The organism is Halobacillus campisalis (genome assembly GCF_030345335.1).
Lineage (GTDB): Bacteria > Bacillota > Bacilli > Bacillales > Halobacillaceae > Halobacillus_A > Halobacillus_A campisalis.
This window is the reverse complement of sequence record NZ_JAPVRC010000001.1, coordinates 403,273-460,943: the sequence shown is the minus strand read 5'-3', so window position 1 is coordinate 460,943 and position 57,671 is coordinate 403,273. Positions and strand designations below refer to the sequence as shown.

Annotated in this window: 58 protein-coding genes and 1 riboswitch (1 of these 59 running past the window's edge); of the genes, 47 read left to right on the top strand and 11 right to left on the bottom strand. The window is 40.6% G+C overall.

The annotated features are described in order from the left end of the window. Positions 1 to 29: 29 nt before the first annotated feature. From O2Q26_RS02290 to mmuM, 6 genes are all read left to right on the top strand, one after another. Complete coding sequence (locus tag O2Q26_RS02290; RefSeq protein ID WP_289214385.1) at positions 30 to 947, top strand: proline dehydrogenase family protein; 918 nt, start codon at positions 30 to 32, stop codon at positions 945 to 947. 25 nt (positions 948 to 972) lie between these two features. After that, the gene (gene pruA, locus O2Q26_RS02285; RefSeq protein ID WP_289214384.1) at positions 973 to 2,520 is read left to right on the top strand and encodes an L-glutamate gamma-semialdehyde dehydrogenase; all 1,548 of its coding nucleotides are present in this window, start codon (positions 973 to 975) and stop codon (positions 2,518 to 2,520) included. A 251-nt stretch (positions 2,521 to 2,771) separates the two neighbouring features. Next, a complete protein-coding gene (locus tag O2Q26_RS02280) occupies positions 2,772 to 4,037 on the top strand; it encodes a PucR family transcriptional regulator (RefSeq protein WP_289214383.1) in 1,266 nt (421 codons plus the stop codon). Positions 4,038 to 4,170: 133 nt separating this feature from the next. Beyond that, positions 4,171 to 5,652: a flotillin family protein gene (locus O2Q26_RS02275; protein WP_289214382.1), complete on the top strand. Its 1,482-nt coding sequence runs from the start codon at positions 4,171 to 4,173 to the stop codon at positions 5,650 to 5,652. A 1,192-nt stretch (positions 5,653 to 6,844) separates the two neighbouring features. Beyond that, the gene (locus O2Q26_RS02270) at positions 6,845 to 7,819 is read left to right on the top strand and encodes a DUF4003 family protein (protein WP_289214381.1); all 975 of its coding nucleotides are present in this window, start codon (positions 6,845 to 6,847) and stop codon (positions 7,817 to 7,819) included. Positions 7,820 to 8,035: 216 nt separating this feature from the next. Then, positions 8,036 to 8,986, top strand: a complete 951-nt coding sequence (mmuM, locus tag O2Q26_RS02265) for a homocysteine S-methyltransferase (protein ID WP_289214380.1) — start codon at positions 8,036 to 8,038, stop codon at positions 8,984 to 8,986. Between the two features lie 145 nt (positions 8,987 to 9,131). Here the strand turns inward: mmuM and O2Q26_RS02260 are convergent, their stop codons facing one another. The 3 genes from O2Q26_RS02260 to yxiS all read right to left on the bottom strand — a co-directional run bounded on the left by O2Q26_RS02260 (position 9,132) and on the right by yxiS (position 13,420). Then, positions 9,132 to 9,746 carry a spore coat protein gene (locus O2Q26_RS02260; protein ID WP_289214379.1) on the bottom strand — a complete coding sequence of 205 codons (615 nt, stop codon included), beginning with the start codon at positions 9,744 to 9,746 and terminating at the stop codon, positions 9,132 to 9,134. 109 nt (positions 9,747 to 9,855) lie between these two features. Continuing rightward, positions 9,856 to 12,621 (bottom strand): phosphoenolpyruvate carboxylase, encoded by a 2,766-nt coding sequence (gene ppc, locus O2Q26_RS02255; protein ID WP_289214378.1) that lies wholly within the window; start codon positions 12,619 to 12,621, stop codon positions 9,856 to 9,858. 505 nt (positions 12,622 to 13,126) lie between these two features. Beyond that, positions 13,127 to 13,420, bottom strand: a complete 294-nt coding sequence (yxiS, locus tag O2Q26_RS02250) for a protein YxiS (RefSeq protein ID WP_289214377.1) — start codon at positions 13,418 to 13,420, stop codon at positions 13,127 to 13,129. A 154-nt stretch (positions 13,421 to 13,574) separates the two neighbouring features. On the opposite strand from yxiS, the gene msrB reads away from it, so the two are divergent. Next, positions 13,575 to 14,132 (top strand): peptide-methionine (R)-S-oxide reductase MsrB, encoded by a 558-nt coding sequence (msrB, locus tag O2Q26_RS02245; RefSeq protein WP_289214376.1) that lies wholly within the window; start codon positions 13,575 to 13,577, stop codon positions 14,130 to 14,132. 1,195 nt (positions 14,133 to 15,327) lie between these two features. Here msrB and O2Q26_RS02240 read toward each other — a convergent pair. The 4 genes from O2Q26_RS02240 to O2Q26_RS02225 all read right to left on the bottom strand — a co-directional run bounded on the left by O2Q26_RS02240 (position 15,328) and on the right by O2Q26_RS02225 (position 19,687). After that, on the bottom strand, positions 15,328 to 16,689 hold the full coding sequence (locus O2Q26_RS02240; RefSeq protein WP_289214375.1) for an aldehyde dehydrogenase: 1,362 nt from the start codon (positions 16,687 to 16,689) through the stop codon (positions 15,328 to 15,330). 16 nt (positions 16,690 to 16,705) lie between these two features. Continuing rightward, positions 16,706 to 17,623: a ribonuclease Z gene (gene rnz / locus O2Q26_RS02235; protein WP_289214374.1), complete on the bottom strand. Its 918-nt coding sequence runs from the start codon at positions 17,621 to 17,623 to the stop codon at positions 16,706 to 16,708. Between the two features lie 162 nt (positions 17,624 to 17,785). Beyond that, positions 17,786 to 18,937 (bottom strand): glycosyltransferase family 2 protein, encoded by a 1,152-nt coding sequence (locus tag O2Q26_RS02230; protein WP_289214373.1) that lies wholly within the window; start codon positions 18,935 to 18,937, stop codon positions 17,786 to 17,788. Beyond that, complete coding sequence (locus O2Q26_RS02225) at positions 18,938 to 19,687, bottom strand: glycerophosphodiester phosphodiesterase (protein ID WP_289214372.1); 750 nt, start codon at positions 19,685 to 19,687, stop codon at positions 18,938 to 18,940. Positions 19,688 to 19,923: 236 nt separating this feature from the next. On the opposite strand from O2Q26_RS02225, the gene O2Q26_RS02220 reads away from it, so the two are divergent. The 5 genes from O2Q26_RS02220 to O2Q26_RS02200 all read left to right on the top strand — a co-directional run bounded on the left by O2Q26_RS02220 (position 19,924) and on the right by O2Q26_RS02200 (position 24,052). After that, positions 19,924 to 21,540: a M20/M25/M40 family metallo-hydrolase gene (locus O2Q26_RS02220; protein ID WP_289214371.1), complete on the top strand. Its 1,617-nt coding sequence runs from the start codon at positions 19,924 to 19,926 to the stop codon at positions 21,538 to 21,540. Positions 21,541 to 21,681: 141 nt separating this feature from the next. Beyond that, complete coding sequence (locus tag O2Q26_RS02215) at positions 21,682 to 22,647, top strand: MBL fold metallo-hydrolase (RefSeq protein ID WP_289214370.1); 966 nt, start codon at positions 21,682 to 21,684, stop codon at positions 22,645 to 22,647. A 4-nt stretch (positions 22,648 to 22,651) separates the two neighbouring features. Further along, positions 22,652 to 23,443 (top strand): SDR family NAD(P)-dependent oxidoreductase, encoded by a 792-nt coding sequence (locus O2Q26_RS02210; RefSeq protein WP_289214369.1) that lies wholly within the window; start codon positions 22,652 to 22,654, stop codon positions 23,441 to 23,443. Positions 23,444 to 23,501: 58 nt separating this feature from the next. Next, positions 23,502 to 23,837: an iron-sulfur cluster biosynthesis family protein gene (locus O2Q26_RS02205; protein ID WP_289214368.1), complete on the top strand. Its 336-nt coding sequence runs from the start codon at positions 23,502 to 23,504 to the stop codon at positions 23,835 to 23,837. Continuing rightward, the gene (locus O2Q26_RS02200; RefSeq protein ID WP_289214367.1) at positions 23,834 to 24,052 is read left to right on the top strand and encodes a YqkE family protein; all 219 of its coding nucleotides are present in this window, start codon (positions 23,834 to 23,836) and stop codon (positions 24,050 to 24,052) included. The genes O2Q26_RS02205 and O2Q26_RS02200 overlap by 4 nt, the downstream gene beginning before the upstream one ends. Positions 24,053 to 24,205: 153 nt before the next feature. Here O2Q26_RS02200 and O2Q26_RS02195 read toward each other — a convergent pair whose 3' ends face one another. From O2Q26_RS02195 to O2Q26_RS02185, 3 genes are all read right to left on the bottom strand, one after another. Further along, positions 24,206 to 25,372 carry an aminotransferase gene (locus O2Q26_RS02195; protein WP_289214366.1) on the bottom strand — a complete coding sequence of 389 codons (1,167 nt, stop codon included), beginning with the start codon at positions 25,370 to 25,372 and terminating at the stop codon, positions 24,206 to 24,208. Beyond that, positions 25,369 to 25,866 (bottom strand): Lrp/AsnC family transcriptional regulator, encoded by a 498-nt coding sequence (locus O2Q26_RS02190; RefSeq protein ID WP_253936629.1) that lies wholly within the window; start codon positions 25,864 to 25,866, stop codon positions 25,369 to 25,371. Before O2Q26_RS02190 ends, O2Q26_RS02195 begins: the two co-directional genes overlap by 4 nt. Before the next feature lie 242 nt (positions 25,867 to 26,108). Next, the gene (locus tag O2Q26_RS02185) at positions 26,109 to 27,029 is read right to left on the bottom strand and encodes an aldo/keto reductase (protein WP_289214365.1); all 921 of its coding nucleotides are present in this window, start codon (positions 27,027 to 27,029) and stop codon (positions 26,109 to 26,111) included. A gap of 88 nt (positions 27,030 to 27,117) precedes the next feature. Between O2Q26_RS02185 and O2Q26_RS02180 the strand changes: the two genes are divergently transcribed. The 21 genes from O2Q26_RS02180 to O2Q26_RS02080 all read left to right on the top strand — a co-directional run bounded on the left by O2Q26_RS02180 (position 27,118) and on the right by O2Q26_RS02080 (position 44,563). Then, positions 27,118 to 27,663 carry an NUDIX hydrolase gene (locus tag O2Q26_RS02180; protein ID WP_253936631.1) on the top strand — a complete coding sequence of 182 codons (546 nt, stop codon included), beginning with the start codon at positions 27,118 to 27,120 and terminating at the stop codon, positions 27,661 to 27,663. A 142-nt stretch (positions 27,664 to 27,805) separates the two neighbouring features. After that, complete coding sequence (gene spoIIM, locus O2Q26_RS02175; protein ID WP_289214364.1) at positions 27,806 to 28,444, top strand: stage II sporulation protein M; 639 nt, start codon at positions 27,806 to 27,808, stop codon at positions 28,442 to 28,444. A gap of 111 nt (positions 28,445 to 28,555) precedes the next feature. Continuing rightward, a complete protein-coding gene (gene fur / locus O2Q26_RS02170; protein ID WP_253936633.1) occupies positions 28,556 to 29,023 on the top strand; it encodes a ferric iron uptake transcriptional regulator in 468 nt (155 codons plus the stop codon). A gap of 186 nt (positions 29,024 to 29,209) precedes the next feature. Then, positions 29,210 to 29,422, top strand: a complete 213-nt coding sequence (locus O2Q26_RS02165; protein ID WP_253936634.1) for a DUF4227 family protein — start codon at positions 29,210 to 29,212, stop codon at positions 29,420 to 29,422. A gap of 5 nt (positions 29,423 to 29,427) precedes the next feature. Further along, positions 29,428 to 30,315, top strand: a complete 888-nt coding sequence (gene xerD / locus O2Q26_RS02160) for a site-specific tyrosine recombinase XerD (RefSeq protein ID WP_289214363.1) — start codon at positions 29,428 to 29,430, stop codon at positions 30,313 to 30,315. A gap of 97 nt (positions 30,316 to 30,412) precedes the next feature. After that, positions 30,413 to 31,591 (top strand): phosphopentomutase, encoded by a 1,179-nt coding sequence (gene deoB / locus O2Q26_RS02155; protein WP_289214362.1) that lies wholly within the window; start codon positions 30,413 to 30,415, stop codon positions 31,589 to 31,591. 11 nt (positions 31,592 to 31,602) lie between these two features. Further along, positions 31,603 to 32,421 (top strand): purine-nucleoside phosphorylase, encoded by an 819-nt coding sequence (locus O2Q26_RS02150; protein WP_289214361.1) that lies wholly within the window; start codon positions 31,603 to 31,605, stop codon positions 32,419 to 32,421. A gap of 19 nt (positions 32,422 to 32,440) precedes the next feature. Then, entirely contained in the window at positions 32,441 to 33,742 is a 1,302-nt protein-coding gene (locus O2Q26_RS02145) for a pyrimidine-nucleoside phosphorylase (RefSeq protein WP_289214360.1), read from the top strand. 107 nt (positions 33,743 to 33,849) lie between these two features. Further along, entirely contained in the window at positions 33,850 to 35,022 is a 1,173-nt protein-coding gene (locus O2Q26_RS02140) for a D-alanyl-D-alanine carboxypeptidase family protein (protein ID WP_289214359.1), read from the top strand. A 92-nt stretch (positions 35,023 to 35,114) separates the two neighbouring features. Next, positions 35,115 to 35,468, top strand: a complete 354-nt coding sequence (gene spoIIAA, locus O2Q26_RS02135) for an anti-sigma F factor antagonist (RefSeq protein WP_253936644.1) — start codon at positions 35,115 to 35,117, stop codon at positions 35,466 to 35,468. After that, positions 35,465 to 35,905 carry an anti-sigma F factor gene (spoIIAB, locus tag O2Q26_RS02130; protein WP_289214358.1) on the top strand — a complete coding sequence of 147 codons (441 nt, stop codon included), beginning with the start codon at positions 35,465 to 35,467 and terminating at the stop codon, positions 35,903 to 35,905. Before spoIIAA ends, spoIIAB begins: the two co-directional genes overlap by 4 nt. A 3-nt stretch (positions 35,906 to 35,908) precedes the next feature. Continuing rightward, positions 35,909 to 36,664, top strand: a complete 756-nt coding sequence (gene sigF, locus O2Q26_RS02125) for an RNA polymerase sporulation sigma factor SigF (protein ID WP_289214357.1) — start codon at positions 35,909 to 35,911, stop codon at positions 36,662 to 36,664. A 127-nt stretch (positions 36,665 to 36,791) separates the two neighbouring features. Next, positions 36,792 to 37,409, top strand: a complete 618-nt coding sequence (locus O2Q26_RS02120) for a stage V sporulation protein AA (RefSeq protein WP_289214356.1) — start codon at positions 36,792 to 36,794, stop codon at positions 37,407 to 37,409. Next, positions 37,396 to 37,806 (top strand): stage V sporulation protein AB, encoded by a 411-nt coding sequence (locus O2Q26_RS02115; RefSeq protein WP_289214355.1) that lies wholly within the window; start codon positions 37,396 to 37,398, stop codon positions 37,804 to 37,806. The genes O2Q26_RS02120 and O2Q26_RS02115 overlap by 14 nt, the downstream gene beginning before the upstream one ends. A gap of 14 nt (positions 37,807 to 37,820) precedes the next feature. After that, positions 37,821 to 38,273 carry a stage V sporulation protein AC gene (gene spoVAC, locus O2Q26_RS02110; RefSeq protein WP_289214354.1) on the top strand — a complete coding sequence of 151 codons (453 nt, stop codon included), beginning with the start codon at positions 37,821 to 37,823 and terminating at the stop codon, positions 38,271 to 38,273. Positions 38,274 to 38,285: 12 nt separating this feature from the next. Next, positions 38,286 to 39,296, top strand: coding sequence for a stage V sporulation protein AD (spoVAD, locus tag O2Q26_RS02105; protein WP_289214353.1), 1,011 nt, complete (start codon positions 38,286 to 38,288; stop codon positions 39,294 to 39,296). A 2-nt stretch (positions 39,297 to 39,298) separates the two neighbouring features. Further along, on the top strand, positions 39,299 to 39,649 hold the full coding sequence (gene spoVAE / locus O2Q26_RS02100; RefSeq protein ID WP_289214352.1) for a stage V sporulation protein AE: 351 nt from the start codon (positions 39,299 to 39,301) through the stop codon (positions 39,647 to 39,649). Between the two features lie 508 nt (positions 39,650 to 40,157). Beyond that, a complete protein-coding gene (locus O2Q26_RS02095; RefSeq protein WP_289214351.1) occupies positions 40,158 to 41,624 on the top strand; it encodes a spore germination protein in 1,467 nt (488 codons plus the stop codon). 184 nt (positions 41,625 to 41,808) lie between these two features. Beyond that, entirely contained in the window at positions 41,809 to 43,107 is a 1,299-nt protein-coding gene (lysA, locus tag O2Q26_RS02090; RefSeq protein WP_289214350.1) for a diaminopimelate decarboxylase, read from the top strand. Positions 43,108 to 43,120: 13 nt separating this feature from the next. Further along, positions 43,121 to 43,555, top strand: coding sequence for a peptidylprolyl isomerase (locus O2Q26_RS02085; protein WP_253936653.1), 435 nt, complete (start codon positions 43,121 to 43,123; stop codon positions 43,553 to 43,555). Positions 43,556 to 44,197: 642 nt separating this feature from the next. Beyond that, positions 44,198 to 44,563, top strand: coding sequence for a GNAT family N-acetyltransferase (locus O2Q26_RS02080; RefSeq protein ID WP_289214349.1), 366 nt, complete (start codon positions 44,198 to 44,200; stop codon positions 44,561 to 44,563). Between the two features lie 34 nt (positions 44,564 to 44,597). Here O2Q26_RS02080 and O2Q26_RS02075 read toward each other — a convergent pair whose 3' ends face one another. Further along, entirely contained in the window at positions 44,598 to 45,068 is a 471-nt protein-coding gene (locus O2Q26_RS02075) for a DUF309 domain-containing protein (protein ID WP_289214348.1), read from the bottom strand. A gap of 149 nt (positions 45,069 to 45,217) precedes the next feature. Here O2Q26_RS02075 and O2Q26_RS02070 point away from each other — a divergent pair, with 149 nt between their 5' ends. From O2Q26_RS02070 to O2Q26_RS02005, 14 genes are all read left to right on the top strand, one after another. After that, a complete protein-coding gene (locus O2Q26_RS02070; protein WP_289214347.1) occupies positions 45,218 to 45,961 on the top strand; it encodes a segregation/condensation protein A in 744 nt (247 codons plus the stop codon). After that, on the top strand, positions 45,962 to 46,537 hold the full coding sequence (gene scpB / locus O2Q26_RS02065; RefSeq protein ID WP_289214346.1) for an SMC-Scp complex subunit ScpB: 576 nt from the start codon (positions 45,962 to 45,964) through the stop codon (positions 46,535 to 46,537). Then, entirely contained in the window at positions 46,497 to 46,934 is a 438-nt protein-coding gene (locus tag O2Q26_RS02060) for a hypothetical protein (protein ID WP_289214745.1), read from the top strand. Before scpB ends, O2Q26_RS02060 begins: the two co-directional genes overlap by 41 nt. Before the next feature lie 464 nt (positions 46,935 to 47,398). After that, complete coding sequence (locus O2Q26_RS02055; RefSeq protein ID WP_434221028.1) at positions 47,399 to 48,484, top strand: D-alanyl-D-alanine carboxypeptidase family protein; 1,086 nt, start codon at positions 47,399 to 47,401, stop codon at positions 48,482 to 48,484. After that, on the top strand, positions 48,472 to 49,068 hold the full coding sequence (locus O2Q26_RS02050) for a nucleoside recognition domain-containing protein (protein WP_289214345.1): 597 nt from the start codon (positions 48,472 to 48,474) through the stop codon (positions 49,066 to 49,068). Before O2Q26_RS02055 ends, O2Q26_RS02050 begins: the two co-directional genes overlap by 13 nt. Then, a complete protein-coding gene (locus tag O2Q26_RS02045; RefSeq protein ID WP_289214344.1) occupies positions 49,065 to 49,577 on the top strand; it encodes a spore maturation protein in 513 nt (170 codons plus the stop codon). Before O2Q26_RS02050 ends, O2Q26_RS02045 begins: the two co-directional genes overlap by 4 nt. A 183-nt stretch (positions 49,578 to 49,760) precedes the next feature. After that, positions 49,761 to 50,489 (top strand): pseudouridine synthase, encoded by a 729-nt coding sequence (locus O2Q26_RS02040; protein ID WP_289214731.1) that lies wholly within the window; start codon positions 49,761 to 49,763, stop codon positions 50,487 to 50,489. 53 nt (positions 50,490 to 50,542) lie between these two features. Then, entirely contained in the window at positions 50,543 to 51,094 is a 552-nt protein-coding gene (resA, locus tag O2Q26_RS02035) for a thiol-disulfide oxidoreductase ResA (protein ID WP_289214343.1), read from the top strand. 27 nt (positions 51,095 to 51,121) lie between these two features. Next, positions 51,122 to 52,753: a cytochrome c biogenesis protein ResB gene (gene resB / locus O2Q26_RS02030; protein ID WP_289214342.1), complete on the top strand. Its 1,632-nt coding sequence runs from the start codon at positions 51,122 to 51,124 to the stop codon at positions 52,751 to 52,753. A 30-nt stretch (positions 52,754 to 52,783) separates the two neighbouring features. Beyond that, on the top strand, positions 52,784 to 53,971 hold the full coding sequence (gene ccsB, locus O2Q26_RS02025) for a c-type cytochrome biogenesis protein CcsB (RefSeq protein ID WP_289214341.1): 1,188 nt from the start codon (positions 52,784 to 52,786) through the stop codon (positions 53,969 to 53,971). A gap of 84 nt (positions 53,972 to 54,055) precedes the next feature. Further along, a complete protein-coding gene (locus tag O2Q26_RS02020; protein ID WP_253936664.1) occupies positions 54,056 to 54,772 on the top strand; it encodes a response regulator transcription factor in 717 nt (238 codons plus the stop codon). Next, a complete protein-coding gene (locus O2Q26_RS02015) occupies positions 54,772 to 56,559 on the top strand; it encodes an ATP-binding protein (RefSeq protein ID WP_289214340.1) in 1,788 nt (595 codons plus the stop codon). The genes O2Q26_RS02020 and O2Q26_RS02015 overlap by 1 nt, the downstream gene beginning before the upstream one ends. A 38-nt stretch (positions 56,560 to 56,597) precedes the next feature. Beyond that, a riboswitch (cobalamin riboswitch) is annotated at positions 56,598 to 56,776 on the top strand. A 363-nt stretch (positions 56,777 to 57,139) separates the two neighbouring features. Continuing rightward, entirely contained in the window at positions 57,140 to 57,532 is a 393-nt protein-coding gene (locus O2Q26_RS02010; protein WP_289214339.1) for a DUF4430 domain-containing protein, read from the top strand. A 5-nt stretch (positions 57,533 to 57,537) separates the two neighbouring features. Next, a protein-coding gene (locus O2Q26_RS02005) for an ECF transporter S component (protein WP_289214338.1) crosses the window boundary here: on the top strand, positions 57,538 to 57,671 show its beginning. It continues 370 nt past the right edge of the window; only the first 134 of its 504 coding nucleotides appear in the window; it begins with the start codon at positions 57,538 to 57,540; its stop codon lies beyond the right edge, outside the window.

Below are 57,671 nucleotides of genomic sequence, written 5' to 3'. Positions count from 1 at the left end.
ATTAGTATGGAAGAAAGGGTGTGGTGATCTTGGAAGCCATAAGTAAGAATTTTTTCTTATTCCTTTCCAACAATAAGTTGTTAGATCGCTTAGCTAAGCGATATGGAACTAGATTTGGGGCTGACAAGATTGTAGGGGGAGAAACATTTTCCCAGGCAATACCGTTGATTAAAGAGTTAAACCGTGATGGTTTACAAGTTACCGTTGACCATTTAGGAGAGTTTGTGAATTCAAAAAAAGAAGCAAAAGAGAGAGCTAAAGAATGCGTTTATACGATTCAGGCTATTGCATCGCATCAATTGAATTCAGAAGTTTCTCTAAAGCTGACTTCTCTAGGCTTGGATATTAGTGAAGAATTGGTCATGGAAAACATGAGGCTGATTTTACAAGTAGCCGAGCAGCATGGAGTTACAGTTACCATTGATATGGAAGATTCCTCTAGATGTGGAGCAACTCTTGATATATATAAGACACTGAAAGAGGAGTATGAAAATCTTGGTACAGTGATTCAGTCGTATCTATTTCGTTCAGATGAAGATTTAGATACTTTAGATGAAACCAATCCCTATCTAAGGCTTGTCAAGGGAGCTTACAAAGAATCTGGCAAAGTCGCATATGCCGAAAAGTCAATGGTGGATGAAAATTTAAAACGTTTAATAAAGAAAAATTTATTAAACGGCCACTATACTGCAGTGGGCAGTCATGACGATGCTATGATTCAGTACACAAAGGAATTAGCGGAAGAACAAGGGATCTCTAAAGACCAATTTGAATTCCAAATGCTTTATGGTATGAGGAATGAAACGCAGAAAAAACTTGTCCAGGAGGGGTATACCGTTAGAGTATATTTACCTTATGGAGAGGATTGGTATGGGTATTTTATGAGGCGTATGGCCGAGAGACCTGCCAATGTGGCTTTTGCGGTTAAAGGAATTTTTAAAAAATAAATTATTTCGAGAGGGGAATTTAACTATGGTAACAGCTTACAAACACGAACCATTCACAGATTTTACAATTGAGGAAAACAAAAAGGCATTCGAGGATGCATTGAAGAAGGTAAAAGAGGAATTAGGACAAAAACATGATTTATTAGTTGACGGTCAAAGAATTAGAACGGACCAGGAAATTGTTTCAACTAACCCTGCGAATACGAAAGAAGTTGTAGGTACTGTTTCCAAAGCTAATCAGGAAATTGCTGAGAAGGCCATAGAAGCAGCTGCGACAGCTTTTGAAGATTGGAGAAAGTGGGACGAGCGTGCGCGTGCTGAACTTCTTTTTAGAGCAGCTAGCATCATCCGCCGAAGAAAGCATGAATTCTCAGCATACCTAGTGTATGAAGTTGGAAAGCCATGGAAAGAAGCCGACGCTGATACTGCTGAAGCGATCGATTTCCTTGAATATTATGGTCGTCAAATGATCGAACTTAAAGACGGCAAACCAATCGAAAGTCGTCCAGGAGAACAAAATCGCTATATCTATACATCTACGGGTGTAGCTGTCGTCATTCCTCCTTGGAACTTAGCATTCGCGATTATGGCTGGTACAGCTGTAGCTCCACTAGTAACAGGTAGTACTGTAGTACTGAAGCCTGCAAGTAACAGCCCGGTAATTGCTGCTAAATTTGTAGAAGTGCTTGAAGAAGCAGGACTGCCAAAAGGCGTACTGAACTTCGTGCCAGGCAGTGGTGGTGAAGTAGGGGATTATTTAGTCGATCATCCTAAGACTGCATTGATTTCCTTCACAGGTTCTCGTGATATTGGTACTCGTATCATGCAAAAGGCAGCAGAAGTGAAAGAGGGGCAGAAGCACCTTAAACAAGTAATTGCTGAAATGGGCGGTAAAGATACTGTGGTCGTAGACAGCAATGCCAACCTCGAGACAGCTGCAGAAGCGATTGTTGTTTCAGCATTCGGTTTCTCCGGACAAAAATGTTCCTCAGGTTCAAGAGCTGTAGTTCATGAAGATGTGTATGATGAATTGCTTCAAATGGTAAAAGAGCGTACTGAGAAATTAACGGTAGGCAACGCATCTGAAGAAAACGTATATATGGGACCTGTAGTTGACCAGGGTGCTTTCGATAAGGTTATGAGCTACATTGAAATAGGGAAAGAAGAAGGGCGTCTAGTAACAGGTGGTAAAGGTGACGATTCTAAAGGTTATTTCATCGAACCGACTGTATTCGCTGACCTTGCTCCTGACTCCCGTATGCAGCAAGAAGAGATTTTTGGACCTGTAGTTTGTTTCACAAAAGCGAGAAACTTTGATGAAGCGATTGATATTGCCAATAACACTGAGTATGGCTTAACAGGTGCTGTCATCTCTGATAACCGCGACCATTTAGAAAAAGCGAAGAGAGATTTCCACGTAGGAAACCTTTACTTCAACCGTAATTGCACAGGAGCAATTGTAGGATACCAGCCATTTGGCGGCTTCAAGATGTCCGGCACGGATTCTAAAGCTGGCGGACCAGATTACCTGGCACTTCACATGCAAGCCAAAACAATCTCTGAAAAATATTAAAGTTAAATAATTGATGCTAAGAAGCCCTCATTTTTGAGGGCTTTTTTTCGTTTTTCTTTTTCTTTGTAAAAGAACTCGCTATAATAGTGGAAGACTAGTCCATTAATTTATTCAAGGTTAGGTTATCATTCCTTGTTGTTTTAAATAATAAGCTGATGATTTTGATAAAGAGAATCGTTGCTTTTATTAGAGATGAATAGGGGTTGGAAGGAGCCTTTAATAAGTGAGTGCTTGGAAAGGTAAGGATTTATATGGAAGTAAAGGATTTGATCCTCCAAGTAGAGGATATTCATAAGGCAACCGAATTAATCAGTTCCGCTCTAGGAAAACCCGTAATAATCGAAAATAAAAATTTTGAACTGATTTCCTATAGTTCTTCCTTCGATGAATTCGATCTTACGCAGCAAAAAACGATATTATCAAAAAAATGCCCGATTTTTATAATCGACCGTCTAAAAAAAGAAGGGATCGTGCAGCGTCTTGAAAAACGCCCCGACCCAATCCGCATCCAGCCAATCGAAGAGTTTGGCTTCCATCAGCGAATCGTCATTTCTGCAAAACACTTGGGCCACACAATGGGGTACATTTGGGTTCAGGAATCTGATGAGCTTCTAACTAGTGAGGAACTGGTTTTATTAGAAGAGATCACTCCTCATTTGGGTAAACTCATCTATGACGTATATGCCAGAGTGAATGCAAAAGAAGGACGCAGGGAAGAGCTGCTTTGGAAATTACTTCACCATGAGTACGGCAGTGAAAGTCAGATACGTCATGATGCTTCATTAGCCAAACTGACACTCCCAGAACGTTTTTCTGTTATGGTATTTTCAGTGACGACCCCTCAGCATAAATACTTATTAGATTATTTGGAGAAAGTGGTACAAAGCCATAAGAAGTCCGTGCATTATTTAAAAACGGAATTCCAAATGATCCTTGTCATTCACGGGGATGCCGAGAGTGAATTTTCATCAAGAAATTTAAGCAGAATCATCATTGATGATGTTAAATATGAAACAGGGGAAGAGGAGTTCTATTATTTTCTGATCGGCGTAGGGAAAGAGTATACAACCCTTTACTATTTAAGGAAAAGTTTTCTTGAAGCGTTGGAAGTCATTGAAACAGCTAACTTTATTACCCCTCGCCCAGAATCAATGCCGAGAGAATTCGCAAAACTCGGTATTTATCGATATTTGGCTGCATTGTATGAAAAAAACAGTTCTGAAGATTATTATAGTGAGGACTTACTTAAATTAATTACGAATGATACTGAAAAACAGACGAATTTGCTTAGGACTCTCGAAGTGTATCTAGCGAATAATACTAAAGCTAAACAGACGGCGAATGAGTTGTTCATTCATCCGAACACGCTCAACTACCGAATTAAGCAAATTCAAGAGCTAACGAACATTGACTTCAATGATTTCAATATGAAAAGTTATTTATATACGGAATTGCTTCTTTTAAATAACGTAGAGGCTTATTATCAACGTTATAAAGAAGCAATCAGTCATATTTAAAAAAATCGTCTTGTTTGAGAGGCGATTTTTTTATGTTTTCAGATAAGTTTATACAAATATATTAAGAAGTATTTTCTTTTTAAGACAAAATGTTACACTATAACTAATTCTTTTTTAGGGGGTACAATTACATATGAATGTTGCAAGTGTGCTTATTATCATCATTCCCATTCTAGTAGTAGCTGCTATTGCTGCCGTGGTTGGATTCTTTTGGCTGAAACTGAGGTATCGAACGGCCAAATCCAACGAAGCTTTAATTATTACTGGCCCGAAACTTGGTGATCCAGACAAAGAAACGAACATTTTCACAGATGATGAAGGTCGCTCTATGAAGATAATTCGAGGCGGCGGATACCGGTTAAAGATGTTCCAGACTTCGACTCCAGTGAATTTGACGAGTTTTCAGCTTAAGCTAGAAACTCCTAAGGTTTACACGAACGGAGGAGTTCCAATTGTAGCGGATGCCGTCGCCATGATTAAAGTAGCGGACAGCTTAAAAGGTATAGCCAACTATGCTGAGCAATTTTTAGGGAAAGAACAAGATGAAATCGAACAAGAAATTGTTGAAGTACTAGGCAGTAACCTACGCGCTATTCTGTCTAAAATGACTGTAGAAGGAATTAATGAGGACCGAGAAAGTTTCAATGAGCAAGTGACTAATATTGCGCAGCGCCAGTTAGATGAAATGGGTTTTAAAATTACATCACTAGGCTTAACTGATTTGCGCGATGCAGATAAAGATAATGGATACTTAGAAAACCTTGGCCGTCCGCGTATTGCTGAAGTTCGTAAACAAGCTGAAATAGCCGAGGCTAACAGCCAACGTGAAACGCGTATGCATGTAGCTCGTACGGATCAGGAGGCTAAAGAAGAGGAATACAAACGGGAAAGTGCCATTGCGCAGTCAAGAAAAGAGAAAGATATTAAAGATGCGGCGTTCAAAGAAGAAACAGAACGAGCGCGTGCGCAGACTGAACAATCCTATGAATTGGAACGTACAAAACTTGCCAAAGAAGTTCAGGAGGAAGACTTACAGATCAAGCGTCGAGCAAAAGAAGAAGAGTTGGACTTAAAGCATATCGAACGAGAACGCTTAGTTAAACTTGAAGATGAAGAAGCAAAAGTCAGGAAAGCAAAAGCGGATGCTCAAGCCTACGAAACAACGAAACATGCGGAAGCAGAAGCCCGGAAATCCTCTATCGCAGGGGAAGCACAGGCTAGAATCAAGAAAGAAGAAGGACTTGCTGATGCTGAAGTCATTCGTGAAAAAGGTCGAGCGGAAGCTGAATCTCGTCGTCTGATCGCTGAAGCGATGGAAAAACATGGAGACGTGATTATCGTAGAAAAAATGATCGAAATGCTTCCGTTATTTGCTGAAAAAATTGCTGCACCGTTGAACAATATTGATTCAGTGAAAATCATCGATTCAGGAAATGGTCAGGGTGTACCTTCTTTCGGAAAAAGCGTGACGCAAACGATGATGGATATGCATGAGCCGCTTAAAGAATTAACAGGTTTTGATGTAACGAACATGCTTTCTTCTATAGGAAAAGAAAAAAACAAAGAAGTTAAATCTGAAGAAGATAAGTATAGTTATGCTGATGAAAAACAGTAAAAGCCAGGTACTTTAAGGTTCTGTATTAAGGCATATGAAATAGCAGACTAGATCGCATATGATTTGGTCTGCTATTTATCTTTGCATATCGACGGTTATTGGGTATTACCAATCGGATTAACATACAAAGTCGCAATCTTATAATGTAATTTAAAATAGCTGTTGTAAACGTGCTTATTTGCTAGTTGATTTTATAGAGCAAGTATGTTGTGAAATTTGTTAGGGTTAGTCTTGAACAAACTGGCAGGATAGTGGAAGACTTGGTTTCGAGATAACCTGGGTTCGTTGCCCTATTAAGAGTCAGGGGTTGTTGGGAAGCTACTCGCTTTCCTGTGGGGGAAGTGGCGAGCTTCCTCGGGCTTGCAGACCTGTGGGATCTCGCCTACATCCTTCTCCCACGGGAGTCTCCTAGCTTCCCAACCACCCCATGCGAAATGGAATGAACGAACCCCCTGGTACTGGAAAAGACTTCTGATCTCTCATCAAAGCTGCGTATTCCAAGCTCTAGCGATTAGCGACTAACGAGTTTTGTAAGTCAAGATCGAATCACTATGGTCTTCTTGTTTCCTTTCTCTGGCAACTCATCCCAGTTCATACGCCGCTGAACGAAGCGCTTTCGAATTTAAAAAAGGAGCATCGCAGTCCCCATTCATCCATGCGAAGTAAGCGATAAAAAACGCTTTCTCTCAGAGGAAGTGTTTTTCATTCATCTATTCTTTCGGATTATAGAACTTTATAGCAAGGTTTTGCAGCCTGAGACACTTGGACAGAGAATCTGCGTACTAACAGAAATGTTTGCTTTTTTTTGAAGCAGTTTCGAGATCTTTATATGGAAAGGGGCGGAGGGAAACGGTGAGACTCCTGGGGGAGGAGCGGGACAGGTGAGACCCCGGAGAGCGAAGCTCGAGGAGGCTCAGCGCCCGCCCCCCGGAAAGCGATCCGTTTCCCGGAGCCCCTAAATATTCATTATGTCTCGAAACTGAGTCTTCCACTACAAGGGAGCTTTAGTTCACTTAAGACAATTTTATAGCGTTAAACATACTTCTTTTTCAGAATTTAGCTGTTTTTTCACATTTGGTCCCAAGTATAGTAATTACCTACCATTCCAGAATGGCTTTTTACTTAATAATGAAACTTTTATGTACTTTTACTCGTAAGGTTATAACATACATATGAGGGGGGAGAAAACTGAATGGTAACAGAAAAATTGGAAAAATATATAGACATTTTTAATGAAATGAATGATGAAATTAAGTGGTGCGATAAAAAGATCCTCATGATGGCATCATCCGTTTACGTCATCAAAGAGAGAGCATTCAATATAAATGAATTCGTAGAACTAAGTGAACACATTAAAACAAATGCAGGAATGTTCTCGCCCTTGAAATCGAATTTGCGTTTCTCTGTGGCTTCCATGCTGGACACACGTTTTGAGCAGCCGAAAGAAGTAGTCCAAATATTGAAAGCATATTATGATAAATTGGTCGAAGGCGGTTTTAAGAGAGGGAATTTTACTTACATTGCCGCGCTCGCCATGATGACGGATGATGTGGAAACTTCTCATTTAGAAAATAAGATCGATCGAGCACTATATATATATAAATCTATGCGCCAGGAACACCCTTTCATAACGACGAACGAGGATTACCCATTGGCTGTGCTTTTGTCTGAAAGAGAAGGTGCAGTTAAAGATGTAATTGCCAGGATAGAATATTTTTATAGAGAACTCCATACATCGAAATTCAGGAAAGGGAATGACCTTCAATTTCTCAGCCATATTCTCTCGTTAAGCAAAGAGGAAGAGCCGGAAGTATACATCAAAAGATCTATAGAGGTTTTAGAATCATTAAAGCGTGCCTCTATTAAACCTAAACCTATACATTATCCAGAAGTCGGTCTTCTTTCTCTAATAGAGCATACGGACATAGAACTTGAGAATACAAAACAATTAAAACTGAAACTTGATAGTCAGCGGCACTTTAAATGGCAAAGAGAGCTCAATTTTAAAGTAGCTGTGAATCTTTCTGTAAGTGAAAGTTTGAAAGGAAGCAGTCTAGTTGAAACGGGAATGTTGACTACAATGGAAGCTATTATGCAAGCACAGCAGACTGCTATGATTACCGGGATCACGGCTGCTACTGCAGTATCTGCTTCAAATAATGGATAAAGAATAGAAGGGAAAACTTTCCCGGGAAAAATGTACAGAAACAAAAAAATACCTCATTTGTTGTATTGTCAGTAGGGTTTTTTAACATTTCGATCGATCTCATAACAGAAATTGATATAATTTCTTATTATCGACTGACAAATTTTACTGGGATCATCCTTAATTTATTATGGAACATTGCTGACTATCTTGAGTTTAGAGAAGGAGCTGGTAACTATGAACCCCATAGACAATATATTGAAAGAGCAGACTCTAGTTGTACTTGATGGAGCACTAGCGTCGGAGCTTGAAGCTATAGGCTGCGATCTTAACGACGATTTATGGTCGGCAAAGATTATGTTAGAGCAGCCAGAGTCAATCAAGCAGCTTCACCTGAAGTATTTTAAAGCAGGAGCAGATGTTGCCATTACCGCAAGTTATCAAGCATCGGTAGAAGGATTCATGAATCGAGGGCTGACTGAAAGAGAAAGCATAGAACTTATAAAGAAATCGGTCTATTTGGCAGCAGAAGCCAGAGATGAGTTTTGGGAAGAAGACGGAAACCGATTGAATCGTTCAAAACCGCTTGTAGCAGCTTCTGTAGGACCTTATGGTGCGTTTTTAGCAGATGGTTCAGAATACAGTGGGAATTACACGATTAATGAAGAAGCTTTAAAGGATTTTCATCGCCCACGCATGAAAGCACTGGTAGAAGCAGGAGCCGACGTTATTGCATGCGAAACACTTCCCAGCTTTAGTGAAGCAAAAGTATTAGTAAGTTTACTTGAAGAATTCCCGCAAGTATATGCTTGGATGAGCTTCAGTGCAAAGGATCATTTTCACATTAGTGAAGGACATAATATGGCTGACTGTGCGAAATGGTTAGACTCTTGCAGTCAGATAGCAGCTATTGGGGTGAATTGTACAAAGCCGCAATACATTAGCTCACTCGTTCAACAAATATCTGAAAATACTTCTAAACCAATTCTCATCTACCCTAATTCAGGCGAGGAGTATGTAGCGCAGACAAATTCATGGAAAGGTGAAGCGGACGACTTATCGATAGGGGCCTATACGGAAAAATGGTTTGAAACGGGAGCACGCTTAATAGGGGGGTGCTGCAGGACTACACCGAACGATATTCAAATCATGGCAGGTTACAAGCATAGGATGTGTCAAGGTGAATAGCGCGGAATGCGGTGTGGGAAGATGCAGGAGTTATTCAAAACGTACTTATCTCGCATTAGTGCGGAGTGCCGCTTACCAAATAATATAATCGAATAAATGATAACAGCGAGCAGAAAGTTTTTATTTTTCTGCTCGTTGTATTTTTTTAATTTATTCTTTGATCAGGAGTTTGGGTGTAACTGTTCGTCATTTGAGTCAAATCCTGTGCAGCCAGCTGAGGAACCTGATAGTACCCTCGCTTATTTTGATACAGGAAGATTTCATAGCTCATTTCAATTAAGTTTGGAACACTATCTCCGACCACTCTTCGAATGACAGGGTTGGTCATTTCAAGAGCCGTCATCGACATGAGGCTTGCTAACCCTTTTGCTTGACCGAGCATATAAGCTGACAGCCCTTGATCCGTTAAATCGTTAACGGATTGGTTCGGTTTTTTCGGCTGGCCGGGTTTCATTCCGTAAACGACATCGTTATTTTGACTCATGTTGTAGATGTGAGTAGACTGAGACGGTTTTTGTCCAGTCTGTAAACACTCGACCATAATGTTATAAAGTTGAGTAAGAAATTCTGTTTGATTCGTTAATATCTTTTTTAATTCAGCATCTTGAATATGCTGTTCGTACATTTGATACTGATCTAATACACTAATTGTGGAAGCAATGACTTCGTGAGCATCAAATAATTCGTGACCTCCATGGCTGACCATAGGAGCCATGTTATTTGAAGCTTGTGTTCCATTTGTTTGTGGCTGTTGATCCATGTTAATCCCTCCAGTGATATATTCTTGTCTAGTCTGTTGTTTTTAGGAGAAATTATGTACAAATTACGGAAGATAAAAAGAACCTGGCAATTCTGCCAGGTTCCATAGATCAACCAGTGTTTCGCAGGCCAGCTGCTATTCCACTAATGGTGAGTAATACTTCGGTTAATAAGTCATCATTGGTGCCTGTTTCATCAAGCAAACGCAGTTCTTTGATCAATTCCACTTGCAGGAAGTTCAAAGGATCGACGTATGGGTTACGGAGACGTACTGATTCCTGAATCGTCGGCTGGTGATCCAGCAGCTCTTCATCTCCTGTAATCTTAAGCAAGATGTCTTTTGTTTTATCATATTCTTCGACAATGTTATTGAAGATCCGCTCGCCCATTTCAGCATCATTGGCCAGCGTGGTATATTCTTTAGCAGTTTGAATATCTGCCTTAGTCAGAGCCATTTGAAGATTATCAACCGTTGATCGGAAGAAAGGCCACTTCTCATACATTTGCTGTAAATGGGATAAGTTTTCATCGCTTCTGTCGGCATATTCTGCTAGACCTGTTCCAGATGCATACCATGCAGGTATCAATTGCCTGTTTTGTGTCCAGGCGAACACCCATGGAATGGCTCGCAAGTTCTCAAATTTAGTACTGTCTTTTCGCTTCATAGGGCGTGAACCGATATTGAGTTCGCTGATTTCTTGCAGAGGCGTGACTTCATTGAAATAGGTGAGAAAATCTTGATCATTAAACACTAATGATTGGTATTTCTCCAACGAAACATTAGCCGCTTCCTCCATAATTTCTTCCCAATTTTCCTCCGAACGATTGGTCTGCTCCGTTTCTTTAGAAATATGCGCCGCACCTTCAAGGAGTGTTGAAACACCTTGTTCTAAGCTGCGATAAGCAATGTCCGTAAGAAGGTAACGGGAGGACAAAACTTCTCCTTGTTCAGTAATTTTGACACCGTCTCCAAGCGTTTCAACAGGCTGGGAAGCGATGCTGCGGTTCAATGGTCCGCCGCCTCTGCCAAGGGAGCCGCCGCGTCCATGGAAGAATTTTAGACTTACGTTGTACTCTTTAGCCATTTCGTGTATTTCCTGCTGAGCTTTATACAATCTCCAGTTAGCTGTCAGCGTACCGCCATCTTTACTTCCGTCAGAATATCCCAGCATGATTTCCTGATTGTTATTACGGTGATTCAAATGTTTATTGTAAACATCCATATTAAATAGCTTTTCAAGTATGGAAGGTCCTGCTTTTAAATCTTCGACTGTTTCAAGCAGTGGAGCCACATCTAAATTGCTTTCCACCGTCCCATCAGCATGTAGTCGATAAATGCCTGCTTCTTTAGCTAGCACGAGTACTTCAAGCAGATCACTTGCCGATTCTGTCATACTAATTAAATAAACTTGGATAGATCGCTTACCGAATTCTCTATGAGCTTCGCGAATCAATTGGAAAACTTTCAGCATCTCCTGTGTCTCTTCTGTGTAATCTTCATTCAGTAATGAGATTGGACGCGGGTCTTTCAACACTTCCTCAAGAAGATGAACTTTTTCTTCCTCTGGAAGGTCTGAATAATTTTCAGAGATGTCCACCTTTTTCAATAGCTCGGAAATTGCTGCTTCATGCTCGCCACTATGATTTCTGATATCTAGGGTAGCTAAATGGAAGCCGAAGAGATTAACTTGACGTACAAACTTTTTCATCATTTTCAAATCCCGTTTAGCTGGGTGATGAGCTTGTACATTTTTTTGAATGTGTGTAATATCTTCAAGCAGATCATCAGCTGAAGGGTATCCTATGTCTGATTGACCTACCTGGCGAAGCCGCTCCAAAACGATGGCGAACTTACGTCGATAAATTTCTGCCTCTACCCGCCATCTTTTATTTTCTGGAATCGTTCTCTCCTCTTTTTCAACGGCCTTGATGAAATCTTCTCCTACATTGACGCGGGTAGTGGAGTGACTGAACCGCTTCATCAATTCTACGAGCACTTCCTCATATTTCTTCAATACGATCTCCCGCTGTTTCTTTAAAGTAGACCAAGTAATCTCAGGTGTTACATTCGGATTTCCATCACGGTCTCCACCTATCCAGGAACCGAAATGCAAGAAGTTGGGCACCGACCATTCTTCGTCAGGATAAGTTTCTTCAAGACGATTCTCTAATTCTTGATGTATATCAGGCAAGACATCAAAGAGGGTCTGATCGAAATAGTACAATCCATTTCGAACTTCATCCATTACCGTAGGTTTACGGTGGCGAAGTTCGTCTGTCTGCCATAGAACAGTAATTTCGTTAAAAAGACTCTCTTCTATATTTTCTCTTTCGTTTGCTGTTAGATTGTTTTGGTCCAATTGAATAAGTATGTTAGCGATCCGTTTTTGAATTTCAAGAACGGTTCTTTTTGTTGCTTCCGTAGGGTGGGCAGTGATGATTAACTCTAAAGAAAGGTCGTTCAATACATTTTGTATCACATCTTTTTCAATATTGTTCTCTTTAAGATTCAAAACAGCGCTTTCCAATGAATAAGGCTGGACGCCATGGTCATCTCTTAGCTGATATTCTCTGCGACGTCTAATCCTATGGTTTTGTTCAGCGATGTTAACGAGATGAAAATAAATTGAAAAAGCACGGATGACCTGGGAACGCAAAGGGGGTTGAAGGTTTTGAATTTCTTCTTTTAATAAGTTGTAAGTATGAGCTTCTTGATTTTTTCTGAGATCTTTAGTTAATTTACGTATTGTTTCGACTTTATTAAGTAATTGGTCTCCACCGTGGTGGACGAGAATTTCCCCGAGCATATTGCCGAGTAAATTGACATCGTGCCTGAGGGGAGTTGTATGGTCGTTGGTTTGATTTTGTAAAGTCATACTTTCACCATCCTGTAAAGTCTTTGAATTTAAGCGAGGAAAGACCATCGCTCATATTTTAATTATGTTATCAGAATATTTTTTATAGTCAAATGTAATAGGCTTACGAGACAAGCGATAGAACATTTAATCCTTACATTCCTTACATATCTCAATGTTGTATTATTTAACATTAGCTCTCTTATCTTGAAGACTTGGTTTCGAGATATCTAGTAAGTTTCCGTTACTAAGAATAGATCTTGAAGCTCCTGGAAATCACTTGCTTTCTGTGGGCGTAAAGGCTCGTTTGAGCAGCCGGGGATAAAGGAAAAGGAAACACAGAACATAGTGATCCGACGTTGACTTACAAATTTCGTTAGTCGCTAAGCTCTATAGCCGGGAAAAGCTCGAAATTCTATTCCATATCATTGATAGGGTGGTTCCTTCTTTCCACTTCCTAACCGCCCAGGAACCTTCATACGGCATCGATCTATTATGAAAAATCAGCAGGAACTAGTGTATGTCCTTATCCATTATTCATGTATTCACTCACTACGAAAGCCAAGTCATCGTTTCCAAAAAGTGATAATACGGTCAGCAGTGTCTCATTGGAAATCTCATCCGATTGTTCTTTAGGCACGGTGTGTTCCACGGCTTCTTCTAATGTAGAGTTGTTCGGTTGGAAAGGATAGGCTTTTTGATACAGTTTATTAGGATCAAGTTCGTTGTTGATGCACCATTGTGCAAATATGAGAACCATCGTTTGTTCATCCTGTTGATATTTTTTTATAATTTCTTCTTCTATTTGTTTACGATTCATAAGAATACCCCTTTTTTTGATGGTTTAATCCATTATATCGGGTAACGGAGAGACATTTCTATTATAAAACCTCTCCAAACTGACTGAGAAGCATGCTTCATGGTAAAATAAGATTGTAAGTAAGCCATCTTCGTCTGAAAGAAGGGGGATTCATGTGAATAAAATTTTGTTAGCTTCGCTTGTCTTTGGGGCATTAGCCGTTTTTGTGGGACCGAGCGTTATAGACCGGATAACAGGAAGCGAGCAAGCTTCTAGTGATGAAAAAGTAGATGCCAAAGAAAAGCTTTATAGTGATGAAGAATTGAAGCAGAGGTTAACGGATATCCAATATGAAGTTACACAGGAAGACGGTACGGAAAAAGCTTATGATAATGAGTATTGGGACTTGAAAGATGAAGGTATTTACGTAGACATCGTCTCTGGAGAACCATTGTTCAGTTCAAAAGATAAATATGATTCAGGAACAGGATGGCCGAGCTTTACGAAACCGTTATCTAAAGAAAACATTGTAGAAAAAGATGATCCAGGTATATTCGGGATGAGAACGGAAATTAGAAGTAAAGAAGCTGATTCGCACCTAGGCCACGTGTTCTCAGATGGCCCTGAGCCGACAGGCCTGCGTTACTGTATGAACTCTGCGGCTCTTCAGTTCATTCCTGTTGAAGATTTAGAGAAAGAAGGGTATGAAGAATTTAAAAGCGAATTCCTTTAGGGAATTCATAGCGAAACAGGCTGCCGATTAAAATACAATTCGACAGCCTGATTTTTTGTTTTAGAGAAGTAGAAGTAAGACTTTTTCATTTGGCTATGTTGAAGGTGGTTGTTGATATTGATAAGTGAGTTATTCAACAATATGGCAGGATACTTGAAGGCTTGAGTTCGAGACATTGGGGGGATCAGGGCGGCGGGGAATGGATCGCTTTCCGTGGGAGCGCGGTGAGTTTCCTCGGACGTCCCGTCCTGCGGGATCTCACCAAGCACTCTCTTCCCACAGGAGTCTCCCCATTCCCCGCCGCCCCTTACTATAGATGTGCTTCTCGAAATCCACTTAATAAGAAAATTCTTAATTAAAGAGGGAGAACCACACCCTGGAGCAGCGGTCCACAATCTTAAATTAGTTTACGTCTCTTCCTATGCAAGGTGGATAAGAAAATGGAGAGATTCTAATCCATGCTCTCTCAACACATAGCGACGAGGAGACTTCCTTCACTTCTGTGCGGTAAAGAATCATCGGAATCCCTCCGTTCTTCGTGTTTCCTTTATCTCCTCCAGCTCAGTCCAGTCCATACGCCGGTGAACAACAACTCGTTTCGATGAAGGGGAGAAACGAACCGTCACATGAAAAAAAAGCTTCTTCCCGATTCCTGTGAAATGAAGATATTGTGTCCCACTTCAAGTTATTTAACGAGAGACCTCTTTTACGCACCATCAGTATTTAACATTCATGTTCGTATTTTCATGCTAAGGCGGTGCCGTAAACCACTTGGACATGGATGGTAATAACCTCCAGCGTTTAGATTTATTAGGTAAGGAGAAAAGATCTTCTCGGTTCGTAGATGATAATGTTATATCAACGGCGTTTCCGAGCTGCTCATCATCGTAAAGAGCTCCGGGAAATCGCGAGACTCCTGTGGGAAAAGAGTGCTTGGTGAGACCCCGGAGAGCGTTAGCTCGAGGAGGCTCACTGCGCTCCCACGGAAAGGGAGTGGTTTCCCGGAGCTCTAAACGCTGTCAATCATAACGGAAACAGCGCGAATATCTCGAATTTGAGTCTTCCGCTAAAGGGAGCTTACATGAATATCAACACGGAACTTTTACAAAGTCTTTCATTTGAGGAATAGTTTTAGTACAAAAACTAAAAAAGCAGTGCCGATAGTCTGTTAAACTCTCGGCACTGCTCTAATAATTTATCCCATAACTTTCTTTATGACTTTCAATCCTAGCTTAGAACCTGGGTATCTGAAGTTCTGATCGAATTTAGTCGTCTGTTTTGTAATACTTTTTTCATGAGTGAAGGTTTGGAAGCTTGCCTTGCCATGATAGCTTCCGATACCACTCTCACCTACACCGCCAAAAGGGAGGTGAGGGTTAAGAATATGATAGAGCGTATCGTTAATGCATCCTCCGCCAAATGAAAGGGACTCCGTTATTTTCTTCTGGTCGTCTTCGTTTTCTCCAAAATAATAAAGCGCGAGTGGTTTCGGGCGTTTTCCGACACGTTCGATGACTTCATCTAATTCATCATAAGTCAGGATAGGAAGTATAGGTCCGAAGATTTCTTCCTGCATTACAGAGTCTTCCCATGTGATCTGATCCATGACTGTCGGCTCGACACGCAGTTTATTCGAATCTATACGTCCGCCGATCAATATTTCCCCTTCATCCAAATAGGCTGAAAGTCGATCAAAGTGTTGACGGTTGACGATCTTCACATAATCTTCATTAAGAAGAGATTCTTCACCATAGAATTCATGGATATATTTCTTGATCGCTGCAACTAGGTCGGCTTTTATCTCGTGATGAACATAAAGATAATCTGGAGCGATACAAGTTTGGCCTGCATTAGTGAATTTACCCCATACAATTCGTTTGGCAGCCAAATCTATCGATGCATCATGGTGGACAATTGCTGGACTTTTGCCGCCTAATTCAAGAGTGACAGGGGTAAGACGTTTACTGGCTTGTTCCATCACTTTTCTGCCAACAGCAACACTGCCTGTAAAAAACACATAATCGAGAGGCTGATCGAGCAGCTCCTGTGTCGTCTCTTTATCACCTTCTACTACGGCAATATAATGAGCTGGGAAATACTGTTCGACCATACGTTTGATCACCCAGGAAACGGTAGGAGTTAATTCAGACGGTTTTATGATAACGGTGTTCCCCCCGGCAATGGCTCCGATAACAGGGGCTAAAGCCAGCTGGATAGGGTAATTCCAGGGTGCAATTACAAGTGTCGTACCATACGGCTCTTTAATAATATAATTCTTTGACCCTGTATGGGTGAGGGGTGCTTTGACCTTTGTAGGTGCCATCCATGATTTCAGGTGTTTTAAATGATCGTTGATCTCACTTTTCAAAAAGGCAATTTCCGATGTATATGCTTCATACTCGGACTTTCCTAAATCGAATTTAAGAGCTTTCAATATCGGTTCTTCAAAAGTATCAAGCATTTTTTTCATCGTAAGCAGCTGTTCTTTACGAAACTCATAGCTTTTTGTATGACCATTGCTATACCATTCTTTTTGCAATTTCACTAGCGTATTCATGGGAAACCTCCTCGGTTTACGTTATTTTGTGCTGATAGAAATCAAAAGCGAGTGTAGTATTCGGAAATATATCTTGCGCTTCCTGCTCTAATTCTTTGATCAACTCTCCATGATAACGAGAGGAAAGATGAGTTAAGATTAATTCTTTTACACCTGATTGTGCAGCTAACGTAGCAGCTTGTTTCACTGTGGAATGATAATAATCATATGCCATTGCTTCTTCATCACTTGCAAAAGTTGCTTCATGAACTAGGACATCCAAGCCAGACAGCTTTTCTTTCAATTCTGGTAGGTAACGCGTATCCCCAAGGATAGCCAGTCTTTTTCCTTTTTTAGGAGGACCGAGGACATCTTTCCGATGAATGATCTGGCCGTCATCCAACCTGGTGGTTTCTTGCTGTTTGATTGTTTGATAAATAGGTCCAGGGTTAACGCCTAACTCTTTTAGACGTTCAGGCAGAAGTTCACCGAGTTTATCCTTTTCGTGAATGATGTACCCGAAACTTTCCAAACCATGCTGCAGTTTTACTGCTTCTACCTTAAAAGAATCATCTTCGAATAATAATCCTTCCTCTACTTCTTCCACAAAAAGCGGATATTTAAGCCTCGTTCCACTTACATGCAGGCTGATTTCAATAAAAGATCTTAAACCGCTGGGTCCATAAACCGTTACAGGGGTTTCTCCACCCTGGAATGAGCGGCTGCTAAGCAATCCAGGCAGTCCATAAATATGGTCGCCGTGAAGATGCGTGATGAATATTTTTTCAATGCGTCTAGGTCTTATATTCGTGTTAAGAATTTGATGTTGGGTCGCTTCTCCGCAGTCAAATACCCATGTCGTGCCACGCTTCTCGAGAAGTCGCAGCGCGAGTGAGGAGACATTGCGGTCTTTAGATGGTACACCTGATCCTGTACCGAGAAAAAAAAGTTCCATATATGTATCCTCCTTCCTATCTATAATACCACTGAGACTTTACGGATACACATAAATTTCCCTATAGAAAAACTGCCGGTTATCAACGGCAGTTAAAATCTTTTCACGAAGCAAGCTCTTTATAAAAAGAAAGGTCAGTTTGGAAAATATATATTTAATTAGTCATTTTATATTTTTGTAGAATTTTTTCAACTCTTTCAGGGAATAACGCTGATTGCGCCATTCAATGCCTCCGCGTAAATAAGTGAGCAGTAAGGCTCTCATTAACATGTAGATAAATAATAAAGCAGAAAAAGGCAGACCAAGAATGATCCAAACTGGATAGTTTGTGAATCTCCGGGTCGACATAGCGTATAAGTGAAATAAGAGAATAACGATTAGTACGCTAAGGATTTGAACTGACAAGGGACCGAACACGATAAAATAGAACGGTAATACTTGAGAAATGAAAACCCCTGATACAGCAAAAATAGCCAAGGTAATCGAATAATTCAACCCTGCCAGGGCATTTTTTTCAAATCCTTTGAGAGCACTGCGAATGTTCGGGTACCATTCAACACTTAGTAAATGAATAGCTGTAACTAATCGTTGATGATAACCGGCTTTTTTGACGTTTACTCCTAAGGCTAAATCATCGTCTGGACGAAGTCTTATTTTCTTATGACCGCCAATAGCTTCGTAACATTCACGCTTAATCATTTGAAAAGCACCTATACCGATGCCCCCTTTATTAGAAGAACTATTCGCGCTCCATGGTCGTTTTAAATAACTGAAACCAAACAAAAAGAAAGAAATCAATCCCTTGAGTCTTAGTGAGGAAGCATGTAAATCAGGAGCAGCGGTCACATGATCTGCCTTCGAATTTTTCGTGTAAGTGAAGATGCGGGCTAATGCATGTGGTTTAAAATGGATATCGGCATCCGTAAACACCAGCCAATTCCCTGATGCCACGTTAGTTCCTATGTGTAAAGCATGATTTTTTCCAAGCCACCCCTCAGGAAGCTCTCTTATACTGACCAGCTTTACATTCTCGTACCTTTTAGAAAGAGACTGTGCGATTGGTTCCGTAGAATCTGTGGAACGGTCATTAATGATTATGATTTCAAGATTGACTTCCTTTTGCTCAACTAGTGATTGTATAGTCTGGTGAATTGCCGAGTCCTCATCTTTAGCGGCAACGATGACGGAAATGAGCTCAACATTAGTCTGATAAGGATAATGATCAATGGAGGGAATCCTGCGGAACCCCCTTTGAAATTCTATCCATACGACCACCCAGAATAGGAGCAGCACGGCATATAAATACGGCCACATTTACTCTTTCTCCGATTTCTGGATTTGGGTGCGGTATTCCACAGCTTCGTAAGGACAATCTGTAAAAATAGCATCGCATTTCAATTTAAAGCATCTATTCATATCAGCCGGACGATTTATGGTATAGACCCGTAACGATAATTTATTTTTATGACAATCTTTCACCAGCTTTTTATCTAATAATCTGTAACGGACATGAAGGGACGTCGTTCCGAGCTTTTTTGCGAATTTCACTAAATTGTGACGCTTTTTAGATGTCAGAAAAGCTGTTTGGACGTGCGGGTCGATTTCATTTATCGTCTTAATACTGTTGAAGTTGAAGCTGGAAATGACGGTGCGATCGAGCATTTGATGGGATTGCAGAGCATCATAGACTAAGCGTTCGATTCCTTTATATTCAATAACGTTGGTTTTCAGTTCCAGATTTAGTAACATGGGTAAAGTTTTAAACCAGCAAAGAAATTCATCCAATGTTACAATAGAACAGTCAGAAAATTTTGTAGAATACCAGCTGCCAGCGTCCAGTTTCTTGATTTGCTCGCATGTGTATTCCTGAACTAAACCAGTACCGTTCGTAGTTCTACGGACGTTTTCATCATGGATAATGACGGGTACCCGATCTTTAGTCAGCTGGACATCAATTTCAATTCCTTCAGCTCCTGATTCGCAGGCTAGCTGAAAAGCAGGCATTGTATTTTCTGGAGCTAGATTACTTGCTCCTCTATGAGCATATATCAAAGTTTTCGACATGAATATCACCAACGATCTTTTTAAGTTTATTGTAGCTTTGGTAAATGGTTTTATAAAATTATTGATGGTTAACATAATGATTGATTCTTCATAAAAATCTATTCACCGTTATGGCAGGATTGTTGAAGACGAGTCCGGGGTAATCGGGATTCGTAACCGACCTTATACCGAATAAATTGTCTTAATTTGATATCAACAAGGACATCTAACAGAACCTTAAAAAAGGAGCGTTTCTAATGCACAAATGGCAAACGAAGCAGCAATTGACGGATTTACTTTGTTCACTAGTTGAATACCCTAGTATAACAGGTACTAAAGCAGAGATCGCTATTTTCGAGTACCTTAATTATATTCTAAGTGATCATGAATATTATCAAAAACATCCTGATCATTTACAGCTGCATCCTTTAGAAGATGGCAGACAGCTTCTATCAGCATTAGTGAAAAAAGATGAAGCGAAAGAAACACTGGTGTTGATCGCACATGCCGATGTAGTATCAGTCCAGGATTATGGTTCTTGGGAAAACCTGGCTTTTTACCCGAAAGAGTTGACTCAAGAGTTACATAAAAACATCGATAAACTACCCGGTGAAGCCGCTCGCGACCTAAAAACCGGCAATTGGATTTTTGGAAGAGGTACTATGGATATGAAAGCCGGGTTGACGGTGCATCTATCCTTGCTCGAGAAAGCGATGGATGGAGAGTTCGATGGCAATTTACTGCTGCTTGCTGTGCCTGATGAAGAGGTGAATTCAGAAGGAATGTTAGCCGCACTCCCGGTACTTGATGAGATGCAGGAAAAGTTCGACCTTAACTATAAGGCTGCAATAAATGCAGAACCAATGTTCAGTAAGTTCCCAGGGGACCCATCTTACTATTTGTATACCGGTTCCATTGGCAAAGCGCTGCCCGGCTTTCTTTGCTATGGAAAAGAAACTCACGCAGGGGAGCCTTTCGGAGGGCTTAATGCTAACTTGATGATTAGTTACTTAGCTAAAGAGCTTGAACTGAATGAAGCGTTCATTGAAGAAGTAGACGGGGAAAGAACACCTCCTCCAATAAGCTTAATGCAAAGAGATTTGAAAGAAGAATATTCTGTTCAGACTCCTCAGGCTGCTGTCACGATGTATAACGTGTTATATATGAAGCAGTCCATTAACGATATCAACGCTAAATTATTAAAAGCAGCGAATCGAGCGAAAGAGAAGATCATTGAGCATTATCATAAACAAGCTTCATATTATATGCAAGATGAGCAGCAATCAACGTTTGATCCATCCATTCAAGTAATGACTTACGATCAGCTTTATAAAGCTGCGGTTTCTCGATATGGAGAAGGGGAGGTCAAAAGAAGAATCAATCTGCTCATCAAGCAGCGTGATCAAGGCGATCGTGATTTTTCTACAACTATCGTCCAAAGTTTGGCAGCTCTCTGTAAAGACTTAACCCCGATGATGGTACTGTTTTATAGTCCGCCATTTTACCCGGCTGTCTCATCAAATAACGATCCTCTTATTAAAGAGACGGCAAAGTTTGCAATGGACTATGCTAAACAGCATTTTGGAGTAGATGTCCAGACACAGGAATATTTCCCTGGCTTGTCAGACTTGAGCTTTATAGGTCCCGTATCTACGAGTTCCTCTATAAATGAATTAGTCCAGCAAATGCCGATTCAGGGGAAAGGTTTCAACCTGCCATCAAATCTGATGGAGTCCGTGACGATGCCGATTATTAATATCGGTCCGTTAGGCAAGGATGCTCACCAGTGGACAGAACGTCTTGAGCTGACATACAGCTTTGAAAAACTTCCACAGATTTTAACTAGTACTATTCATCAATTATTTAAATCTTGATCGTACCGCCGGTCGGTTTCCGGCGGTTTTTTATAATGGATAAATAAAGGTGCTTGTTTTAAGTCGTAGGATAATCGTTTTAATCATGCTACAATAAAAGAAACGAAATGAATGAGTATTCATTAATTTTGGGGGTTCTTTATGAAAACTTTAAAAGATACGATCCATAAACTGACGATTCCTACTCCTTACGCTGTAGGGGATGTGCATGTATATGTACTGGAAGGGGAAGCGGTGACTTTAATTGATGCAGGTGTTAAAACTGAAGAAGCCTGGGAATCCATGAAGAAGCAGCTTCTGGAATTAAACATCACCCCTGAAGATATTGAACAGGTTGTATTGACGCATCATCATCCTGACCACATGGGTCTCGTTGAAAATTTTCCTAACGTTCGTCGAATAGCCGGCCATCCTAAATTGAAACCTTGGCTGGAGCGTGATTCTAAATTTTTTGATAGGTACGAACAATTTTTTCATGATATGTATAGCGAAGCTGGGGTGCCGAATGAATACTTTCACTTGTTGAAAGGGTTACGTAAGCCTTTGAAATGGACAGCTGAAGGGAAACTGAATATAGAATTACTTGAGGGAGACCCGATACCTAATCATGAAGAGTGGCGAGTTATAGAAACACCTGGCCATGCGCAGAGCCACCTTTCCTTTTTTAGACAAGAAGACGGGGCTCTGATAGGAGGAGATCATTTACTCTTCCATATTTCTTCTAATCCTTTATTAGAGCCTCCTTTTCAGCCGAATGAACCACGCCCTAAACCCTTAATTCAATACCGTCAATCTATGAAAAAGTTATTGGCATATCCGATAACAACTGTTTATCCAGGTCATGGTAAAACCTTCAATGGAGTAGACGAATTAATAGAAAAGCGGATTCTTAAGCAAGAGGAACGGGCACTTAAAGTCAAGGAGATGTTTGTGAACGGACCGCTGACAGCTTTTCAAGTCTGTGAGCAGTTATTCCCTAAACACATTACGACACAGTTCGGTCTCACAATGTCAGAAACGATTGGACAGCTTGACTATCTCGAGGAAACAAATCAAATAGAAGTAAACCATCAAGGTAGACTAAAAAAATATTATGTAAACAGGTGAGGTTATGAAATCATTATCAGGGAAAAAAATATTAGTTACAGGCGCTTCTAATGGATTAGGAATGTATTTAGCCATTCATATAGCGATGCGGGGCGGGGAGCCGATATTAGCTGCTCGTTCTTCAGAACGTTTGAAGAAGTTAGCAGAAGTGATCAAAGTTAAATTTGGTGGAGAAGTGCATTGGTATTGTGCTGATTTATCTAGAGATGAAGAGTGGAAGAGTATCCTTATGAAGATTCGTGATGAACAGGGACCGGTTGATGCTGTCATAAATAATGCGGGAGTTGGAAGGTTTAGCGAAGTAGCAGAATCAAATTGGGAAGATATAGAAAATATGCTGTCTGTCAACGTTACTTCAGTCTTCAGAACGACCCACCACGTACTGCCCGAATTACTCCAACATGGAAAAGGTCATATCGTAAATATTGCGTCTCAAGCAGGGAAGATGGCGACCCCGAAATCCGCTGTCTATTCTGCGTCTAAACATGCTGTTCTCGGTTTCTCGAATGCGCTGAGAATGGAAGTGAAGAACCAGGGGGTTTATGTCACATCGGTGAACCTCGGACCGGTAAAGACTAATTTTTTTACACAAGCCGATCCGTCCGGTGCGTATCAAAAAGCAGTAGAGCGATTTATGCTTGACCCTAACAAAGTCGCTCATAAGATCGCCGACAGCTTATTTACTCCTTGCCGTGAAATCAATTTGCCTGCCTGGATGAATACAGGAAGCAAATTGTATCAACTCGTGCCGTCCGCTATGGAGAAATTGTTAGAGAGTCAATTCCGAAAAAAGTAAACGTGTGATTTGAATTGCTTAAGAAAATTAATTAGGATAATGGAAAGAGGTGATAAAAGTGAAATTAAACATCACAGATGCAGCCCATGAGCAATTGAAATTGCTTCAAATTGAAGAATATTCTTATTTGAGATTGTATTATGATACAGAAGGAATGGGGTGTGGGGTCAATGGATTACCTACCATCCGTTTAACGAATAACTATTATGATAAAACAGATGATCGAGTCGAAAACGAACAGTACAGTGTCATTATCGATCATCAGCAAGCTACGTTTTTCAGAAAAGAAATGAAGCTTGATTTTATAAAAAATACATTCCGGTTATCCAGTCCAGAAGGGGTACTGAACCCGATCATTCCAACAGTAAGTGTTAAGAAAGAGGCGGTATTATGAGTAAGCATAAAGGTGGAAAAGAGTCCCTTTCATTGAATGATGATATGCTGAATAAACTCCGCTCTAAGAAAGAAGAGTTGAAAAAACATGAAGATGAACGTTTAGAGAATGAACGACAGCAAAGAATTCAACAGAAAAAAGAACGTGAAGCTAATAAAAGCTTCGAAGAGTTACTGGAAGAAAGTGAGTTGGATTGGGAGAATTTCAAAAAATAAAGTAGACAAAATCAATAAATACGCATAGTTAGTATTGCACTTGGAGAGGAGACGTTCGTTCTTCTCCATTTCTCTTCAAGGAGCGTTTATCTAAATGTGTATTTTTCTTCATAAAAAAGGAAATTCCGAGAATTCGGAATTTCCTTTTTGGGATTATAATCTTTTTTCTACAAATCTTTTCATGCGCTCCATCGCTTCATCAAGCTGTTTAATAGAAGTCGCATAAGAACAGCGGACGTAACCTTCACCACCAGATCCAAATACTTCGCCAGGGACGACAGCCACTTGTTCTTCTTGTAATAACTGCTCCGCAAATTCTGCGGACGATAATCCTGTTTCCTTGATAGAAGGGAAGGCATAAAATGCGCCGCCCGGGTTAGGGCAGGACAAGCCAATTTCGTTCAAGCTGCTCACTATGAAATTCCTTCTTTGTTTATAGCTTTCAGTCATCTCCTGAACACTTTGGCGACCATTTTTCATGGCTTCTAGTGCAGCGTGCTGAGCCATCGTAGGCGCACACATCATCGTGTATTGGTGGATTTTAACCATAGCAGCTATGATATCGGCCGGTCCAGCAGCGTAGCCTAGCCGCCAGCCCGTCATGGCGAATGCCTTAGAGAACCCGCTGATCAAAATAGTTCGCTCTTTCATTTTTTCAATGGAAGGGAAGCTCGTGTAATTATCATCATATGTGAGCTCAGCATAAATTTCATCTGATAATACAAGCAAGTCATTTTTCTCAATAACTTTCGCTAGCTGTTGCAACTCTTCTTTATTTAAGAAAGTACCAGTCGGGTTATTTGGGTTACAGAGCATAATCGCTTTTGTTTTTGGCGTAATGGCTTCTTTGACTTGTTCTGGTTTAAGTTTGAAGTCATCTTCCGCTTTGGTTTGAATCGTAACCGGAGTTCCGCCTGCTAAACTCACGATCGGCACGTATGCTACAAAGCTTGGTTCAACTACAATTACTTCATCTCCAGGCTCGACCACTGTCCTTAATGCTAAATCGATCGCCTGACTGGCCCCGACAGTAACAACGAGCTGTTCATTTGGATCGTAATCCAATTGAAAACTGCCACTTAAATAGTTGCTGATTTCCTCGCGCAGCTCAATCATACCTGCATTTTCAGTATAAGATGTATAGCCCTGTTCAAGCGCATGGAAACTCTGTTCGATAAAATTCCAGGGAGTAACAAAATCCGGCTCGCCTACTCCGAGAGAAATAACATCATCCATCTGTGCTGCCAAATCAAAAAAACGTCTGATTCCAGATGGTTTCAAATTTTCAACTTGCCTGGATATATAAGAAGTTGTCTTCATGGTGATACCACAATTCTTTTATCATCGTCATCATCATCATGTAATATAATGCCGTCATGTTTATACCTTTTCAAAACAAAATGTGTTGTCGTCGATAAGACAGAATCGAGAGCAGATAGTTTTTCAGAAATAAACTTACCTATTTCTGTCATCGTTTTTCCTTTCACAGATACTGACAGGTCGTATGCACCTGACATTAAATAAACTGCTTTCACTTCTGGGAACCGATAAATACGTTCAGCTACTTTATCAAATCCAACACCACGTGCAGGTGTCACTTTGACGTCCACCATTGCTGTAACTTCTTCTGTATCTAAGACTTTTGCCCAGTCTATCAGTGTTGAATAGCCTAGAATGGCCTTTTTCTCTTCCAAATCACGCAGTAACTCCGAAACCTCATCTATACTTTTACCCATTAACTTTGCGATTTTTTCAACTTTTAAGTTAGCATTTTTTTCAATTAGCTTTAGTAATTCCACTTCGATTTCTTTCATTTTAAACACCTACTTTTTCTCTGATTCCTATCATTCTATCAGTATTGATAAAGAACGAAAACCCTATCGAGTAGTTATTTCTCAAGCTTGACCATTTGGTGCTCAACTTTCCTTACAATTCGTTGAAAGCCAGATTCGTAAAATGAAAATTGTAGAGAAGGAGAAACGGAGAACGAGCGATCAGGAAGACAGTAAAAAATGCGCAGAAGTAGCCGTCTCTGCGCATTTTTTACTTAGTTAATTTACCTGTGCTTATCGTACGTATTGGCTTTTGTCATCGCTTGGATCTCGCCGAAAATCTGTTCTGTCAAAGGGGCTGCTTCTAAATAACTCAAATTATCTTGCAGCTGGTCGACTGAACTTGCTCCAAATACAGCAGAAGCTACTGTATCATGGTGAAGAATGTATTGCAGAGCTAAAGCTTCAGACGAACGCTCAGGAGCTTTGTAATCCTGCCATTTTTTCACAACGGCGAGTATCTCTTCATAGCTGTAGCTCAGAAAACCATCTTTACCTTTCTCTTTTGCTTTTTCTTCTCCGTTCGAAGAAAGCATTCCTTTTGCGAGAGGACCGCGAGCCAGCACACTGATTTCATTTTCTTTCAATAGACTAAGAATTTCTTCTTCTGGTCTGCGGTCAAGTGCGCTGTACTGCATCATGACACTGGCAATATTAGATTTTTCCACGAACTCTCTTATGACATTCGGTCGAATGGAAGAAATTCCGTATTCTCTAATAAGTCCTTCTTGCTTTAATTCATCAAACGCTTCAATGGTCTCATCTATGGGATCATCGATTGTTCCGCCATGCAGCTGGTACAAATCGATATAATCTGTACCTAGACGCTGAAGACTATCTTTGACGCCGCTTTTTATGTGAGATTTGGAGGGGTCCCACGTCCACCCGTCTTGACCAGGGGTGAAATTGTTGCCCACTTTTGAACCGATAACCAAATCTTCTCGTCTTCCTTTTATCGCTTTTCCTACTATTCGCTCATTTTCACCAAAATCATATAAGTCGGCTGTATCAAGGTAATTGATACCTGAGTCTAGTGCACGATCGATTATGGATTTGGCTTTGTTTGAATCTGTGCCGAGGGACATACACCCTAAGCTGATTTCTGATATTTCAATAGATGAATGGCCGATTTTTCGAGTATTCATGAAATCTCCCTTTCTGCTTACCTTTTTAATTCGAAACCTTCCTTCTCTATGATAAACTTACAATAAATCGAAAGAGAGGAAGACGTATATGCGCAAATTTGAAGAAGTGACCACACATACAGAAGAGATATTTAAAGGTAAAATCATAGATTTGAATGTAGACACTGTTACATTACCCGATGGAAATACATCTAAACGAGAACTGATTAAACACCCTGGTGCTGTAGCTGTAATTGCGGTTAAAGAAGATGGGAAAATCATCTTTGTAGAGCAATATCGTAAAGCACTCGGAAAAAGCACACTGGAAATTCCAGCAGGTAAATTGGAAAAGGGGGAAGAACCTCTAATTACAGCCAGAAGGGAATTAGAAGAAGAGACCGGATATACTTCTGACAATTTAGAGTTAATCAATTCATTCTACACATCTCCGGGTTTTGCGGATGAACTCGTCCATATATATTTTACAGACGATCTAAGGAAACTAGAAGAAAATGTAGAGGGGGATGAAGATGAATTTGTCGAACTGGCCGAGCTCGACATAGAGGAAGCAGTGCAGCTTGAAAAAGAACAAAGAATTCACGATGCGAAAACATCCTATGCTTTACTCTACCTCAAGCTGAGAGGGATCAAGTAAGTAAAAGTGTTTGTGGAATTACATATCCATATTGCCAACTGAAATGGAAGAATTCTAGGGAACCTCTCTTAAAAATGGTCTACTTCACTCCTTTTCATCATAGATTGTTTAAAGATCGTTGATGAGAAAGGATGAAGAATCCATGCAGCGCGGTGTCAAAATGGTCAGAAATGATATCAATAACCATATGAGTATTTTTGTATTTATCTTTGTACTATTTATCATGGGAATGGTCTTTGGTGCTATCATTGTGAACAGCATGAATTTTGTTCAGAAAGAGGATCTCTTTTTTTATCTGAACCAATTTTTCGAGCAGATGGTGAACATGGAATCCACAGATAAAACAACTTTGTTAAAGGACAGTATTCTTTATCATGTAAAGTATATGCTCTTATTATTTTTTCTGGGAATATCTATTGTAGGTATGCCGATCATCACGGTTCTACTATTTATCAAAGGTTTAGTAGTAGGTTTTTCAGTTGGATTTTTAGTGAATCAGATGGGGTGGTACGGGCTATTACTGTCTTCTGCATCCATTGCTCCACAAAACTTATTGATCATTCCTGTTTATTTGCTGGCGGGCGCGCTGGCTTTGCTCTTTTCTTTAAATCTATGCAAGCAATTGTTCATAAAAAGGGTGCATCAGCCTATCCTGCAAGCCTTCGCAAGATACAGCTTGCTTTTTGGAGCCTTATTATTGCTGCTCATTGGGGCAGCTGTAGTGGAAGTATTTATTGCCCATCCACTCTTAGAAGTGGCAGTGAAATGGGTCTATAAGTAATCGGAATTATGTAATAATGATTATCATTAACAGTTTATAATCATTATAATTTGACACTCTTTCCTTCTCTGCTTATAATGAAATTGGAATTACGAGGGAGGGACGAACGATATGGAACATCGAATGGAACGGATAAAGAAACAGTTACATTCCCAAAGTTATAAGCTTACACCCCAGCGTGAAGCAACGGTAAGAGTTCTTTTAGAAAATGAAGCAGACCATTTGAGTGCTGAAGATGTTTACCTCCTCGTAAAAGAGAAAGCACCTGAAATCGGCCTTGCTACCGTTTACCGTACATTAGAATTGTTATCAGAGCTTAAAGTTGTCGATAAAATAAACTTTGGAGACGGTGTATCACGCTATGACCTTCGAAAAGAAGGGGCTGAACACTTTCACCATCACCTTGTATGTACCGAATGTGGGTCTGTAGAAGAAATTGAAGAGGACTTATTAGGAGATGTTGAGAAATTAATTGAGGGCCAGTGGAACTTTAAAGTGAAGGACCATCGACTAACGTTTCACGGAATTTGTCGAGTTTGTCAACAAGTGTCAGTTCCGGATGACGATTCCTCTAAATGAATGGTATAATATGATAGTGAGTCACTATGAATCTAGTATTCATAGTGACTTTTTTAGGTGGCATGTTTTTATTTACAAACGTGCAAAAATCGTGTACGTTTAATTTGTATGAGTGAATGGAAGGTATAATTAAGTGGTTTTCTGGCATATCCTTTATAAATACTAGTTATGGAGGGTCATATGTCGATGAATAAATCACAATTTCGAGAACTCATCAAAGTGCTTGTCATTTTCACAATTTGTACAAGCGTATTCTATGTGGCATTACGCGTGGTTCATGCCCAGCATGAAAGAAGCCATCGTTATGACCCGCCAAGCGGAGCAGCTGTCAAAGTGATGAACCCGCTGGACCAGGAGTGGTCCGAACGTTTATCAATTTTCTTTCAACTAGGAGAGTAGAAAGAATGAAATTTGCCTTAGAGGATTTCTTTCATTATTTAACGGTGGAACGTGGACTATCGAGCAATACGATTCAATCTTATAAAAGAGATTTAACTCAGTATCAATTGTTCCTGGAAACAAGTTTGGAGCTGTCACATTGGGAACAGGTTTCCAGATCCCATATTATGAAATATTTATACGACTTGAATGATAAAGGGCGTTCATCTGCAACGATTGCAAGACTACTATCGTCTATTCGACTGTTTCACCAATTCATGATCCGGGAAAAGATTACGACTCAGGATCCAAGTCTACATATCGAAACGCCAAAAAAAGAACGTAAGCTTCCGAAAGTCTTATCTTCAGATGATGTAGACAAACTGTTGAATATTTCTGCAGTCGATCCATTATCTTCAAGAAATAAAGCTATGCTTGAAATTCTTTATGCTACAGGACTTCGAGTTACTGAATTAATCACATTGAAGGTCAGCGACTTACATTTGACTATGGGGTTTGTCCGCTGCATGGGTAAAGGTTCGAAGGAAAGAATCATACCTTTAGGTGACTTAGCAAAACAAGCATTAGAGGACTATCTTGAGGGGCCAAGATCCCAGTTGGTCAAGCGCAAACAAACAGAAGAACTGTTTGTAAACCATCACGGTTCTCCATTGTCCCGACAGGGTTTCTGGAAAGTGTTGAAAGCGGTTGCCATGGAGGCAGGCGTGATGAAGGAAATTACCCCTCATACGCTCAGACATTCTTTCGCTACACATCTTCTGGAGAATGGAGCGGATCTAAGGGCGGTCCAGGAAATGCTGGGACATGCAGATATATCAACAACTCAGATTTATACCCATGTTACAAAGTCCAGATTAAAAGACGTATACCGCTCGTATCACCCACGGGCGTGATTTCTTTTTTCAAATTAGTTGTCTGACATCCTACAACTAGTAAATTTGACTATTTTATTAAAGCATTGGGAAAGTAATGATTAGGAGGGAATTAAATATGAATACTTTTAAACGAGTTTTTTTAATTGTAATGGATTCAGTGGGAATAGGCGAGGCACCAGACGCTGAAAAATTTAACGATAAAGGTTCTCACACATTAGGCCATATTGCTGAACACATGAACGGTCTGAACATGCCCAACATGGCGAGTCTTGGACTTGGAAATATCTCGCCTATACAAGGAATCGATGAGGCAAGTCAGCCAAAGGCACATTATACGACTATGGTGGAAGCGTCAAACGGAAAAGATACAATGACCGGACATTGGGAGATTATGGGACTTAACATCCAACAGCCTTTCCGCACTTTTCCGGAGGGTTTTCCCGATGAACTTTTAAACCAAATAAAGAATAAAACCGGACGGGGGATTGTTGGTAACAAACCGGCTTCTGGAACCGAAATTCTAGATGAATTAGGTGAGCATCACATGAAAACCGGTGATTTAATCGTGTACACATCTGCTGATTCAGTATTGCAGATTGCTGCTCATGAAGAAATTGTGCCTCCCGAAGAACTTTTCGAAATTTGCGAGTATGCTCGGGAACTGACTCGTGATGAAAAGTACATGGTCGGACGTGTCATCGCCCGTCCTTTTATTGGGGAGCCAGGGGCGTTTGAACGAACATCCAACCGCCACGATTATGCACTGAAACCTTTTGGGACAACAGTCATGAATCATTTGGAAGATGCAGGAAAGGATGTAATAGCCTTAGGGAAAATCTCTGATATTTACGATGGAGAAGGAGTTACACAATCGATCCGTACGAATGACAATATGGATGGGATGGATAAGCTTGTAGCTTCAATGGATGAAGATTTCACAGGATTGAATTTCTTGAACCTTGTCGATTTTGATGCAAAATTCGGCCATCGCAGGGACCCCAAAGGGTATGGTGAGGCGCTGGAGGCTTATGATCGGCGTCTGCCTGAAGTATTGAGCAAGCTAAAGGAAGATGATCTGCTGATCATTACAGCTGATCACGGAAACGACCCAATTCATCATGGAACAGATCACACCCGAGAGCTTGTACCTCTTCTCGTTCACCATAAAGGAATTGAAAAGGGAGAACGGCTTGAGCAGCGCAAAACTTTTGCCGATATCGGCGCTACGATCTCAGATAATTTCTCTGCTAAAATGCCGGAACATGGGCAAAGCTTTTTAAAAGACATTCAATAGGGGGAGTTAACATGAATAGTAAAAGAAAAGAAGCCGCAGTTTTCATCCAGGAAAAACTAAATGTAGAGCCTACCGTAGGCTTGATTCTAGGTTCAGGGTTAGGTGTACTGGCTGAAGAAATAGAAAACCCGACAGTTATCAGCTATAAAGATATACCCCATTTTCCTGAATCCACAGTTTCTGGACACAAGGGTCAGTTAGTTATCGGACAGTTGGAAGGGCGACAGGTCATTGCCATGCAGGGCCGCTTTCACTATTACGAAGGATATGATATGAAACAAGTGACATTTCCTGTCCGTGTAATGAAAGAGTTAGGTGTAGAAACATTGTTCGTAACGAATGCCGCTGGCGGTATTAATGAGTCATTTGAAGCTGGAAATTTAATGATCATTACCGACCATATTAACAATATGGGGGATAACCCGCTTATGGGAGCCAACGATGATGAGCTTGGCGCCCGCTTCCCTGATATGTCTGAAGCTTATGACCGCGCATTGATCCAGCACGCTGTGAAAAGTGCAGAACGCCTGAGTATGCCGGTGAAAAAAGGTGTATACGTCGGTAACACTGGCCCGGCATACGAAACCGCTGCTGAAGTACGTATGCTGCGTACTCTTGGCGGGGATGCAGTAGGGATGTCTACAGTTCCAGAGGTAACCGTAGCTAATCATGCCGGCATTCGTGTTTTGGGAATCTCCTGCATATCAAACATGGCCGCAGGAATTTTGGATCAGCCGCTTACTCACGACGAAGTGATAGAAACAACAGCACAGGTACGTGAAGACTTCCTCGGCTTTGTAAAAGATTTACTAAAGACTCTGCCAGCATAAATTATGAGGGGTGAAACTGATGAGAATGTACGACGTTATCGTTAAAAAAAGAGACGGCGGAGAGCTGTCTAAAGAAGAAATCGAATTCTTTGTTAAAGGTTATACGAACGGCGAAATCCCGGATTATCAGGCGGCTGCTTTGACGATGGCCATCTATTTTAAAGGGATGACTCAAGAGGAAACGGCTACACTTACTCAGGCGATGGTCGATTCAGGAGAGACTATTGATCTTTCTGCTATAAAAGGCCACAAAGTAGATAAGCATTCTACAGGCGGCGTAGGAGATAAAGTAACATTCATTGTCGGACCTCTGGTGGCTTCGGTTGGAGTACCGGTAGCTAAAATGTCCGGCCGAGGATTAGGGCATACAGGTGGGACTCTCGATAAATTGGAGTCTGTTAAAGGGCTTCAAATAGAAATGTCCAAAGAAGAATTCATTCATAATGTCAACGAGCATAAACTATCAGTTGCAGGCCAAACAGGTAATTTAGCGCCTGCAGATAAAAAGCTTTATGCGCTTAGAGACGTCACAGGTACTGTGGATTCCCTGCCGCTGATCGCTGGTTCCATTATGAGTAAAAAACTCGCTTCAGGCGCTGACAGTATCGTATTAGATGTTAAGACGGGAAGCGGCGCTTTCATGAAGACGCTTGAGGACTCAGAAGCTCTTGCCCGCGAGATGGTAAACATCGGCAATAACTTAGGTAAAAATACAGTAGCTGTAATCAGTGATATGAACCAGCCTCTTGGATTTGAAGTTGGGAATGCCAATGAAATTAGAGAAGCAGCTGAAATCCTGCAAGGAAAACGTGTAGAGGACTTAAGAGAATTATCGTTAGAGATCGCTTCCCACATGACAGTGTTAGCTGAGGTGTTTTCTGATTATGAAGAAGCTTATCAAGCACTTGAGAAAAATTTAGAAAACGGTAAAGCGTTCGCTTCATTTAGAAAGCTTATCGAAGCACAGCACGGCGATACGGCGATGATTGATGATTTAAGCCTCTTGCCGCAAGCATCCTATGATATAGAAGTAGCCGCTGAGGAGGATGGCTTCGTTTCAGCAATTGATGCGGAATCGATTGGTGTTGCTGCTATGTATTTAGGGGCAGGGCGTGCAACTAAAGATGATGAGATCAATCATGGTGTAGGAATCACTCTTCAGAAAAAAATTGGTGATGAAGTGAAAGCTGGAGAAGCTTTAGTGATACTTCATAGTGATGAGGAAAATGCGCAAGCATCTATAAATAAAGTGAAAGAAGCTTATAATATTTCTAAAGAAAAAGTTGAGTCTCCAACGCTTATCCATAAAGTAATTAAATAAAAATGGTGTGCCAAAGAACTTCACGTTAGTGAGGTTCTTTTTTTATTGCATAGAAGCAGTGTTTCAGGGAAAAATAGGAACACTTACAGAAGCAGGAGGTAATAGAGATGCATAGGTTTATTTGTTTATTATTCACATTAATTATCATGTTCACCACGTTGCAGCCAAATCAAATTCACGCAGAAGATAAAAACGATTCTATAGCAAAAAACGCCCAGTCAGCTATTTTGATGGAAAAAAATAGTGGGATGACACTTTACGATAAAAATGCTGATAAAGAACTGCCCCCGGCCAGCATGACAAAAATCATGACTTTGCTGCTCATCATGGAAGAGTTGGATAAAGAAAACCTCAAACTTGATGAGAAAATAAGAATCAGTGAGCACGCTGCTTCTATGGGAGGTTCACAAATCTTTTTAGAGGCAGGGGAAGAAATGACGGTGGAAGATCTGTTGAAAGGAGTGGCGGTAGCGTCAGGAAATGATGCTAGTGTTGCATTAGCAGAACGAATTGCTGGAAGTGAAGAAGAATTTGTAAAACAAATGAACCAAAAAGCGAAAGATCTGGGGTTAAAGAACACAAAATTCCAGAATCCTACAGGACTGCCAGCAAATGACCATTACAGTACAGCTCATGATATGGCCGTTATGGCTAGAGAATTATTAATACATGAAGAAATCACAGACTATACGAGCATTTATGACGATTACTTAAGGAAAGGCGAAAAGAATGAATTCTGGTTAGTGAATACGAACAAATTAATCAAGTCTTATCCAGGGATGGATGGACTGAAAACCGGATTTACTGAAAAAGCGAAATATTGTTTAACCGCTTCAGCAAAAAAAGATGACCTGCACATGATTGCAGTAGTTATGGGAGCAGAAAAACCGAAGGAACGTAATGAAGCGATTACCAGTCTTCTGGATTACGGATTTGGACAATACGAAGGAATCAAGCTGCATGGAAAAGAGGAAGTACTTCATGAGATGACTAATCCAAGAGGCACTCCTAATACATTAGCGTTAGTTCCAGAAAAAGATGTGGTCGTTTTGAAGAAAAAGAATGAAGCAAAGTCGAATTACCAAACCTCCATCACTTTGAATGAAAAAGTTGAACTTCCAATCAAGAAAGGTGATCACCTGGGGTGGGTAACTGTCAATAATGGAAAAGAAGAAGTTTCCAAAGTTCGTTTAGAAGCTTCAGAGCCTGTAAACAAAGCAAATATACTTGAACTGTGGAAGCGCTCATTTAGAAATTTGGCAGGTTTTGAAAAGTTTTAGCGAGACCGCACTAGTTTTGTTTTAGTGCAGGTATCTACAGGATAAACTGCGAAAAGACTTAAGTAACTTTAATTGTTAAGGAGGAACTACACTTGAGTCTTTCCGTAGAATTCATTATCAAAGAATCCGTGTTACTTGTTCGCTTGGAAGGCGAGTTGGATCACCATGAAGCAACGAACCTTCGAGAAGAGTGGCAAGCTCAGCTGGCTCAGAATCAAGTAGGACATGTGATTGTTAATTTAGAGAAGTTAACATTTATGGATAGTTCGGGTCTTGGTGTCATGCTTGGCCGATATAAAGAAATTCAAGCTGCGGGCTGGGAAATGGTAATATGCTCTATCTCTCCTGAAGTCCGCCGTTTATTTGACCTATCCGGTATGTTCAAAATCGTTAAGCTAGTGGATAACGAAGACTTTGCCCTGCAAATGTTAGGGGTGGCCTCATGAAAAATCATATGAGAATTGAATTTGCAAGCATCAGTCAAAATGAATCGTTAGCTCGTATAGCAGTCGCTTCATTTATTAGTCCCCTGAATCCGACAATGGACGAACTGACTGACATTAAGACAGTTGTTTCAGAAGCTGTAACGAACGCGATCATTCATGGATACGAGGAAAATCCTGATCAATACGTGATATTAGAATGTCGGATTGAAGACAGTCAAATTGAAATTACCATTAGGGATCACGGTGCAGGGATTGAAAATATTGAGGAAGCCAGAGAACCATTATTCACCTCTAAACCCGAGTGGGAAAGGTCAGGTATGGGTTTTACGATCATGGAGAATTTCATGGATCAAGTTGAAATTCAATCATCCAAAGATGAAGGAACCACAATTACGCTTTCAAAGCAATTAACCTCGACGAAAGCAATTTTTAATTAGGTCATGAATATGAAGACGGATACTAAACAGGTACGTCTATCCGATGAAGAAGTGCGCAGTCTCATAAGAAGAAGCCAATCTGGTGATCAAAATGCTCGACATTTTTTAGTGGAAAAAAACACCAGGCTGGTATGGTCAGTCGTTCAGAGGTACTTGCGGCGAGGGTATGATCCTGATGATTTATATCAAATCGGTTGTATTGGTTTGTTGAAATCTGTAGATAAATTTGACCTTAGTTTTGACGTTAAGTTCTCCACATATGCTGTTCCAATGATTATTGGAGAAATCCAACGATTTATACGAGATGATGGCAGTGTAAAAGTGAGCCGCAGTCTGAAAGAAACATTTCATAAAGTGCGTGTAAAAAAAGAGGAACTCCTCAAAGAGTTCGGCCGGTCTCCGACGATTAATGAATTAGCTGAAGCGTTAGAGCTTACGAATGAAGAGGTTATTCAGGCAGAAGAAGCGGGACGATCTCCGCAATCTATTCACGAAACGGTTTATGAGAGTGAAGGAGATCCTATCACGCTCGTCGATCAGATTGCTGAAGAGGATTCGAGGTGGTTCGAACATTTAGCTTTGCATGAAGTGATGGATACTCTAGAAAAAAGGGAACGGTTGATCATTTACCTGAGGTATTTTAAAGACCAGACGCAATCAGAAGTAGCAGATCGCATAGGGATATCCCAAGTTCAAGTCTCCAGGCTGGAAAAGAAAATCTTAGAGCATATGAAAGAATCCATGAGTGATTCATCTTAAACTACGCCAATGCGTAGTTTTTTTTATGTTCGTTTTCAGTTTTCATAACTTTAGCTTTGGCATTATTGTATGAATTTGTATTGATTTCACATACTAACGAAGAGACATTCTGCCAGGAGGCGAAATGATGACAAAACCGCTATATATTCGTATGAAACAGTCGATTCGCATTCCACCAAAGCAAATGATCCGAGTTCATGATGTGGCCCGTGTTACAGGGGAGAACCGAAAAAAGCAGATGGTTGAACATATGATCCTCCATACCGTGAAACCAGAAGATAGGAATATCATTGTAGTTGACAGCTTCTCAATTATTGAGAGGATACTCAACCGTTTTCCGGACAGTGAAATAGAAATTTTAGGACCGAATCAGTGTGTCGTCCATGTGGAGAATCAAAAGAGAAAACCGAACGTATTTTTAGTCAGTTTTATTTGGCTGCTGCTTTTTGTTGGAGCGGCGATGGCTATTATGAATTTTCACTATGATGTCAGTATGGAAATGGTTCAGCAAAAGCTTCACTTTATGCTGACTGGAGAAGAGGAAGAGTACCCTTTATGGATTCAAGTTCCTTATTCAATCGGACTCGGTGTCGGCATGATACTATTTTTTAATCACTGGTTCCAAAAACGCTTCAATGAAGAACCTAATCCAATGGAAGTAGAAGTATTTAAGTATCAGGAAGATATAGATCATTATGTAGCTATTCATGAAAACAAGGTGGAACAACAGGATGAGAATCGTTGAAGCCTTCATTGGACTAGCTTCGGGTATTGCGGTAGGTGCGGGGTTTGTCGCTTTTATAACAGTACTTGGGATTGTGCCTCGGCTTATGCAATTAAGTCATTCGGAGTCGAAAATCATCTTCTATCAGTTTGCAATTGTAGCAGGGGTTTTTTGCGGTATTTATTTATCATTCAGTGACTATGCCGTAAATATTACGTTGCTTGGGCTCATTATCTGGGGGTTGCTTCACGGAATGTTCGTAGGTATGTTAGCGGCTGCTCTTACGGAAGTTTTGAATGTCTTTCCCCTTCTGTTTAAAAGAATAGGTATAGACAATTATTTATTCACATTACTTATGGCTCTATCTTTAGGGAAAGTCGCAGGTTCGCTGTTTCAGTGGGTTATTTTTGTAAAATGAAGGAGAATACGCTCATGTCAGGTTTAAATTCTAAGGATTATAAAAAAACAAGTAAATCTTACCAGCCGAAAACCAATTATGTTTGGAATTGTATCAAAGCATTTGTTGTTGGCGGAATAATTTGTGTAATAGGAGAGCTCTTATCTGAAATGTATATTCACTGGTTCGATTTCAGCGAAGAAAACGCAGGGAATCCAACGGTGGCGACTTTGATTTTCTTGGCTGCACTCGCGACGGGATTGGGTGTATATGACAAACTTGGTCAATTTGCTGGTGCAGGATCAGCAGTTCCTGTAACGGGGTTTGCAAATTCGATCACATCAGCAGCGATGGAGCATAAAAGTGAGGGGCTCGTGCTAGGAGTAGCCACAAACTTATTTAAATTGGCGGGATCGGTTATCGTATTCGGCGTAGTGGCTGCTTATGTTTTAGGAATCATTCGTTTTACATGGCAGGCCATATTTTAGGGGGGACAACTCATGTCTAAAACTGGAAAGCAAACGTGGAGTTTTAATAAGCCAGTCTATATACAAGCAACAGGAACTGTAGTTGGGCCGCTTGAAGGACAAGGGCCTTTGAAAGCTGTATTTGATAAGGTGTATGATCAGCTCCACTGTAATGAGGATAATTGGGAATTAGCTGAAAGACGATTGATGTTAGATGCTGTTCATTACTGTCTGCAAAAAGCAGGGGTCGACAAAACGTCGGTCGATTTGTTCTTAGCGGGTGATTTACTTAATCAAAATGTCACAGGCAACTATGTAGCCCGTCAGTTGGAAATTCCGCTGTTAGGCATGTTCGGGGCTTGTTCTACTTCAATGGAAACACTAGCTACAGGAGCAGCGCTCATTGAAAGCGGATATGCTGATCGGGCGATAGCTGCTGTAAGCTCTCACAATGCAACGGCAGAGCGGCAGTTCAGGTACCCAACGGAGTACGGGGGGCAGAAACCAAAAACAGCTACATTTACGGTAACTGGCAGCGGAGCGGCACTTTTATCAACAGAACCTTCGCCTGTTCGGATTGAAGCAGCCACGATTGGTAAAGTGATGGATTATGGTGTCACCGACCCTTTTGATATGGGTTCCGCAATGGCTCCAGCTGCATACGACACCATTAAAACGCATCTGGAGGATATGGGAAGAGTTCCTGCTGATTATGATGTCATTGCTACAGGAGATTTGTCGGCAGTGGGAGCACCAATTGTTCGAGATATGCTTAAAGATGACGGTTATCATATTGGTGAAGTTCATAAAGACTGTGGACTTCTCGTTTACCATAGTGATCAGCCTGTATTCAGTGGAGGAAGCGGATGTGCTTGTTCTGCGGTCGTTACGTATGGAAAACTGTTAGAGGATTTAAAAGCAGGCACTTATAAACGAATATTAGTGGTAGCAACAGGTGCTCTTATGAATCCGATGATGCTGCAGCAGAAAGAATCAATACCGGGTATTGCCCACGCTGTTGCTTTTACAAAAGGGGAGGGATGAAAATGACTTTTCTTTGGGCTTTTTTAGTAGGTGGCGGGATTTGTGTCATTGGCCAATTGCTTCTTGACGTAGCTAAGCTTACACCCGCTCATGTTATGTCCTCTTTCGTAGTGGCAGGGGCGGTACTCGATGCGTTCGACTTGTACGATAACTTAATCGAATTCGCAGGGGCAGGAGCCACGGTACCCATCACAAGCTTTGGACATTCATTGCTGCATGGAGCGATGGAAGAAGCAGATAAGCATGGTGTTATTGGTGTAGCCGTAGGGATGTTTGGGCTGACTTCTGCAGGTATAGCTTCAGCGATACTCTTCGGATTCATCATGGCTGTAATTTTTAAACCGAAAGGGTAGGAATGGTTTTGTTTATTCTTAAGCCTTGTGAAACGAAACTGATTTTTAAAAAAGTGAGTTGTTAAATAACTTGGGAGGGTTGTGGAAGCTTGTTTTTTAGTCATTTGGAGAGTGGATCTGGGCGACGGGGAATGGCTCGCAACCGTCTTAAGAATAATTAAAATCCAGCGCCTTGGTTTTAGCTTTGAATAATAATCCTTTCCTTGTTTCGAAACGATTTACACTCAAAAGCAGTTATTTTCAGTGAAGAAGTTTATAAAATTTTTCCGTTATTCTTACAAACGCAAGAAGGTCGTGGAAATGGCGAGATCCTTATGGGAGAAAAGTATATGGTAGACCTCGCAGAGCGTTAGCTCGAGGAAGCGAGTGATTTCCTGGACCTCCAAACTGCCAAACAGAACAAAACAGTTCAATCATCTTGAAACTGTGTATGCACTAATAGAGAGCTTAAATGAAATTGAACACTATGGTTTAACAGAGAAAATACAGCAGTAAGGAGTTGAGGCGGATGGCGAGTGAGAAGAAAACCCCTATTGTCATGAAATTGGAACAGAATAGAAATATAGTTAATGAGAAGGTAGGCACTGACGAATCATTTGATGTAGGATTTCGGACATTGGTTATTCTCGATCACGAAGTAAACTTATATTACGTGAATGGTTTGTGCGAAACCCCGATAATTGTAGATTTGCTGCGCCAGCTGTTTCAATTAAATGAAGGTACATTAGATAGAAAATCAGTATTCAAACATATTTATAATGATCTGGCCCACCAGCAAGTAGAAGTTGAAACCTCCATAGAGAAATGTGTGACACAATTACTCTCAGGTCTTATCGTCTTGTTCGTTGAAGGTCATGCAGAAGCCATCATTGTAGATGTCCGTGCTTACCCTGGGCGGACCCCGGAAGAACCTGATACAGAGAAGGTTGTAAGAGGTTCTAGAGACGGCTATACAGAAAACATTATAGAAAACACGGCATTGACCCGCCGCAGAATAAGAGATGAGCGATTGAGGAATGAGCTTATTCAAGTAGGACAGCGGTCAAAAACGGATATTTGTATATCTTATATTAAAGATGTAGCTGATCCTGGACTTATAAAATTGATAAAAGATGAATTGAAAAAAATCGACATAGATGGTCTGTCTATGGCTGACAAGTCTGTAGAAGAATTTATAGTAAGCCAGGGATTCAATCCTTTTCCTCTCGTAAGGTACACTGAAAGACCAGATGTGGCGTCTGCACATTTATTGGAAGGTCATGTGCTCATTATGGTAGATACGTCTCCCAGTATGATTATTACACCGACTACGTATTTTCACCATGTACAGCACGCGGAAGAATACAGGCAATCCCCTGCTGTGGGTACGTTCGTAAGATGGGTTCGATTCTTTGGGTTATTTTCTTCCGTCTTTTTGCTTCCTTTGTGGATGTTATTTGTTATTCAGCCCGATTTACTACCAGAATCATTAGATTTCATAGGGCCGAATGAAGAGAGTACTTTGCCGATCATCGTCCAATTATTAATAGCAGATCTAGGGATAGAGATGCTGCGTATCGCAGCCATCCATACACCCACGCCATTATCAACAGCTATGGGATTGATCGCAGCCGTTTTAATTGGACAAATTGCCATCGATGTCGGTTTATTTGTTCCTGAAGTCATTTTATATGTAGCAGTAAGTGCGATAGGTTCTTATGCCACCCCAAGCTATGAATTATCCATTGCCAACAAAATGAGCCGAATCACTTTGTTAGTGCTATCCGCTATTTTTGGTTTAAGTGGATTTGTTATAGGTTCTACATTGTATATTTTATTGCTGGCTCGGACCAAATCTTTGAATACGCCGTATTTATGGCCGTTCCTTCCATTCAATGGTAAAGCGTTTATGCAGATTTTAGTGAGAATGTCTGTACCTTTAGGGAAAATCAGGCCTAGCATTGTTCATCCTCAAAACAATCATAAACAAAGATAATTGCCGGTTGATGATTGTTGTGATAAATTTAAATTAAATTCAAAATGTTCCTTTACTCTAAAGGAGCATTTTCTTTTATGTGATAATATCCAGCACTACCTGAATACCGTTCAGGCTAAGGAGAGCGAACCTGGTCTGAATGGCTTTTTAGTTAGTAAAGATAGGATGGGAAGGACGGACAACTATGATTCGAGAGACGAACGGACAAGGCCAGCTATTAATAGGCGGTATTCCCGCAGAAGATTTAGCCTCTGCATATGGAACGCCTCTTTATGTATATGATGTAGAAAGAATACGAAGCAATGCCAAAGCTTTTGTTGATACTTTTAAGAAGCACAAGATACCCGCACAGGTTGCCTATGCCAGTAAAGCCTTCTCTTCTGTAGCTATGCTCCAAGTTGCTAAAGAGGAAGGATTGAGCCTGGATGTCGTTTCTGAGGGAGAGCTCCATACTGCTTTACAGGCTGAATTCCCTGTAGAAAAAATCCATATGCATGGAAATAATAAGAGCCTCTCAGAACTTGAAATGGCAGTGGATCACAAGATCGGCTGTATTGTAGTCGATAATTTTTATGAAATTGCTCTGTTAACAGATCTTCTTGCCGAAAAAAATACACAAATGGATGTTTTGCTGCGTGTCACACCTGGGATTGAAGCCCATACCCATGATTATATTTTAACTGGACAGGAAGATTCTAAATTCGGTTTCGACTTATCCAGCGGCCAAGCAGAGAAAGCGTTCCAGCTCTTGAACGCAAATGAAATGACAAATGTGAAAGGCCTTCACTGTCATATAGGATCGCAGATTTTTGAAACGAGCGGATTCACCTTAGCGACGAAGAAATTATTTGAAACAATGAGTGATTGGCGGAACCGTTTCGAATTTACGGCAGATGTCCTTAATTTAGGCGGTGGATTTGGTATACAATATACAGAAGAAGACGACCCTCTTGCTCTTGACCAATATGCTCTTGCTCTCATTGAAGAGGTGAAACATCAGTCTGAAATACTAGAATATACAATGCCTGAAATCTGGATCGAGCCGGGACGTGCCATTGTCGGGGATGCTGGGGTGACGCTATATCGAATGGGATCGATCAAAGAGATACCTGGCGTAAGGACGTATGCTTCAGTTGACGGAGGGATGACTGATAATATCAGGCCCGCCCTTTACCACGCAAAATATGATGCCGTTCTAGCTAATAAAATGCATGAGTCGCCGGACCAAGAATATGCTATAGCTGGAAAGTGCTGTGAATCCGGAGATATGCTATTATGGGATGTGAAGCTTCCTAAAGTAGAACCGAAAGATTTGATGGCTGTTTTCAGTACAGGTGCTTATGGATATGCTATGTCCAATAATTATAACCGTTTTGGAAAATCAGCTGTCGTTTTTGTGGAGAATGGGGAGCATCAGTTAGTGGTACGTCGTGAGGACTATAAGGAAATCACGAGACTAGATTTATCATACAACCAACAGTAGGAGGAAATGAATAATGAAACAAGCAACGATTGAATTTGAGAATGGCGAGAAATTTTTAATTGAACTTTATGAGGAAGCGGCACCGAATACAGTGGAAAATTTCGAAAAATTAGCAAATAGTGAATTTTATGATGGGTTAACGTTCCACCGCGTCATTCCTGATTTCGTCATCCAGGGAGGCGATCCTAATGGAAACGGTACTGGCGGACCAGGTTATACAATCAAATGCGAGACAGAAGGCAACCCGCATAAACATGAGCGAGGCACCTTATCAATGGCGCACGCTGGAAAAGACACAGGTGGAAGCCAATTTTTCGTATGTCACTCTCCACAGCCTCATTTAGATGGCCGCCACACAGTATTTGGCAAGGTTGTCGAAGGTGTTGATACCGTGGATCGAGTACGTCCAGGAGACGTTATGCAGCGAGTGCGTGTGGAAGATAAGTAAGCAATACCCGGTAAGTGTTTTACAAAGGTAAGATAATGCTTTAGATTGCATTTATTAATTACTAAGATTGCTCCTTAAGGTTACGTTTTTTAACTAAAACGTCAAGTCCTGGTTTTAGGAGTTTTCCAATCTGAGTCAATCCTAAGCATATGAAATACCATAAATTAAACTTAACTATTGCAGCCTCTTCTTTTCTGGGGCTGCTCTTCTAATGTCAATTTTTAGACTCCGTATACTTAATAGTTTAAGGATGTTTTGATAATATAATTTTACATCGTATTATAATGTTATTTCCAACCAATCAATTGTTGGATCCTGCTATTTATTAAATCTCTACGAAACAGTAGTGGTCCTGGATATTTATCATTGTAAAGAACGTGTATTCAACGGTTATAGAGGACTTGATTTCTTATTTCGCCCGGTGGGTTGATTCTTTTATTCATATGCCGTATGATATTGCCTAGATAAGATCAGACGTGGGGGCAAGCCAATGAAAAAGAAGAATTGGAAGTTATTTGCGTTCCTGCTGATCCTTGGGATGGCCTGGGGCGTCTATTATTGGTTTGGTATAGTAATGTAATGACACCGTAGATAATTTTCGGTTCGCTTTAAAAAATCAAATGAGCAATACGAGGGGTTATTATGTTAATAAGATTTAAAAAGTCATATGAAAAAATCGCAATGGGTCTTCTTTCTTTTATGCCTGAATGTAAAGAAGTACGAAAATTACAAGACATTATCAACGACTATGAAGTAAAAGAAAATTGGCATCTTTTCCTGTGGAAAGAAGAGGATATTCTTGGGACGATCGGGGTGCGGACTGAGGGGCGCAAAGCCTATATCCAGCATGTCTCCGTAAGCCCTTCTCACAGGAATCTAGGTATAGGGAAAAAGATGATCCAATCGATTAGTTCACAATTTGAAAAAGACTATGAAGTTCTTCCTGATGAAGTAACAGAAACTTTTGTAGAGAAATGTCATCATGAACGACCTTCATCAAAAGTTTAAACGGGAGGAGGCGCCATATTATGGCGCCTCCTTTCTAATTTCTGAATTTTTTCATGTGTTTGTTAATCAGCTTCGTGTTGCTGAAATCACTGGGAGTTCCATAAATAACTCCCCACTCTGCACATCGCGACTTGATCAGCTGAACCAGATTTTCATCAAAGATAGGAATGACAGGGCTTTGGTATCCTTTGAATGATTGAATGTCATCTTTAATCTCAAGGATCAGCTGAGTGAACATGGCGGAGTCGATACCCAGCTGCTCTAACTGTTTGTCGTTGACAGAGAGTTTATCGAAGGTTTTATTTATAAGGGTTTCGGCTCCTTTTCTGTTTCCTCTTCTGAAGTGGTAGAGAGAGACGGCAAATTGGATAAGTAAAACCCAGACAGAATCTCTGTATCCAGGTTCAGTCTCTTTCCAATGCTCCTCAAGTTCTTCATGACATTCAAAATAATCTCTTGTACCATGGAAGTGGGTCAGAAAGTCCACGTATGGTCGAGGGTACATACCATCCCGTCCTTTCTTGTTATTTTAATTTTAACAAGATCAATCGAACATGCAATTCGAGGAAGGTCCTCTATTACTATTAACATTTATGGTTCGTTTCTGATACTATTATTGCAGTACGTAACTCGTTTTGAAAAGGAAAGAACACTATGACCAATCGCTATCAAGTAAAACTCGAAGGATTTGAAGGTCCATTGGATCTCCTGCTTCACTTAATCAACCGCTATGAGATTGATATTTATGACATCCCGGTCTCCACAATCACAGATCAATACATGAATTATATTCAAACCATGAAAGAACTTGAATTAAATGTGGCGAGTGAGTACCTGGTAATGGCTGCAAGCTTACTGGCTATCAAAAGCCAGATGCTTTTACCTAATATTAATACAGTTGATGAAGCAGTGGAAGAGGAAGAGGAAGATCCTCGGGACGAATTAATGCAGAAGTTAATCGAATATAAAAAATTCAAAAGAGCGTCTGAAGAATTAAAAAACAAAGAACTAGAAGAAAACCGTATTTATACCAGGCCGCAAATGACAGTAGAAGATAAAGGAGAAGACACCGAGCCACTTACGCCAGGTGAAGTTTCTGTTTTCGATATTGTAGCAGCGGTACAACGACTCTTAAAAAGCAGCAAGAAAGTCCAGAGGAATGAAACAAAAATAAAACGAGATGAGATCTCTATTCAGTTGAGGATGGATGACATCGTTCGAAGAGTTTCAACGAGTAACCAGGGGATAAGCTTCAATAAATTATTTGAAGAAAGAACAAAACCTCATATAGTTGTGACTTTTATAGCGATATTGGAGCTGATGAAAAGTAATAACATTGTCTGTGTGCAGCCTAACCACTTTGATGAATTAATTGTATTTAAAACGGAGGAACCATAAATGAGTGCAGACGATTATAAAGCGCTGATCGAAGGCTTACTATTTGCGGCTGGAGAAGAAGGTGTAACGAAGAATAAGCTTTCCCAAATTATAGGATGTTCTCAACAGGAAATGCAGAAAGCTCTTGACATGCTGCATGAGGATTATGAACTCGGAGATAGGGGAATTAAAATAATGGAGTCTAATGGCACGCTGCATTTGACGACAAAACCGGAACATGCTGCATATTATGAGCATCTTCTAAATACAAAGGCTTCTACAAGATTGTCCCAGGCGGCACTTGAAGTACTTGCAATCATTGCTTATAGACAACCGATCACGAGAATAGAGATTGATGACCTCCGCGGGGTAAAGAGTGACCGAGCGGTTCAGACTTTAGTGAATAGAGGATTGATTGTGGAAACAGGCAGAAAAGAAGCTATAGGTCGTCCTGTTTTATTTGGAACATCAACAGAATTCCTAACTTATTTCGGCTTATCCTCTATTGAAGAGCTCCCGCCGCTTGAGGAATTAAATATTCAGGAAAATGCAGAAAATGAAGCCGATTTATTTTTCCAAAAGTTTGATGAAGACTGAAATTAGAAAAGATTACAGAAAGGCTGTGACCCATATGAAATTTCTTGATGCCAGAGGTCAATGTAATCGCGAAGAAGTCTCAATGTGCAGTTCAGTCGTCATTTACGAAGATCAAAATGGACAGCAATATTTCGAAATTCGCTATGCGGAATATATCCAGCAAAAAGTTTTTGAACGTTTTGCCATAGAGGAGGATGATGTCGTCTCTATTCTTGCTCTGGCATACTTGATCAAATACCCGGAATATAAGTACCGCAAAAAAATCTTAATTAAAGAAGAAGAGTTAATGCTCGTATTTGAAGATTTAAATATGCCAGCTATTTATGATCTTTATCATAAAATAGAGAACGCAGAAGAAGTGGAAGTGGATTCATTTCGACATTATCATCTTATCTGAAGCTATAGTTTCAACAGCTGAGATTAGATAAGTGTTTCAGTTAATAGTCATAATTTTAAGAACTAAACAATATTTAATAATATGTAAATCCCTCAGAGTTCCTATATGGCTCTGAGGTTTCCTTTTTGTATGGTGTTATTTTTTTGATGCTCCCGGTTGTTGAGGAGGCCCTCTACACAGTAAGAGAACCCTCGCCATACTACAAAGCTACTCTTTTCTTTCCTTTAATCGTTATAGCCAACCGAAAGCCACATAAATAATCTATCTATATTATTAATTAGTTTATGAAACTGAAACCACCTTTCTCCTTAATAACACCTCGAATGACAATCTAACCCGCTTAAAAACTATTTGCGTTCTGCGATACTATTTCACTTGTTAAAGTTGCTGTTATTTTTACCTTCATAAGCTTGTACGCTTTTGCATATTGTAAACAAAAGGACAAGACTGGAGGGCGACTACAATTGAAGTTCATTATACATATTATTATTATGGTAACTCTTGTGACTCTTCTGATAAAACCAGCTATTGGAAATGCAGAGCCTGAAGTGTATGTATCTGCTGAGCATGCTGTATTGTTGGATGCTCATTCTGGCAGAGTGCTTTATGAAAAAGATGGTTATTCTTCATCATTAATTGCCAGCACTACGAAAATTATGACAGCTCTACTAGCCATTGAATCTGGAAAAATGGAGGAAGAGGTAGTAGTAAGTGAACGTGCAATACGTGCAGAGGGTTCTTCAATTTATCTTACAGAAGGAGAGAAGATACCGCTTAGGGATCTTGTTTATGGATTGATGCTTCGTTCAGGGAATGATTCTGCAGTAGCAATTGCTGAACATGTAGGTGGGAGTCTGGAGGGATTTGTCCACCTTATGAACGAAAAAGCAAGCTGGCTCGGTATGAATGCATCCAATTTTGAAAACCCCCACGGACTTGACGGTGAAAATCATGTGTCTAGTGCCTATGATCTTGCACTATTAATGGCGTATTCCATGAAAAATGAAACATTTCGTGAAGTGACGGGAAGTGAAATTTATAAATCCGAGAATCGCACATATTCCTGGCAGAACAAAAACAAATTGCTGACGATGCTATACGAAAACACAACCGGTGGGAAAACCGGATTTACAAAAGCTGCCGGCCGCACATTAGTGAGCAGCGCAGAGAAAGATGGAATGGAATTAATTGCAGTTACTCTTAATGCTCCAAGCGACTGGAATGATCATGAAAGGATGTACGAATGGGGATTTGAACATTATGAAACGTACCAGATTCAAGAAGAAGGATACGTAGGTGTCAACGGAAAGAACTATTACTTACCTTCGGACATTCATGTCCCTCTGACAGAAGATGAAAAAAGCCGTTTACAAGCCGTATTCGAACAGAACGCAGAAGGACTGGATTATGCAGGGAAGCGGTTATTCCACTTAGACGATGAATTAGTTGCTGAAACCTTTGTATTAACTGAACGGCCGACTCTGCCCTTTGTTACAAGCGGCTTATCATTTCTTAGGAGAATGATGGGGGTGGAGATGTGGTCAACGTAATCTGGGTCGTATTAGCTGTAAGCGGAATTGTTTATGCCGCATTTAATGGCACCATGGAGCAAGTGAACAAAGCGATATTTGAAACAATTGACGAAAGCATTCTCATCACAATGAGTTTACTCGGTGTATTAGTGTTTTGGTTAGGTCTAATGAAAATTGCAGAAGAAGCTGGTTTATTGAAAGGACTGGCCAAATTATTCAACCCCCTTGTAAGACGATTGTTTCCTGAAATTCCGGCAGATGACCCGGCGATCGGATATATCTTATCCAACATGACAGCAAATATTTTTGGGCTTGGGAATGCTGCCACCCCTATGGGGCTTAAAGCCATGAAAGAGCTGAAACGCCTTTCAGGAGGCAGCACAGAAGCCAGTCGTTCCATGATTACATTATTAGCCATCAACACTTCTTCGTTGACGATAGTGCCAACGACGGTTATAGCCATACGTATGAAATATGAATCAGTGGAACCGACAACGATCATAGGGCCGACAATTCTAGCTACCCTCATTTCTACCACGGCAGCAATATTGATCGACCGATATTTTTACTACAGAAGACGACGTCTAGGGCGCATCTTATGAGCATATGGTTGATTCCGGCTATCATACTCATTATATTGGTGACGGCCACAGCAAAAAGGGTACCTGCATACGAGGTTTTTGTAGAAGGAAGTAAAGAGGGAATTCAAATCGCAATATCTCTTCTTCCATATTTGCTGGGGATGATGGTTTCCATCGCTATATTTCAAGCTTCTGGTGCAATGGATGCCTTTCTGCATTTATTTAAACCTCTTACGGCCGTATTCAATATTCCAGAACAAATACTTCCTTTGGCTATGATCCGTCCTATATCAGGGACAGCCGCTCTTAGCATGACAACAGAACTTATCCGAACGTTCGGACCAGACTCTCTAATTGGACAAATGGCATCTGTAATGCAGGGAAGTACAGACACCACTTTATATATCATCACAGTTTATTTCGGGGCAGTAGGTATCAAAAAAATGGGAGATGCTCTTAAAGTTGGACTTTTAGCAGATCTGGTTGGTATAATTGCTTCGATTATCATTGTGCTGATCTTATTTTCTTAAAGAGCTGATTCCATTGTTTAAATAGGTATCACTCATGTATAATACTATAAAGATAGTAAGCCGCGCTGGGCTTCCCAGCGTGGCTTCCTAGTGTTTTAAGATGGAAGGTCTCTTAAGAGTCCGCAAACTATCCTTTTTAGATGGATAAATAAATAATTATAGGAGGACGATCCAATGGCTAATCTGGAACGTCTGCAAAAAGTTATCGCTCATGCTGGAGTAGCATCGCGAAGAAAAGCAGAAGAAATGATTACAGAAGGAAAAGTTAAAGTGAACGGCAAAGTAGTGAAAGAACTTGGTACGAAAGTGAGTTCCAATGATGATGTAGAAGTGGAAGGAGTACCTATCGTCAAAGAAGCTCCAGTCTATTACTTATTGTATAAGCCGAGAGGTGTCATATCGAGTGTGAAGGATGATAAAGGTAGAAAAGTAGTAACCGACTATCTGCCTGAAGTGGAAGAAAGAATTTTTCCAGTAGGACGACTGGATTACGACACATCAGGTGTACTGCTATTAACGAATGACGGAGAATTTGCCAATCTGTTAATGCATCCAAAGCATGAGATAGATAAAGTATATATAGCGAAAACTAAAGGGATTCCTACGGATGATCAATTGAAGAAAATGAAAAAAGGAATGACTGTCGAAGGTGAAAAAATGAAAGCAGTCCATGTAAAAATAATGTCGACCGAACATAAGAAAGGGACCGCCATTGTTCAAGTCATACTCCATGAAGGAAAAAATCGTCAAGTGAGGAAGATGTTTGATGCACTGGGAGTTCCGGTAGATAAGCTAAAAAGAGAAAGATACGGTTCCATAACATTACACGGAATGAATGCTGGAGATCACCGTCCCTTGAAACCTCATGAAGTTAAGCAGCTTCGTCAACAAGCAGAAGAAAATGTTAAATAATTTTCAAAAAATCCATTGCTCATCAATGATATAATGATGTGGGAGTGAATGCTATGAAGCAAAGTACTTTAAAAAAGAAAAAGAAACGTTTAATCTTTCGCACGGCAATGTTGGCTGTCATGGTCGGTTTAATTGCTTTTGCCCTTATCTCCAATCTCAAAGATGATAAGAGTGTAGTGGCAAAAGGAGAACAAGCTCCAAATTTTCAATTGAATAAATTCGGGACGGATGAAGTAGTTTCGCTTGACGATTTAGAAGGTCAAGGGGTCATGATCAATTTCTGGGCGACTTATTGCGAACCATGCAAAGAAGAGATGCCTTACATGGAAGAGTTATATAGCGAGTATAAAGATAAAAACGTAGAAATTCTTGCAGTCAATTTGGATTCTACGAATATCGTTGTGGAACGATTCCAGGAAAGATATGGTTTATCATTTCCAATTCTTCATGATAAAAATGGCCAAGTCATGGACCAATACAATGTAAGCAGGCTTCCATCCACTTTATTTGTGAATGCAGATGGAGTGGTAGAGGAGCAGGTCGTAGGTCCCTTAACTTTAGATAAGCTGGATGGCTATTTAAACGAGATCACCCCAGAGACATAAGTCCATATGAAATTGTGAGGTTTTACTATGAATGAAATTACATGTGAATGCGGGCATGTGAACCCTGAGGGGACGGTTTTATGTGAGGCGTGCGGTAAGCCGGTTGAAGATAATCAGCATCTTAACGGCAATGAGAATCAGGCATTGCTGAACATGAGATACGATGGCAGTGCCAGAAGATCCCAAACATATAATCGGACGTTCATCGATAAGGTGTGGAATTTCTTCTCTTCCGTAAAGGTCGGCGTCTGGCTCATCGTCATTACACTGATAGCTTCAGCAATTGGAACACTTCTTCCTCAAGAGATGTACATACCTCCAGGTTCCGATGCATCTACGCATTATAAAGATCAATATGGATTGATTGGGCAGATTTACTACCAGTTAGGTTTTCATAACTTGTTTTCCTCTTGGTGGTATATGCTTTTACTTGCACTGATAGGTATTTCTATCATAATCGCCAGTCTCGATCGATTTATACCTTTATATAAAACATTAAAAACACAAAAGCCGAAGCGCCATGATCAATTTATGAAAAAACAGCGGATATTCGGTAAGACAGAATCTGATTCTATAGATATGCAGCTGATGAAAGAGAATCTCAAGAAGAATCGTTACAAAGTCACTGAAGAAGATGGAAGCCTTTTCGCAGAGAAAAACCGTTTCTCCAGGTGGGGTCCTTATGTCAACCATATTGGGCTGATCGTCTTTTTGCTGGGTACCTTACTTAGATTCGTTCCTGCACTATACGTAGATGATTTCGTCTGGGTCCGAGAAGGCGAAACTAAAATGATCACAGGTACCGAAGGGCAGTATTATATTAAGAATGAAGATTTTATACTAGAGAATTACGACGAAAATGATGAGCGCTTCCAGGAAGCCATAATGAGAAATGGCCAGCCTGTGCCAAAAACTTACCAGACGAACGCCGTCATTTATGAACGGACGGATGATATCGTCGTGGGAAAAGATCCTGAATTAAAAGAAATTAAAGAAGCGCAAGCGAGGGTGAACCACCCGATAAAATTTGAAAATTATACACTGTACCAGGCAAGCTATCAGCAAAATGAATTCAACGAAATGACGTTCAAATTGCACGATATGGATGATGAAGATAGTTCATATGGTGAATTCACGATTGATTTGAATGACCCGGAAACAGAATATGAATTGGACAGCGGCCATGTTGTTGTTCTTGGCTCATATTTTCCGGAATATGAACTTGATGATGGAAAACCTGTATCAGTTTCCAAATACCCTCGAAATCCTGCATTTGTTTTTAACGTCTATCCTCCAGGTGAATCTGATGGTGAGCCTGAAGTGAGCTTTGCCGGGATAGGGGCAAACGTAGATGGTTCTGGTGAAAATGAATTTAAAGTAGGTTTAGTTGATTTCGACGTTCGAGATGTTACCGGACTTACGGTCAGAAAAGATTACACACTGCCTTTCATAGCGTTAGGCGGGGCTATTTTTATGATCGGGGTCATTCAAGGCATGTATTGGAACCACAGACGTATATGGGTTAAACCTAAAGATAACGGTGTGTGGATCGCCGGACATACCAATAAGAACTGGGTAGCCTTGAAGAGAGAGATAGAAAAATCTACGAAAGGTACTGGAATAGAACCACCGGTCGATCAACAAGAATTGAAAGATTAACCTATATCAGTCTATAAAGGAGGAGAGAATATGGGCGATTTAAGTGCGATAAGCAGTAATTTACTCTATGCTGCTTTCGTCATCTATTTAGTTGCTACATTTTTCTTTGCAGGGGCAATACGAGATAAAAAAAGTACTTCACCTGATCGTATCGGTAAAATTGGAATCATACTTTCAATTGTCGGTTTTTTTACCCAGCTTGGTTATTTTTTCACTCGCTGGGGTGCGGCCGGACATGCGCCTGTAAGTAACTTGTTTGAGTTTATTACGTTTTTCGGAATGATGCTTGTGTTCGCATTCATCATTATGTATTTCATTTACCGAATCAACGTTTTAGGTGTGATCGCTTTACCAATTGCTTTACTTATTATTGCATTCGCAAGTATGTTTCCTACTGAGATTTCACCACTGGTTCCGTCATTACAGTCTCATTGGTTATATATACACGTAACGACAGCTGCCCTTGGGCAGGCCATCTTATCAATCAGCTTTGTGGCAGGATTAATATTTCTGATTCGTCAAGTCGATCAGTCTAAAAAGACGAAGCAGACATTTTGGTTGGAGTTCGTCATTTACATGGTAGCTACTACACTGGCTTTCATCATTATTTCTTCTGTATTCAGTGCTTTCAATTACGAAGCGTCTTTCGAGGCTCCGGTTGAAGGCCAGCCAGTCGAAATAACGTATGAAATGCCGGCTATTGCGGGTCCGTTTGACGGTGAGTTGATTTCAGACGGTGCGATGTCTCCTTTATTTCAAGCTCCTGAATGGATGAGGGGGGTCGATGCGGCTATTAAATTCAATACGATGATCTGGTCCATCTTGGGTGGATTAGTATTGTATTGGCTTGTACGATTAGTCGTTAGAAAAAGAATCGGGTCTGCCCTTCAGCCGCTTTTAAGAAAAGCGAATCCTGAAATTGTTGATGAGGTAGGCTACCGTGCTGTAGCTATCGGATTTCCGATATTTACATTAGGTGCTCTTATATTTGCAATGATTTGGGCTCAGCAAGCCTGGGATCGGTTCTGGGGCTGGGATCCAAAAGAAGTGTGGGCGCTGATCACCTTTTTCTTTTATGCAGCATATCTTCACTTGAGATTATCGAGAGGATGGCAGGGAACCAAATCTGCCTGGCTGGCTGTAGGTGGTTTTGCCATCATCATGTTCAACTTGCTGGCAGTGAACTTAATCATTTCAGGTCTGCACTCTTATGCTTAATCGACTACTAAGGCAGGTAGGATTTGTTTATCCTACCTGCCATTTATTATAATGAGTCTAAACACTTTATGAGGAGGCTGTTTTATGGAACAAGAAGCAAGGATTTTAGTCGTCGATGATGAAGAACGTATTCGCCGACTCATTAAAATGTATTTAGAAAGAGAGAATTTTATTATAGAAGAAGCTGAAGATGGAGAAGAGGCTTTAAACAAAGCTTTGAACCAAGATTATGATGTCATCCTATTAGATATCATGATGCCTGGCAAAGACGGTGTAGAGGTCTGTAAGGAATTACGCGAGAAGAAGGCGACACCTGTAATTATGCTGACGGCAAAGGGAGAAGAAGCTAACCGCGTCCAGGGTTTTGAAGTGGGGACGGATGATTACATTGTTAAACCCTTCAGCCCAAGGGAAGTCGTTCTTCGAGTGAAAGCGCTTTTAAGAAGGGCTTCTACAACGAAATTTTTAGAGACCGATACATCGACAAGGAATGTGCTCGTTTTTCCTCATATGACGATAGATAACGATGCCCATAGAGTGACAGCGGACAGTAAAGAGGTTGCCTTGACACCAAAGGAATATGAACTATTGAATTATATGGCACAAGCTCCAGATAAAGTTTTTGCAAGAGAGCAGCTTTTGAAAGAAGTCTGGCAGTATGAATTCTTTGGCGATCTACGTACAGTCGATACGCATGTTAAAAGGCTCCGGGAGAAGCTGAGCAAAGTATCTTCTAAAGCAGCAGGTATGATCGTTACGGTTTGGGGAGTAGGCTACAAATTCGAGGTCAGTGGGGATTAATGTTCTGGCGTAGTGTTGTAGGTAAACTGTGGTTTACAATCCTATTACTCGTTTGTTTTGTCTTATTCATATTGACTGTACTCCTTCTCGGTTTTTTTGAAAACTATCATGTTGTGGAAGCAGAAAAGGATCTTTTGCAGACAGCATCTAAAGTATCAGACGTAGTAGCTGAATATGAAGAAAGTGACATTGTTCTAACGATGACGGAGCTCGTTAAAGATCCATCCAGTCAAGTCGTCATTACTGATGACTCGGAAGAAATCCTGACAGTCGCCTCTAAAAATGAAAACTTACCTGATATTTCATACGACTGGTTTATGAATGACGAGGAACTGGCTGGTGTAGCTGAGAATCAGGAAGATGTTATGAAAGTGGCTGAAATCAATAGTTCCGAGCTGGGATTCATCGTAGTCGGAACGCCTCTCCAAGGTGAAGAGGGAGCAGTCTTCGTTTATCAATCACTGGATACGATTGAGGAAACTACGGATCAAACGACAAAGTTCATTTTCTTAGGTGCTGGAATAGCGATCATTCTGACAACGATCTTCGCTTTTTTCCTTTCAACCAGAATCACTTCCCCGTTAATTAAAATGCGGGAAGGGGCTCTCGAATTGACAAAAGGAGAATTCAATACAAAAATCCCCATTTTGACTCATGATGAAATTGGTGAGTTGGCTATGGCTTTTAACCGGATGGGAAGGCAATTGAAATTCCATATAGATGCATTGAATCACGAAAAGGAACAATTGTCGGGCATTTTACGTTCTATGGCAGACGGTGTACTTACGATGAATCGTCAAGGTGATGTGCTCGTATCTAACCCTCCTGCTGATCAATATTTGCAGGCTTGGGCGTTTGAAAATAAAATTGAAAATGAAGAAGGTGATGGGGAAGGTTATACACTGCCAGCTCCCATTCAACATGTTTTTAATGAAGTGATTGAGAATGAAGAAGAATTGATGACAGAAGTAGCCGTACAGGGGCGATCGTGGGTCATTATAATGACCCCTTTATACGACGAGGAACACGTGCGGGGAGCTGTAGCCGTACTGAGAGATATGACTGACGAACGAAGACTTGATAAGTTAAGAAAAGACTTCATTGCCAATGTTTCTCATGAGCTGAGAACTCCGATTTCCATGTTGCAGGGGTATAGTGAGGCCATAGTGGATGATATTGCAGAATCCAGAGAAGATAAAAATGAACTGGCGAAAATTATCCATGACGAATCACTTCGGATAGGGAGGCTCGTGAATGAGCTTCTAGATTTGGCCCGAATGGAAGCAGGTCACATATCTCTTTATAGAGACTCTGTAGAAACAGATGTATTTATAAAGAAAATCGTCAGAAAATTTAAAGGTCTGGCTGAAGACAAGCATGTGGATTTACGACTATCGATAGAAGAAAAAGACGATCGCATGAACATTGATCCTGACCGCATGGAACAAGTGATGACGAATCTAATAGATAATGCTATCCGTCATACGGCTGAAAATGGAGTTGTAGACGTAATTGTCGCTAAATCCTCAAAGGAGTGGATATTCGAAATATCAGATTCAGGATACGGCATACCTGAGGATGATTTGCCGTTTATTTTCGAGAGATTCTACAAGGCGGATAAATCAAGGAAGCGGGAAACATCTCAAAAGGGAACGGGTCTAGGTTTAGCTATTGCAAAAAATATTGTAGAAGCCCATAATGGTAAAATTCATGTTCATAGTATCATGAACGAAGGGACAACCTTTACGGTCAGGATTCCAATTCAATTGGATGAATTTGAAAAATAGTTTGCTAATTCATCCATCATCATGTAGTCTATTTATGAACTTAATATTTTGATAACGGTGCCTGTAACAGGCTTAATAGGGAATCTGGTTAAAGTCCAGAACTGTCCTCGCAACTGTACGTGCAGACGAAAAGAAAAAACCACTGTATTTTTTACGGGAAGGTTTCTTAGTAGGGTGACGCACGAGTCAGTAGACCTGCCGATATCATTCGTTTCAAAGCTTCGGGGATTGAGCATTTGAGGCAACCAGTCGGTTATTCAACGAATTATTCTATAAACCTATGGTCTGTCTTAAACCTGCTCTTCTAAATGAAGAGCAGGCTTTTTTGCATACTCCTTTTCTGAAGGCTCTGATAATTTTACTTAGTTTATTTTTCATTTAAGCTCATTGATCTAGTATAGCTGGGGGCGGGAAAAGCGAACGGGTCTTCTGTGCCTAGTACCTTCTTAAAGCAGCAGAAGGAAAAATATTTGATGTAGCTGCGTTATCAATGAATAAATCTTATGTGAAAAATAAACTACACCAATTAACATAGCTTTCTGATAGCTAAGAAACAAGTAAAAATGGGGAGGATTCAAACATGGAGAAGCTGTATAAAGGATTCATATTTCTTCTGGTTTCAACAGCGCTTTTAGCTGGTTGTCAGGAAGAGGCGACTGAAGGAGCGGGCGAATCAGCAGCAGAAGATACTACCGTTGAGATCGAGATTTCAGAAAATGAGGGAGAAGAAGTCATCTCAAATGAGGAATATACCGTGGAAGAAGGCACGGTATTAATGGAACTTATGGAAGAGAATTATGATGTTGAACAAGAAGGAGGCTTCATCAACAGTATAGAAGGAATCGCTCCAGAAGAAGACGAACAAAAAGCGTGGATATATACAATAAACGGGGAAGACGCTTCGGTAGGCGCACACGAGTACGAACTTGAAGATGGAGACGAAATCAACTTCGATTATCAATCCTGGGAATGATTTGAATGAACACATATAAGATTACTTTAATTGCTATGCTTGCAGCTTTAGCTGTGTCGGGTAGAATAGCGATGTCACACTTGCCAAACATTCAGCCTGTGACCGCTATCATCATAATAGCTGGTTTCTGGCTTGGTCC

Bases quoted from the DNA above. Each gene is read 5' to 3' on its own strand.
- pruA (WP_289214384.1), top strand. From the start codon at position 973: ATGGTAACAGCTTACAAACACGAACCATTCACAGATTTTACAATTGAG.
- O2Q26_RS02280 (WP_289214383.1), top strand. From the start codon at position 2,772: ATGGAAGTAAAGGATTTGATCCTCCAAGTAGAGGATATTCATAAGGCA.
- O2Q26_RS02275 (WP_289214382.1), top strand. From the start codon at position 4,171: ATGAATGTTGCAAGTGTGCTTATTATCATCATTCCCATTCTAGTAGTA.
- O2Q26_RS02270 (WP_289214381.1), top strand. From the start codon at position 6,845: ATGGTAACAGAAAAATTGGAAAAATATATAGACATTTTTAATGAAATG.
- mmuM (WP_289214380.1), top strand. From the start codon at position 8,036: ATGAACCCCATAGACAATATATTGAAAGAGCAGACTCTAGTTGTACTT.
- O2Q26_RS02260 (WP_289214379.1), bottom strand. From the start codon at position 9,746: ATGGATCAACAGCCACAAACAAATGGAACACAAGCTTCAAATAACATG.
- ppc (WP_289214378.1), bottom strand. From the start codon at position 12,621: ATGACTTTACAAAATCAAACCAACGACCATACAACTCCCCTCAGGCAC.
- yxiS (WP_289214377.1), bottom strand. From the start codon at position 13,420: ATGAATCGTAAACAAATAGAAGAAGAAATTATAAAAAAATATCAACAG.
- O2Q26_RS02240 (WP_289214375.1), bottom strand. From the start codon at position 16,689: ATGAATACGCTAGTGAAATTGCAAAAAGAATGGTATAGCAATGGTCAT.
- rnz (WP_289214374.1), bottom strand. From the start codon at position 17,623: ATGGAACTTTTTTTTCTCGGTACAGGATCAGGTGTACCATCTAAAGAC.
- O2Q26_RS02230 (WP_289214373.1), bottom strand. From the start codon at position 18,937: ATGTGGCCGTATTTATATGCCGTGCTGCTCCTATTCTGGGTGGTCGTA.
- O2Q26_RS02225 (WP_289214372.1), bottom strand. From the start codon at position 19,687: ATGTCGAAAACTTTGATATATGCTCATAGAGGAGCAAGTAATCTAGCT.
- O2Q26_RS02220 (WP_289214371.1), top strand. From the start codon at position 19,924: ATGCACAAATGGCAAACGAAGCAGCAATTGACGGATTTACTTTGTTCA.
- O2Q26_RS02215 (WP_289214370.1), top strand. From the start codon at position 21,682: ATGAAAACTTTAAAAGATACGATCCATAAACTGACGATTCCTACTCCT.
- O2Q26_RS02210 (WP_289214369.1), top strand. From the start codon at position 22,652: ATGAAATCATTATCAGGGAAAAAAATATTAGTTACAGGCGCTTCTAAT.
- O2Q26_RS02200 (WP_289214367.1), top strand. From the start codon at position 23,834: ATGAGTAAGCATAAAGGTGGAAAAGAGTCCCTTTCATTGAATGATGAT.
- O2Q26_RS02195 (WP_289214366.1), bottom strand. From the start codon at position 25,372: ATGAAGACAACTTCTTATATATCCAGGCAAGTTGAAAATTTGAAACCA.
- O2Q26_RS02190 (WP_253936629.1), bottom strand. From the start codon at position 25,866: ATGAAAGAAATCGAAGTGGAATTACTAAAGCTAATTGAAAAAAATGCT.
- O2Q26_RS02185 (WP_289214365.1), bottom strand. From the start codon at position 27,029: ATGAATACTCGAAAAATCGGCCATTCATCTATTGAAATATCAGAAATC.
- O2Q26_RS02180 (WP_253936631.1), top strand. From the start codon at position 27,118: ATGCGCAAATTTGAAGAAGTGACCACACATACAGAAGAGATATTTAAA.
- spoIIM (WP_289214364.1), top strand. From the start codon at position 27,806: ATGCAGCGCGGTGTCAAAATGGTCAGAAATGATATCAATAACCATATG.
- fur (WP_253936633.1), top strand. From the start codon at position 28,556: ATGGAACATCGAATGGAACGGATAAAGAAACAGTTACATTCCCAAAGT.
- O2Q26_RS02165 (WP_253936634.1), top strand. From the start codon at position 29,210: ATGAATAAATCACAATTTCGAGAACTCATCAAAGTGCTTGTCATTTTC.
- xerD (WP_289214363.1), top strand. From the start codon at position 29,428: ATGAAATTTGCCTTAGAGGATTTCTTTCATTATTTAACGGTGGAACGT.
- deoB (WP_289214362.1), top strand. From the start codon at position 30,413: ATGAATACTTTTAAACGAGTTTTTTTAATTGTAATGGATTCAGTGGGA.
- O2Q26_RS02150 (WP_289214361.1), top strand. From the start codon at position 31,603: ATGAATAGTAAAAGAAAAGAAGCCGCAGTTTTCATCCAGGAAAAACTA.
- O2Q26_RS02145 (WP_289214360.1), top strand. From the start codon at position 32,441: ATGAGAATGTACGACGTTATCGTTAAAAAAAGAGACGGCGGAGAGCTG.
- O2Q26_RS02140 (WP_289214359.1), top strand. From the start codon at position 33,850: ATGCATAGGTTTATTTGTTTATTATTCACATTAATTATCATGTTCACC.
- spoIIAB (WP_289214358.1), top strand. From the start codon at position 35,465: ATGAAAAATCATATGAGAATTGAATTTGCAAGCATCAGTCAAAATGAA.
- sigF (WP_289214357.1), top strand. From the start codon at position 35,909: ATGAATATGAAGACGGATACTAAACAGGTACGTCTATCCGATGAAGAA.
- O2Q26_RS02120 (WP_289214356.1), top strand. From the start codon at position 36,792: ATGACAAAACCGCTATATATTCGTATGAAACAGTCGATTCGCATTCCA.
- O2Q26_RS02115 (WP_289214355.1), top strand. From the start codon at position 37,396: ATGAGAATCGTTGAAGCCTTCATTGGACTAGCTTCGGGTATTGCGGTA.
- spoVAC (WP_289214354.1), top strand. From the start codon at position 37,821: ATGTCAGGTTTAAATTCTAAGGATTATAAAAAAACAAGTAAATCTTAC.
- spoVAD (WP_289214353.1), top strand. From the start codon at position 38,286: ATGTCTAAAACTGGAAAGCAAACGTGGAGTTTTAATAAGCCAGTCTAT.
- spoVAE (WP_289214352.1), top strand. From the start codon at position 39,299: ATGACTTTTCTTTGGGCTTTTTTAGTAGGTGGCGGGATTTGTGTCATT.
- O2Q26_RS02095 (WP_289214351.1), top strand. From the start codon at position 40,158: ATGGCGAGTGAGAAGAAAACCCCTATTGTCATGAAATTGGAACAGAAT.
- lysA (WP_289214350.1), top strand. From the start codon at position 41,809: ATGATTCGAGAGACGAACGGACAAGGCCAGCTATTAATAGGCGGTATT.
- O2Q26_RS02085 (WP_253936653.1), top strand. From the start codon at position 43,121: ATGAAACAAGCAACGATTGAATTTGAGAATGGCGAGAAATTTTTAATT.
- O2Q26_RS02080 (WP_289214349.1), top strand. From the start codon at position 44,198: ATGTTAATAAGATTTAAAAAGTCATATGAAAAAATCGCAATGGGTCTT.
- O2Q26_RS02075 (WP_289214348.1), bottom strand. From the start codon at position 45,068: ATGTACCCTCGACCATACGTGGACTTTCTGACCCACTTCCATGGTACA.
- O2Q26_RS02070 (WP_289214347.1), top strand. From the start codon at position 45,218: ATGACCAATCGCTATCAAGTAAAACTCGAAGGATTTGAAGGTCCATTG.
- scpB (WP_289214346.1), top strand. From the start codon at position 45,962: ATGAGTGCAGACGATTATAAAGCGCTGATCGAAGGCTTACTATTTGCG.
- O2Q26_RS02060 (WP_289214745.1), top strand. From the start codon at position 46,497: ATGAAGCCGATTTATTTTTCCAAAAGTTTGATGAAGACTGAAATTAGA.
- O2Q26_RS02045 (WP_289214344.1), top strand. From the start codon at position 49,065: ATGAGCATATGGTTGATTCCGGCTATCATACTCATTATATTGGTGACG.
- resA (WP_289214343.1), top strand. From the start codon at position 50,543: ATGAAGCAAAGTACTTTAAAAAAGAAAAAGAAACGTTTAATCTTTCGC.
- resB (WP_289214342.1), top strand. From the start codon at position 51,122: ATGAATGAAATTACATGTGAATGCGGGCATGTGAACCCTGAGGGGACG.
- ccsB (WP_289214341.1), top strand. From the start codon at position 52,784: ATGGGCGATTTAAGTGCGATAAGCAGTAATTTACTCTATGCTGCTTTC.
- O2Q26_RS02020 (WP_253936664.1), top strand. From the start codon at position 54,056: ATGGAACAAGAAGCAAGGATTTTAGTCGTCGATGATGAAGAACGTATT.
- O2Q26_RS02015 (WP_289214340.1), top strand. From the start codon at position 54,772: ATGTTCTGGCGTAGTGTTGTAGGTAAACTGTGGTTTACAATCCTATTA.
- O2Q26_RS02010 (WP_289214339.1), top strand. From the start codon at position 57,140: ATGGAGAAGCTGTATAAAGGATTCATATTTCTTCTGGTTTCAACAGCG.